The organism is Streptomyces griseus subsp. griseus (genome assembly GCF_000720255.1).
GTDB lineage: Bacteria > Actinomycetota > Actinomycetes > Streptomycetales > Streptomycetaceae > Streptomyces > Streptomyces griseus_I.
Genome location: NZ_JOJE01000030.1, coordinates 114,649 through 158,721, shown reverse-complemented (window position 1 = coordinate 158,721; position 44,073 = coordinate 114,649). Strand labels below are relative to the sequence as shown.

Genomic DNA, 44,073 nt, shown 5'->3' with positions numbered 1-44,073 from the left:
GGTCGTCGGCATCATGTTCGGCCTGTCCATGGACTACCAGGTCTTCCTGGTCAGCCGGATGCGCGAGGAGTGGGCCCACACCGGCGACAGCCACCGCGCGGTCCGGGTCGGCCAGGCCGAGACCGGCAAGGTGATCGTGGTCGCCGCGACGATCATGGTGTGTGTCTTCGGTTCCTTTGTGTTCGGCGGCATGCGCGTCATCTCCGAGTTCGGCGTCAGCCTCGCCGTCGCCGTCGCCGTGGACGCCCTGCTGATCCGCATGGTCGTCGTGCCCGCGCTCATGCACCTGTGCGGACGGGCCAACTGGTGGCTGCCCCGCCGCCTGGACCGCGCGCTGCCCAACGTGTCCGTGGAAGGCCCCGCCGAGGAGTTCGGGCACCCGCTGCACGCCGTACGGGAGCCGGAGACCACCGGCCTGGCCCGCTGACCGTCAGCACGACGGACCGACATCGCACATCGGCCGGTGGAAGGGTGCTGACCTCGCCTTCCACCGGCCGGCGCTGCTTAGAGTGAGGGAATGGAACTGCCCATGGTGTGGCGACAGTGGCTGGCCCGTCATGACCGCATCACAGACGCTCTGCCCGCGATGCCTCTGGTCGTGATTGCCGCGGCGGCGACCGCCGTCGGTCAGGACGGCTGGCAGGAGCCTCGGTGGCATGAGGTCGCATGGACAGCACTGTCCTGCATGCCCTTGGCCTTCCGGAGCCGCCGGCCGCTGGCGGTCGCCCTGTTCACGGTGGCGGGCGACCTCACGCTGATGGCCGTCGCCTCGCACATCGCGCCGACGCCGGCGGCGAGCCTGGTCGCCCTGTACACCCTCGCCCTCCTCGGCAGCCGGCGCACCGCGTGGACGGTCGGGACAGCGGCGGCCGTGGCGATCACCGGTGTGTACGCCGCCACCCACGGAGAGTCCGTGGTGGCGGGGGCCAGTCTGCTGCGGTTGGACTTCGCGATCGGAGCCACCACGCTGGGCCGCGCCGTCCGCAGCCGCCGTGAGAACCTCGCGGCGGCCAGGGCACGGGTGGAGCGTGCCGAGCGCATGCAGGAAGTGGAGGCCCGGCGCCGGGTCACCGAGGAACGCGTGCGCATCGCGCGCGATCTGCACGACGTCGTCGCCCACCACATCACCCTGGTCAACGCCCAGGCCGGTGTGGCGCACCATCTCATGCGCGCCAACCCCGACCAGGCCTACGAGGCGCTCGCCCACATCAAGGACAACAGCCGCGCTGCGCTCGACGAACTGCGCGCCACCGTCGGCCTGTTGCGCCAGCCCGACGACGCGCCGGACTCGCGGGCCCCCATCCCACGCCTGGCCGATCTCGACAGCCTCGTGGGCGGGTTCCGGGCGAGCGGGCTCCCCGTGTGCGTGTCCCGGACCGGGGATCCTTCGCCGCTGGCGCCGGCCACCGAGCTGACCGCCTACCGGATCATCCAGGAAGCCCTCACCAACACCCACAAGCACGCCTCGGCCACCCGGACCGAGATCATCCTCGCCTACGGCGTGCACGCGCTCAGGGTCACCGTGACAGACGACGGGCGCCCCGGCGCGCCCAGGGGCGCGGGCACCGGTCACGGTCTGATCGGCATGCGCGAACGGGCCGTCGCCATAGGCGGTACCGTCACCGCCGGACCCCGGCCGGAGGGCGGCTTCCAGGTCGTCGCCGAACTGCCCCTCTCGCTCGCCCCCACCCTGTCTGACGCCCCGTGAGGAAAGGCCACTCATGCCCATTCGCGTCCTTCTCGCCGACGACCAGGCCCTGCTCCGCGGCACCTTCCGGCTGCTCATCGGCGCCCAGCCGGACATGGAGGTCGTCGCTGAGGCCTCCAACGGGCGGGAGGCGGCGCGACTGGCCCGGACCGAGCGCGCCGATGTCGTGGTCATGGACATCCGGATGCCCGAAGTCGACGGTATCGAGGCGACCCGGCTGATCGCCCAGGACGAGGACCTGGCCGGGGTGAAGGTCCTCGTCCTGACCACCTTCGAGGAGGACGACCTGGTCATCGAGTCCCTGCGGGCCGGCGCGAGCGGCTTCCTGGGCAAGGGGATCGAACCGGCGCAACTGCTCGACGCCGTCCGCCTGGTGGCCGCTGGCGAGGCGCTGCTCTCCCCAGCGGCCACCAAGGGTCTCATCTCCCGCGTCCTCGCCCACCCCTCCCCCGGCGACCTCGTCGACACCACGCGACTGGCCACCCTGACCCCCCGGGAACGGGAAGTGCTGACACTGGTGGGCTCCGGCCTGGCCAACGACGAGATCGCCGAACGCCTCTTCGTCACCCCCGTCACCGTCAAGACCCACGCCAACCGCGCCATGGCCAAACTCGGCGCCCGCGACCTGTTCGCGGGGGACGTGGGCGAACGGGTCGAAGGAGTACCAGCGCATGGCGTTCTCGTGCGTCATCTTGTTGATGTCGTCGTCCGGCACGGAGTTGGCAATCAGCACCTCGTGGGGTTCCTCGGGGGCGTTGGGCCACATCGAGTCGCTGTGCGGGTAGTCGGCTTCCCAGCAGATGTTGTCGATTCCGATGTCGTGACAGAGCTTCACCCCGATCGGGTCGCTGATGAAGCAGGTCAGGAAGTGCTCGCGGAAGATCTCCGAGGGCCGCCTTCCGCCGAAGTCCTGGAGCGTCCAGGTGGCGTGCATTTCGTAGGTACGGTCCAGGCGGTCCAGGAAGTAGGGGATCCAGCCGGTGCCGCCCTCCGACAGGGCGATCCTGATGGCCGGGTACTCCTTGAGGACGCGGGACCACATCAGGTCGGCGGCCGCCTGAACGAGGTTGATGGGCTGGAGGGTGATCATCACGTCCGGCGGTGCGTCGGGCGCGGTGATAGCGAGGCGGCCGGAGGATCCGATGTGCAGATTCATGACCGTGCCGCAGTCGGTCAGCGCCCGCCATACGGGGTCCCAGTACTCGGAGTGGAAGCTGGGGTAGCCGAGCGGGACCGGGTTCTCCGGGAACGTGAGGGCGTGACACCCCTTCTCGGCGACCCGCCGGATCTCCTGGGCGCACAGCTCGGCGTCCCAGATGGCCGGGAGGGCCATGGGGATGAAGCGGCCGGGGGGGGCGGCGCACCACTCGTCGATGTGCCAGTCGTTGTAGGCGCGCACCAGGGCCAGCGAGAAATCGGAGTCCTCGGTGGCGAACAGGCGGGCGGAAGCCCGGGAAGGAAGGGAAGTTCAGCTGCGCGAGGACGCCACCGGCGTTCATGTCGGCGACCCACTCGTCGACGTCGTAGCAGCCGGGCCTGATCTCCTCCAGGCCCTGCGGCTCCATGCCGTACTCCTCCTTGGGCCGGCCCGCGACCGCGTTGAGTGCGGCGTTGCCGATCCTGGCGTCCCTGAACTGCCAGACGTCGCTGCCATCCTCGCGGTGGACCAGACGCGGAGCGTCCTTCTTGTAACGGGCGGGCAGGTGGTTCGCGAACAGGTCCGGCGGTTCGATGATGTGGTCGTCGACGCTGATGAGGATCATGTCATCGCGGTCCATGGGACTCCTTGTAACTGAGGGCGGATCAGTCCGAGGCGGGCAGGGCCTTGGGCGGTTTGACCGCCAGGGGCCTTCCTCCGTACGTGAGGTGGCCGGCGCCGGAGGCGGTGCAGAGGAGTTCGAGCGTGTCGGCGGGGTCGACGAACCGCTTGCCGATGAGGGTGTCCGGTACCTGGCTGGTCGGCTGTGGGGCGGGGGCTCCCTGGGGCGGCAGCATCGGGCTGCCGCCGCATTCGACCGGGCCCGCCGGACGTGTGCCTGGTCCAACCGAGGACAGCCAACCCCAAGTTCTTCGGGTTGTACCGCATCCTCGCCGAGCACCACGTGCAGTTCGACGTGCTCCGCGAGGACTTGGTGGACCCGGAGCGGCTGCGCCGGTACGCGGCCGTCGTCCTGCCCGACCCCCGCCTGAGCGTCGGAACGGACCGCCCTGTCCTCACCACCGGCGCCACGGGAGCCGACGTCGACGCGCACGTGCAGGGCGCGTACTTCGCGATCCGGCCGGACGACCGGCCGGACGACAGGAAGCAGCTCACCGGCCTCGACAACCTGGACCTGGTGTACCTCTACGGCAGGTTCGCACCGTACGAGGGCGAGGGCGAGGGCTTCCTGGCGTACATCCCGCCGCACATGTTCGGTCCCCCGGAGAAGTGCTACCACACCGAGGTCTCCGACACCCCCGGTCTGGTGCGGACGCCGTCCGGCGATGTGGTGATCCCCTGGAACGTCGGCACCCACTACCAGAGTTACGCCTACGACGGCCACGCCCGTCTGGTGATGGCGGCTCTGCGCGACCTGCTCGGTCTGAAGCCGCGGCTCACCACCGACGCACCCGCCACCGTCGAGGTGGTGGCGCGGGACAACCCCGGCGCCGGCGCCCTCCTCGTCAGCCTCGTCAACCTGACCGGCCAGTCGGGCACCGCCTTCCACGCGCCGGTCCCGGTCCGGGACATCCGGGTGGCTCTCACCACCGACCACACGCCGCTGCGCGCGCACGCGTTGCGGGCGGGCGTGGACATCCCGCTGTCCGCGCACGACGGGACGCTGTCGCTGACGCTGCCCGAGCTGGCGCTCTTCGAGACCGTCGTCGTCGAGTACCGGGAGTAGCCGTGGACGCCTCCGTGATCCGTGAGTTCACAGCCGTCCTCGGCGAGGAGAACGTCCTCACCGAGCCGACCGAACTACGGACGTACGAATGCGACGGGCTGACGGGGTACCGGGTGACTCCCCCGCTGGTCGTGCTGCCGGACTCGGCGGCCGAGGTGGCGGCCGCCGTCGCGGTCTGCGCCCGCCACGGAATCCCCTTCGTGGCGCGCGGCGCCGGCACCGGTCTGCCCGGCGGTGCCCTGCCGGTGGCCGACGGAGTGGTCGTGTCCGTGCAGCGCCTGCGCCGGGTGATCGAGGTCGACCCGGTGAACCGGCGGGCCGTCGTCGAGCCCGGTGTCACCAACCGTGAGATCAGCCGGGCCGCGGAGCCGATCGACCTGTACTACGCGCCGGACCCCTCCAGCCAGCAGGTGTGCACGATCGGCGGGAACGTGGCGGAGACCTCCGGAGGCGCCCACTGCCTCAAGTACGGCTTCACCGTTCACCACGTCCTCGCCGACGGCACGATCACCACGCTGGGCGCAGACTCCCCACAGCAGCCCGGGTACGACCTGCTCGGCGCGTTCATCGGCTCCGAGGGCACTCTCGGCGTCGTCACCAGGGTCGTGGTCCGGCTCTGTTCCACGGCTCGCTGGAAACGCTCGGCGTGATCGCCGAAGTGACCCTGCGGCTGCACCCGTCGGCCGAGGCGTCGTGCACCGTCGCCGCCGTCTGCGCGCCGGAGCAGAGCCTCGGCTTGGCGGACCGGTTGATGCGGGACGGTCTGGAGCCGGTGACACTGGAGTGGTACGACGGCCGGTTGCTGGCCCGCTTCGAGGGCACGTCGGCGGGTGTGGCCCGGCGGGCGCGCGCCACGGGATTCGAGGAGGCCGACCCCTCGGTCTGGGACGGGGTAGCGGGGGTGTCGCCGGGCGAACCCGGTGACACGGTGTTCCGGATCGGCGCGCTGCCCGGCCTGTGGCCATGGGTGGCCGAGCGGGTGCGGGCGGCGGCCGGCTCGCCGCCCGTCTTGAGTGGTGGGCTCGGGACGGGTGTGCACATGTACGGCTCCGGAACACCACGGCCGCCGCGCTCGACCCGCTCCGGGAGGACATCGCCGGCCGGGGCGGCAGCACGGTCGTCCTGCGTCGTGGGACCGACGTGCCGGCGTGGGGCCCGCCGCCGGCATCGGTGGCCGTGATGCGGGCAGTCAAACAGCAGTTCAATCCGTCGGACCGATTCGGTACCGGAAGGTTCTCCCCATGGTTCTGAACTCGTTCGACGAGACGAATCCCCCTCGCCGGGAGTTGCTGGACGATTGCGTCCACTGCGGCTTCTGCCTGCCCAGTTGCCCCACCTACCTGCTGGACGGGAAGGAGATGGATTCGCCGCGTGGCCGCATCCACCTGATGGATCTGGCCGACCGCGGCGAGGTGCCTCTTGACGCCACGTTCGCCCGGCATCGACGGGTGCGTCGGCTGCATGGCCTGTGTCACCGCGTGCCCGTCCGGCGTGCGGTACGACCGGCTGCTGGAGGCGACCAGGCCGCAGGTGGAGCGGAACGTCCCGCGCGCGCCCGCGGACGCGCTCTTCCGCCAGCTGATCTTCAGCTTGTTCCCCTATCCGAACCGCCTGCGCGCGGCCACCGTGCTCGGGCTGCTCTACCAACGCAGCGGCCTGCAGCGCCTCCTCCGCCGTCTGGTCCCGCCCCGACTCCGCGCGCTCGACGGTCTGCTGCCGCCCGTGCGCCTGCGCGCCCTGTTCACCCGTGCCCCGGCCTTCGTGCCCGCACGGACCGAACGACGACTGCGCGTCGCGCTGTTGACCGGATGCGCGCAGCGGGTCTACTTCGGTCACGTCAACGCCGCGACCGTACGGGTGTTGTCCGCCGAGGGCTGCGACGTCGTCGTCCCGCCCGGCCAGCCTTGCTGCGGCGCGCTGAGCATGCACGTGGGCCTGGACTCCGACGCGGCGCGGCGGGCACGCGCCACGATCGACGCCCTCGGCGACCTGGACGTGGACGCGATCGTGGTCAACGTCGCCGGCTGCGGGGTCCACGCTCAAGGAGTACGGCGAGCTGCTGCGCGACGATCCCGGCTACGCCGAACGAGCCGAGGCGTTCTCGGCGAAGGTCCGCGACGTGAGCGAGCTGCTCGCCTCACTCACGCCGGTAGCCCCGCGCCATCCGCTGCCGGCCCGGGTGGCCTACCACGACGCCTGCCACCTGGCCAACGCACAGCGGATCACGGCCGAGCCACGGCAGCTCCTCGGAACGGTCCCCGGCCTGACCCTGGTCGACGTGGCGGAGCCGGAGATCTGCTGCGGCTCCGCAGGCATCTACACCCTGGTGCAGCCCGAGCCCGCCGAACGGCCGGGCCTGCGCAAGGCGGACAACCTCCTCGCCGGCGGGCCAGACGTGATCGCAACGGGGAACGCGGGCTGCTTGCTGCAGATACGCCGTCATACGGGCGACCCCGGCATCCCCGTCGTCCACCCGGTCGAGCTTCTTGATGCCTCCCTCCGCGGCGATACGTCGATCCTGCGGGCCGCGCACCCGCCGAGGGGCCTCCCGGGTCCGGACTCGGTTCCGGCCGACCCGCAGGATGCGCCCCGGCCGTGACGCCGAGAACCCGGAGCTGCCGGTCCGTCTGACGGCGGCAGCTGTGGGAGCTCGGTGCGGATCCAGTCCTCGCTGCCTACGGAGCGACGGTGGAGGCGGGCCTGCGGGGTCCCTTCGTACGCGGACGGCCGATGCCGCGGACCGGTTGTGGATCGTGGACGGCACCCTGGTCCCGGTCCGCGACCGGAACATCGGCTCATCGTCACGCAACTACCGGTTCTCGGCGAACGTGCAGGTCATCGTCGATGCCGACATCCGCCTTGTGATCGCCGCCGCCCGCCGGGTGCCCGGCACCACCGCGGACGCGCACGCCTGGCGGGCCTCCGGGCTGAGCGAACACTGCCAGGGCGTGACCGTCCTGGGCGACGGCGCCTATCTCAACTGCGGGATGGTCATGCCGCACCGCAAACGGCCTCACCGGCCCCTGCTGCCGGGCGAGGAGGACGACAACGCCGCCCACCGCAAGGTGCGAGCGCGCGTGGAGCATGTGATCGGCCGGATGAAGAACTACAAGATCCTCCGCAACTGAAGCAGCACGGCGACGGCCTCCACCACGCGGTCCAAGCCGTCGCGCATATCCACAACCTCGCCCTCGCATCATGCAGAAGACCGCGATCATAGGCCCTGACCTACCCAAACACGGCCTTGTGCAACGCGCTTTAGGTCGGGCGTCTCGCCGGTGGCGAGGGTGGCCAGGGCCTGGGGAGATGTTGATGCCAGTGGCCAGCTCGAGGAGGAGTGGTATGAGGTCCCCCGTCGGCCGACCGTTGACCTCGATCAGGCGGGGACCGCTCGTCGTCGACCGCAGCTCGACGTGAAGCACCCCCAGCTCAGGCCCAGAGCCCGGACCGCGGCGGCCACGACCCCTTCAACAGGCCGCTCGACCTACTCGGCATCGCCTGACCTGCACGATCACCCGCAACCCGGACTTTGAAACGACCCTGCCTCATGCCTCCCGCCTCGGGCACGAGAAGATACCGAGGGAGAAGCAGTACCTGCGTGTACTGCTTCGCCCGCAAGACCCACAGCTAAGGTCCCGGCCAGGAACTTCGCTTAGTAGCGGAAGAGAACCTGGGTGCTCTGGCCTGCCCTGCGAGCGCATTCGGCGGGGTCCACACCGGAGGCCAGCCAGGAGCCGAACTCACCGGCGGCGTCCTGGACGGCCGACCAAAGGGCATGCGGCGGATCATCCGGAAGGAAAGGCCGCACCCTGGGGCCCCGTTGAGGCTGACCCCCGTGGAAGGCATGCGGCTTGGTGTTTCGCCTCCAACACCTCCAGCCGGCCGGGCGCCAAGCTCGGGCTCCGGCACCGGCTGCGGGCCCGTGTCGAGGACCACATCAGGGCCGCCCGGGCCACCGGCTGCGGATTCTCCCCCTGCACCGCACGGCCCAGAACCAGATCTGGCTGGAGATCGCGCTGGACCTGCTGGCCTGAATGCCGATGCTCGCACTGACCAGCAAGACCAGACTCCGGGAGCCCCGCCGCCTGCGGCTCCGCCCGTTCACCACGGCCAGGCAACTCGTGACCATCGGCCATCGGCGGATCCTCCGCCTGGCCCGGCACCGGCCCTGGAGCAACCACATCACCGCCGCCCTCAACCGGCTCAACCAACTCCCGGACCCAGGCTGGCCAATAGATGCCCCGTCCCTTCGACAGCACCTCAAACCCGGAGCAGTGGAATCCGGCGCCATCCCGAAGCGACACTCGTGTCTTCAGCCTGCACAGCCCCAGCCCACGGCACGAAAACGGTCCACCGACTCCGTCGGCGAACCGTCACGAAATTTCAAGGCTAACGGAGTCCTGTCTCCTTGCGGGTCAACGCCACGTTTCTGCTATCGGGGCGTCAGATCACCCAATTCCGCTGAATACCCAGGGTTAACAGCCAGGTTGACCAGCGCCTTTGTCCACGCTTCCTACGTTGGACAACTCCAACGACAGTGCCTGGCTTGCCAACGCGGACCGGCCGCTGACGGGGTACGAGCGGATCTTCGGCACCGTCGGCACGCAGCGCTCCCTGCGGACGCGGGGCGCGCTCGAGGACGTGGCGGCGCTGGCCCGGCGCGGCGGCCTGACCGTGCGGGACCTCCAGCGGCAGCAGTACGCGAACCGTGTGCCGGCGGGTGATCTGGTCGCCGCCGACGCGGCGAAGGCGTGCGCGGCGCTGCCCGGCGGTACGGCGACGGGCAGCGACGGCGCGGCGGTCGACGTGCGGGAGGCGTGCGCGGTGCTCGCCACGTGGGACCGCGCGGCGACCACCGACAGCCGCGGGGCCCTGCTCTTCGACCGCTTCTGGCGCAAGCTGCCCGCCTCCCAGCTGTGGAAGGTGCCGTTCTCGGCCGCCGACCCCGTCCACACCCCGAACACGCTGGACACCACCGCCCCCGCCTTCACGAAGGCTCTCGCGGACGCGGTGGCCGAACTCCGCGCGGCGGCGATCCCGCTGGACGCCCCGCTCGGCAAGCACCAGTTCGTCGTACGGGACGGGCGGCGCATCCCCGTCCCGGGCGGCACGGAGTCGCTCGGCGTCTGGAACAAGGTCGAGCCCGTGTGGAACCCGGCGGACGGCGGCTACACGGAGGTGACGACCGGCTCGAGCTACATCCAGGCCGTCGGCTTCGACGACGGCCGCTGCCCGGTGGCCCGCACGGTCCTGACGTACTCCCAGTCGTCGAACCCGAACTCGCCGCACTACGGCGACGAGACACGGCTGTTCTCGGCCGGGCGGTGGGTGACGTCCCGGTTCTGCGAGAAGGACATCCTGTCGTCGCCGGCGCTGCGGGTGGTGCGGGTGCGCTCGTAGCGGAGTGGCGGTCCGCCGTCCCGGGAGCGGCGGACCGTCCGTACTTCCGTGCGCCGTTGTCCTCCGGGGGGCCGGGTCGCAGAATGACGGAGCACGTGCGATGTCGGGGAGCGAGGGGGCCGAGGCCGAAGGGCCGCGGATATATCGGGGGGATCATGGGATTCGACGTCGACATTCCCGAACCGTCCTATGTCGAGCTGGAGCTCGAACCCGTCAAGGTGCTGCACGGCCCCTTCGACCCGCACGCGGTGAGAGAGCGGGTCTATCTCGGTCACCCCCTGGTGTGGCGGCTCGAACCGGACGCGCTGCCGGAGGATCTGAGGCCGTACGCCGAGCAGAACGCGCAACACCGCGTGTTCCACCTCATGCTGCTGGAGGTGAACTTCCGGCACGATCCCCGCGAGCCCGTCCTGCTGGTGAACCTCGAGGTGATGCTGAGCGCCGGTGCTCACCAGCAGGGCAAACCGGCGGTCGCCATCCGCGTGTCGCCCCGCGGTCTGAGCACGCCCCGTGTCCGCAGCAGCAGGCTCGCCGTCGCGGCCGACTTCGGCGTGCTGAAGCCCGAGGCCGAGCGCAGTCGGCAGGACGAGGCGGGCGAGCCCTATCTCCGTGTCGAAGGTGTCGGCACGTCGGTCGTCCACTGGGAGTTCACTCGCGTCGCCCCTCGGGAACTGGCCGACCCGCACCAGCTCACGCTGCTCACCGACACGCCCCGGGGCGTGCCGGTCGACGCCGTGCTGAGCCTGTCGGCGACCGTGCGCAGGAAGCGGGCGGGGTTCGTCAACTGCACGGCACGGATCCCGGACTTCCTCGCGATCACACCCGTGTCGGGCTGACGCGGGGGGGGCTCAGGTCCAGGCTCCGACGAAGGTGAACGCTCCCCAGAGGCGATAGGCCGGGTAGCGTTCGCGGGCCGTGAGCTGTGCGGCGCGAAAGGCCTTCCGCTTTCCTTCCCCGGCGTCCAGGCGCACGTACAGCTCCTCGAAGAACACCGACGCCACGTCCGCCGTCACCGGCCACAGGGCCCCGATCACCGTGGACGCCCCGGCCAGCAGGAAGGCGGCGGGCAGCCCGCGGAGGTTGTCGTTGAGGTCGTAGCGGCCCATGGCCGACTCGCAGGCACTGAGTGTGACCAGGTCGAGACGGCTCAGGTCGGCCTGCGCGACCTGGAAGGCGTAGAGCCTGCCGTCGTTGTCGGGGTCGGGATTCAGGTACAGGCACTGGAACCAGGCCGCCTCGGCGTCGTGCGAGCCGTGCGCGGCGATGTGCAGGTGCGTCGCGTGCTCGGCGGCGGCCAGCAGGCTCGCCGGGGTGACCTCGGCATCCTCCATGAGCCGGCTCGGCCGTACGCGTGCGGCCAGGTTCCGTACGTGCTCGCTCACCGCGGCCTGTTCGACGAGGCCGAAGGCCGGATGGGCGGTGCGGGTGCCGGCGATGACGATCCGACGCGGCGCCACCGGCGAGGCGGGGTCGCCCAGGACGGCCGTCGTCGGAATCGTCGTCACCGTCCAGTCGTCGGCCAGGGGACGGCCGTCGTGGTGCAGCAGATGGAACGGTACGTAGTGCAGGGGGCCGTGGGGCCAGAAGCAGAGGTGCCTGCGGCCCTCGGAGCGCCAGCGCTCGAGCGCCTGCGCCGGCGGGCCGCCGAGGCGGACGTAGCAGCGGGACAACAACTCGCCGGCGTGCGGGCCGACGGGTCGGCTGTGTCCGTCGGCGTTGAGGTACAGCCGCAGGTTGGCCACGTCCGCGGCGAGCGGGTGGAACTTCACCAGCTGGTCCTCGCTCGTCATGCCGACCACACCGGCCACGGCGTCCAGGCGCATGAGGTAGCCCTCGCACCCGTCGGCGGTCACGGCGATCAGGGTGAGACAGGCTTTGTTCACCGGCACTTCGGCCGTGTTGGTGCCCGCCAGCTCTCCGACGAACAACGACACGAGCACCGTGTCGGCCGGCAGCACGTGCCTCAGACGCCCGAGTTCGGTGCTCGGATGCCGGGTCGACAGGCCCGGGTCGTCCGACGTCAGGAGGTCACCCAGCAGGTCGCGCGTCACTGACCGGTCGAAGGCCTGGCGCAGGCTCCGCAGGGAGCCTTCCACCGTGGAGTCCGGCGCCGATTCGCCGAGCGTCACGTAGTACAGGGCGGACATGCCGCTCGGCACCCAGTCGAGGGTCTCCTCGAGCTCGTCGATCCGCGGCGGCACGTACGGTCCGAGGGCGGCCTCACGGCCGCGGATCTCCGCCATCAGCCCCGTGGAGGCCGGGCCGACGCGCCGGGGCCGGGCGTTGTCGAGCAGGATGCCGACGTCGACGCCCTTGAACATGCAGTGGTGCGTGAAGGTGATGGCGGGCGGCACATCCTCCGCCCGCAGTTCCTGGTCCGCCAGGAGGCCGAGAGAGTGTACGAAGTCCTCGTTTCCCTGCACCATCGACGGGGTCAGCGTCCGGACGACGGGGTTCAGCGCCATGAGCACCAGTGCCGACACCCGGATCGGGTCCTCGGCGTCCTCGACGGGTACGAAACGGCCGATGACCTCCTGTGCGAACGTCCGCATCAGCTTGGGCAGCCGCAGGTGGGACAGGAGCCTCACCTGTTCCTCGGCGATGTCCGCGTACTCCAGGAACGCCTCGCGCACCCGGCCTGCCCCGGCCAGTGCATCGGCGTACCGGCGTCGTGCCGACACCGCCATGTGGAGCATCAGCCACTGGTGGCCTTCGGCGTACACCGAGTCCAGTTCGGCGACCTTGGCGAGCAGTGCGGCCGCTCCCGCGCCGTCGGCGTCCCGGACGTGGCTGATCAGGTGGAGCAGTGTCGCCGCGGCGGCGGCCGGTTCTTCCCGGCCGAGCGCGTCGATCTGCGGCAGTTGCTCCTCCACCGCGGCGAGCCCCGCCCGGCGCTCCATCCCTTGGCAGACGTACCGGTTCTCGGGCAGTCGGTGCACGATCATGTCGTAATAGCTGAGGATCAGTTGCCGGTTGGAGAGGTCGGGCAGGACCTCCTCGGCGCACGCCTGGAGCTCTGCGAGGAGTGCGGGGCGGTCGATGAAGCGCCCGGTCACGATGAGCGTGGTGAGGGTGCGGTCCGGGCCGTGGGCGTCCCTGAGGCGGTCGAACGGGCTCGGGAGGAGTTCGTCCAGGTGGCGCGGTGCGGGCCTGGCTCCGTACCCGACCAGCAGGTCGAGCAGGAGCAGGCGGTCTTCGGGGGCTCGTTCGGCGTCCAGGTGGACGAGTGCCTCCTCGGCCGTCTCCAGCAGTCGCCGTTCGAAGTCGACCACGTTCTCGCCCAGGAGCCGCAGGAAGTCCAGGGCGCGCACCTTCCGGTACAGACACAGCCCTCTTACATGACCACGGGCCGTTGCCAGGGCCCGTTCGAGCTGGGCGAGGGCGCTTTCGGCGGCATGGACGGGGTACGGCATGGGTGCCCTGTCCATGTCCTCGCTGACCCGGATCGGGCTCTGGGCGATGCGATGCCGCTCGCCGATGTCGGGGCCCAGCATCAGGGTTCGGCGCTTCGGGCCCACCGGGTCGATCCACTCGGCGAGCCTCTCCCACACCGCTTCCTTGTCGTAGTTCGCCAGGTAGGGGCCCAGGATCAGCGCGGCCGCGCCCTGGAGTGTGTCGGCGCGTTCCTGTTCCTCCGACGCGGCCAGAGCACGGGCCTGACGGGAGAGGCGGCGCCTGCGCAGTCGCTCGATGCGGTCGTCCAGGATCGCGATCTGGCGGTCGACGACCGCGAGGGCGTGGTTCAGCCGGTCGCCGTCCGCCACGCGCTCCAACCGTGTCCGCGCCAGTTCCACGTAGACGTCGGCGGCTGTCCACCAGGGCGAGTCCCGGTCCTCGCCCCAGCGGGCCCGCGCGGCCAGGAGGGTGAGGTGGGCCAGGACACAGGCCCGTTCCGGGGACCGGTCCAGAACCTGCCCGGCCAGTCGGCAGGCGGCACGCACGTCGTCCTCGGTGAGCGCGGACCAGTCGCGGTTCGCCACGCTCGTCGTCGCGAAGCGGAGGGTGATGATCCGTTCGGTCACCCGGTCGGCCAAAACGAACAGTTCCTGCACGGGCGCCCCGGGCTCCATGGCGCTCCCTTCGGAGACGGCCCAGGGAGCATGCCCTCCGGAGCGGGCGCGCACGCGCGGTCGGCCGGGTTCCTGACTGGGTGTCACACGGCCCGGTCGCGGCCCTCCCAGTACGGCTCGCGAAGGCGGCGCTTGTACAGCTTGCCGTTGGGGTCTCGGGGCATTTCCGGGGTGAAGTCGATGCTCTTGGGGCGTTTGTAGCCGGCGAGGTGTTCGGCGCAGTGGTCGAGGAGCGCGGCGGCGAGGGCGGGGCCTGGTTCGTGGCCGGGGGCCGGTTCGACGACAGCCTTGACCTCCTCGCCCCAGTCGTCGTGCGGGATGCCGAAGGCGGCGGCGTCGGCGACGGCGGGGTGGGAGAGGAGGGCGGACTCGATCTCCGCGGGGTAGATGTTCACGCCACCCGAGATGATCATGTCGATCTTGCGGTCGCGGAGGAAGAGGTAGCCGTCCTCGTCGAGGAGGCCCAGGTCGCCGACGGTGAAGAAGTCGCCGATGCGGTTCTTGCGGGTCTTGGTCTCGTCCTTGTGGTAGGCGAAGCCGCCGGTCGTCATCTTGAGGTACACCGTGCCGAGTTCGCCGGGCGGGAGACGGTTGCCGTCGTCGTCGAAGATGGCGAGCTCGCTGATGGGCCAGGCCTTTCCGACCGTGCCGGGCTTCTTCAGCCAGTCCTCCGCCGTGGCGAAGGCTCCGCCGCCCTCGCTGGCCGCGTAGTACTCCTCCACGCAGGGGCCCCACCAGTCGAGCATGGCCCGCTTGACGTGATCGGGGCAGGGCGCGGCGCCGTGGATGGCGTGGCGCATGGAGGAGACGTCGTAGCGGGCCCGCACCTCGTCGGGGAGGGCGAGGAGGCGGTGGAACTGGGTGGGGACCATGTGCGTGTGGGTGCACCGGTGGGTGTCGATGAGCCGGAGCATCTCCTCGGGCGTCCACTTGTCCATCAGGACCAGGCGGTGGCCGATGTGCAGGGACGCGCCCGCGAACTGGAGGACGGCCGTGTGGTAGAGCGGCGAGCAGACCAGGTGCACGTTGTCGTCGAACGGCCTGATGCCGAAGATGCCGAGGAAGCCGCCGAGGTAGGCCTCCTCGGGGGGCTTGCCGGGCAGCGGGCGCCGGATGCCGCGCGGGCGGCCGGTGGTGCCCGAGGTGTAGTTCATGACCCAGCCGAGGGTGCGGTCGGCAGGGGCGGACTCCGGCTGCCCGTCCAGGAGTTGGGCGTACGGGCGGAAGCCCTCGACCGCGCCGACTGAGTACCGGTGGGTGGCCGGCAGGTCCGCCTCCTCGGCGGCCCGGCTTGCGGCGTCGGCGAAGCGTTCGTGGGCGAGGAGCACCTTGGCGCCGGAGTCGGAGACGATCCAGGCGATCTCTGGACCGACGAGGTGGTGGTTGACGGGGACGAGGTAGAACCCGGCCTGCGTGGCGGCGAGGTACGCGGTGAGGAACTCGACGCCGTTGGGGAGGACGACGGCGAAGACGTCGCCGCGTTCGAGTCCTGCGGCGCGCAGTCCGTGCACGAGCCGGTTGGCGGCCGCGTGCAGGCGTCCGGCGGTCCACTGCTCGCCGTCGGGGGCGACCAGGACCGTGCGGTCGGGGTCCTGGCCGGCCTGGGCCCAGAAGCCGGCGGGGGGTGTGCTCGTCACTGGCCGCTCCTTCCGGCAATGCGGTTGACGCGGTCGACGGCGCGTTCGAAACCGCGGGTGAGGTCGTCGAAGACGGCCTGGACACTGCGTTCGCTGTTCATCCGACCGACGATCTGGCCGACGGGGGTGCCGAGCAGCGGCTCGACCTCGTACTTCTGGATGCGGGAGACGGCCTCCGCGACGAGCAGGCCCTGCAGGGGCATGGGGAGGGTGCCGGGGCCGTCCGGGTCGTCCCAGGCGTCGGTCCACTCGGTGCGCAGCTGGCGGGCGGGCTTGCCGGTCAGGGCACGGGAGCGGACGGTGTCGCCGGAGCCGGCGGCGAGCAGCTTGCGGGTGAGGGCGGGCGAGTGCAGGTCGGCCTCGGTGGTGGTGAGCCAGACGGAGCCGAGCCAAACGCCCTGGGCGCCGAGGGCGAGCGCGGCCGCCACCTGCTGTCCGCTGCCGATGCCGCCCGCGGCCAGGACCGGCAGCGGGTCCACCGCCTCGACGACCTCGGGGGTGAGCACCATGGAGGCGATCTCGCCGGTGTGCCCGCCGGCCTCGTACCCCTGCGCCACGACGACGTCGATGCCCGCGTCCTTGTGCTTGCGGGCGTGGCGGGCGCTTCCGGCCAGGGCGGCGACGAGGACACCCTGGTCGTGGGCGCGGGCGACGACGTCGGCCGGGGGTGAGCCGAGGGCGTTGGCGAGCAGCCGGATCGGGTAGTCGAAGGCGACGTCGAGCTGGGTGCGGGCGACCTGCTCCATCCAGCCGGTGATGCGCCACCCGGACGCCTCGCCCTCGGCGAGCTCGGGCACCCCGTGCTTGACCAGGGTCTCCCTGACGAAGTCCCGGTGCGCCTCCGGGATCATCGCCTCGACGTCGGCCTCGGTCACTCCCTCGACCTTCTTGGCGGGCATGACGACGTCGAGGCCGTACGGCCGTCCGTCGACGTGGGCCTCGATCCAGTCGAGGTCGCGTTTGAGTTCGTCGGGGGCGGTGTAGCGGACCGCGCCGAGCACGCCGAAGCCGCCCGCCCGGCTGATGGCAGCGGCGACGGCGGGAAACGGCGTGAAGCCGAAGACGGCGTGCTCGACCCCGAGTTGGTTGCTCAGCTCCGTCTGCATGGGCGCAGGATGCCGCAGCCGTCCGGACGACGGAAGAGGTTTTCTGATGCTGCGTCAGATTTTCTGCGCGCCCGACCACGGCCGCCGCGAGCGGACCGACACCGACCCGCCGGCCGGCCGCGGAGGGACCGGCCTCGGCCGCTACTGGCCGAGGAAGGCCTTCCGCACCTCGTTCGGCCCGTCGAAGTGGTCCTGCTTCAATCCGTCGAGGCGGCTGACGACTTTCTCGTCCGCCTTGTTCTGGCGGACACGTTCCACCAGGTGCTGCTTGTCGGTCGGGCAGTTCATGCCGCAGAGGGCTCCCTGGAGGCCCCACGTATGCGACTCCTCAGCGGCCGGCGGCTTCCAGCACCGCCATCGCCGCGTTGTGCCCCGGCACCCCGCTCACGCCTCCCCCGCGCACCGCCCCCGCTCCGCACAGCAGGACGTTCGCGTGCCGGGTCTCCACTCCCCAACGGCCCGTGTCCTCTTGGGCGTACGGCCAGGACAGGTCGCGGTGGAAGATGTTCCCGCCGGGCAGCCGCAGGTCGCGCTCCAGGTCCAGCGGGGTCTTCGCCTCGATGCAGGGCCGGCCCTCGGCGTCGGTGGCGAGGCAGTCGGCGACGGGCTCGGCGAGGTGGGCGTCGAACTGGGCGAGGGTCAGCCGCAACAGTTCCGCGCGTACGGCGTCGTTGTTCCGTTCGAAAAGGCGTGCGGGGGTGTGCAGGCCGAACAGTGTCAGGGTCTGATAGCCCTGCCGCACCAGGTCCGGGCCGAGGATCGTCGGGTCGGTGAGCGAGTGGCAGTAGATCTCCGAGGGCGGGGCGGCGGGCAGTTCACCGGCCGCCGCCTGGGCGTGGGCGGTGGCGAGCTGGTCGTAGCCCTCGGCGATGTGGAAGGTGCCGGCGAAGGCCTCGCGCGGATCGACGGAGGTGTCCCGCAGCCTGGGCAGCCGCTTGAGCAGCATGTTCACCTTGAGCTGGGCGCCTTCGGCGGGCCTGGGCGGGGCGTCGCCGGTGAGGGCCGCGAGGTGCTGCGGCGAGGCGTTGACCAGGACGTGCCGGGCGGTGACGGTACCCTCCGCGTCGGCCGTCCGGTAGCCGACCTCGGCGGTGGTGCCGTCCGTGTCGATCCGCACGGCCTCGTGTCCGGTGGCGAGGACGGCACCGGCGGCGCGGGCCGCTGCGGCCAGCGCGTCGGTCAGGGCCCCCATGCCGCCGACGGGGACGTCCCAGGCGCCGGTACCGCCGCCGATGACGTGGTAGAGGAAGCAGCGGTTCTGCTTCAGCGAGGTGTCGTGGGCGTCGGCGAAGGTGCCGATGAGCGCGTCGGTGAGGACCACGCCCCGGACCAGGTCGTCGGTGAAGTGCTCCTCGATCGCGACGCCGATCGGCTCCTCGAAGAGCGTCCGCCAGGCGTCCTCGTCGTCGATGCGGCGGCGCAGCTCGTTCCGGGTGGGCAGCGGCTCGGTGAGCGTGGGGAAGACCCGCTGGGCGACGCGGTTCGTGCGGTCGTAGAAGCGCTGCCAGGCCGCGTACTCGCCCTCGCCGCCGGTCAGTCGGGCGAACGCCTCGCGGGTGCGGCGTTCGCCGCCGCCCACGAGGAGCCCGGTGGGCCGGCCCGCGCGCTCGACGGGTGTGTACGAGGAGATCGTGCGGCCGCGGACGCGGAAGTCCAGGCCGAGGTCCCGCACGATCTTCTTCGGCAGCAGGCTGACCAGGTACGAGTACCGTGACAGCCGGGCGTCGACGCCGGCGAAGGGGCGGGTGGAGACGGCGGCGCCCCCGGTGTGGTCGAGCCGCTCCAGCACCAGGACGGACCGTCCGGAGCGGGCCAGGTAGGCGGCGGCGACCAGGCCGTTGTGGCCGCCGCCGACGATGACGGCGTCGTACGCGCGGTGTCCCTCGAGTGCAGGCATGGTTCTTCGTAACACGCGATGATCACAATCAGCCAGAGACAGGCCCGGCCGACGGCGGCGGATCCGGCGACCACCCGGCACCCCGGCCCCACCCTGACCGCCGCGCTGCTGGTCAACCGGCGGGGACAGTCCTCAGATCGCGGTCGAGAGTGCTACGTGACGCCAGCGGTCGAGTTCACCTCGCACCAGATCCAGCTTCGCCTCGACACGCTCGACCGCGTCCGCGCCCAACTGCAGCCGCAGCGGGGGCTCGGCGGCCTCGGTGACGTCGACGATGGCTTTGGCCGCCTTCACCGGATCGCCTGGCTGGCGGCCGTCGTTCTGGGCCAGTGCCTCGCGCACCGGTCCCGCGCCGGCGGCGTAGTCCGCAATGGAGGCTGGTTCGATCTGGATGCTGGAGCCGCTGAGGAAGTCGGTGCGAAAGCCGCCCGGCTCCACGATCGTGACGCGCACGCCGAGTGGGGCCAGCTCGCCGTGCAGTGCCTCGGAGATGCCCTCCAGGGCGAATTTCGACGCACCGTACAGGCCCACCGCCGGAGCAGTGGAGAAGCCACCCACGGAGCTGATGTTCACGATGTGTCCGGAGCGCCGGGCGCGCAGCGTGGGCAGGGTCGCACGCAACGTGTTGAGCGCGCCGAACACGTTGACGTCGAACAGTGCTCGGGCTTCCTTGTCGGAGATCTCCTCGATCGCGCCCACGAGTCCGTAACCGGCGTTGTTGACCACGACGTCGATCCGGCCGAATTCAGCCAGGCCCGCCTCCACCGCAGCCGTCAGCTGCTCCGGTTCAGTCACGTCCGCGCTCACCGCCAGCAACCCGTCAGGATTTTCCGGGTACGCGCGCTGCACCGCCGACCTGTCCCTCGCCGTAGCGATCACGCGATGCCCGCGGTTCAGAGCCTCACGCGTGATCTCCGCGCCGAGCCCACGCGAAGCACCGGTGACAAACCAAACGCCCATGTTCTCCCGCATCCCCTCGTCCGATGGCCCCGATGGCCGACAGTCCGACGGTAGAACCTAGAGTCGGGTCTAGATCAACAGATGGTTGACAGGGAGGGCGCTCATGGATTTGAGCATCGGCGAGGTGGCTCAGCGCAGCGGGCTCAGCGTTCACGCATTGCGCTTCTACGAACGGGAGGGCCTGTTCGCCAACCCGGTACGCCGCCTGTCCAACGGCCGCCGGATCTACCACGAGGAGGACCTGGAATGGCTGGCGATCTGTACGAAGCTGCGCTCCTCCGGCATGTCACTGGCGACGATCCGGCAATACATCGACCTGGCCCGCCAGGGCCCGGGAAACGAGCATGAGCGCCTCGAGTTGCTGCGTCGGCACGAAAGCGACGTAGAGAAGCAGATTCGGGATCTGCAAGAGACCTTGCAGGTGATGCGATACAAGGTACGGATCTACGAGGAGCATGTCGTCCGCGGTGAAGCCGACCGGCTCTGGAATCCGTCCCGCCCGGAGTGAGGATGCGGCCAGGCGGGCGGGTGCCGTTTCCTCGCGGCTGGGACGGCAGCCTCCTCACTGTGGGGGGCCAGAGCGCCGGAGGGGCTCGCAGCGGCCGTGGCCCGTCAGAACGCGAAGTCGCGAGGCTCCCCGCGCAGCGTGATCCAGCGGAGTTCGGTGAATTCCTCCGCCGCGAAGCCCGTGCCGAAGCGGCCCCAGCCGCTCTCCTTCACACCGCCGAAGGGCATGTTCGGCTCGTCGTTGACCGGTTGGTCGTTGACGTGCACGATCCCTGCCTCGAGACGGCGGGCGATGTCCAGTCCACGATGGGCGCCGCTGGTCAGGACACCCGCGGTCAGCCCGTAGCGGGAGGCGTTCGCGCGCTCCACCGCATGGTCGGCGTCGTCGACGTCTCCAGGATCACGACCGGGCCGAAGGTCTCGTCGAAGGAGACTTCGGCGTCCTCGGGTACGTCGGTCAGAACGGTTGGCGGGTACCACGGCGGCTCGGCCACTCCCCCGGTCAGGAGACGGGCGCCCATCGAGACGGCCTCCTCGACGCGGCGGTCCAGGAGGGACAGCGCCCATTCGTTGATGACCGGTCCGAGCACGGTACGTGGATCGCGCGGGTCGCCGACGGGCAGCGCCGCGGCCTTCTCGGTGAAGAGGCGGGTGAATTCCTCGGCGATCGGCCGCTCGACGTAGATACGGCGGGCGCACATGCACACCTGTCCCTGGTGCACGAACGCGCCGTAGATCGCGGCGTCTACCGCGTAGGACAGGTCGGCGTCGGCGAGGACGAGGAGGGGGTTCTGGCCGCTGAGCTGGAGGACGATGCGCGTGAGGTGGCGGCCTGCCGTCTCGGCGAGGCGGCGGCCGGTGGGCGTGGAGCCGGTGAAGTTGACGCGGCGCACCGCCGGATGGGAGAGCAGCGCGTCGGCTATCGCGCCGGCGTCGCCGGGGGCATGGGTGATCACGTTGAGGACGCCCGGAGGGAGTCCGGCCTCGGCGAAGATCTCCGCCCAGAGCGTGCCGCCGGTGAGGGGGGACTCCTCGGACGGCTTGAGGACGACCGTGTTGCCGAGGGCGATCGGGCCGACGATGCTGCGGCCGGACAGCACCAGGGAGGCGTTCCACGGGGCGATGGCCGCGACGACTCCGACCGGCTGACGGACGGCGAGCGCCCGGGTGCCTGGGATGTCCGAGGGCAGCACCTGTCCGACAGCGGTGGACCGTGCCTCGGTCCCCGGCCGACGTCTTCGCCAAGCCCTGCACGACCACGAGATCGCCCTGGGTCACGGTCCGCCTGAAGGTCAGCGAGGTGTCCGGGAACTGCTGGAGGTAGCCCGTGACGCCGCTGACGAAGGCGTCGCGGCCGTTGCCGAAGTTCGGGTTGTGCTGGATGTCAGTGTCGGCGCTGATGTACTTCTCGGCGGCCTTGCCCGGCCGGTGCTGGTTGAAGGCCTCGTCCAGGAGGGCCACGGCGGCCTTCTGGTTGCGCAGTTCCTGAGCGGACAGATGGCTGGTCGCACGCGCCGGCGTGACGTGTTCCGGCGTGGCCAAGGCGGAGGGAACGATCACCGCGCCGGCCACGAGGGCGACGGCGGCTGCGGGCAGGGAGATACGAAGGGAGCGGTTCATCGTCAGGATCACCTTTGCTTTTTCAGCGAACCTGGCATGCGCATGACAGCTGGCAACAGATGGCGAGTTCCTGAATGCGGCATGCCTGAACTGCATCAATGCTCCCCCTTCGGAGGGGCCGTGGCGATTCCTGAACCGATGTCCTGATGGTCAAAATGCGACTCGTTCGTCGCCAGTCCCCGGATCTCCCTGCGGAAGTCGATCGGGGAACGCCCCGCGCGTTGCATGAAGTACTTGCTGAACTGGGAGGGCGTGACGAAGCCGAGGTGGTCCGAGATTCGTGCCGCGCTCTCGTCGCCGTGCGCCAGCAGACGCTTCGCCTCCAGCACGACCCGGCGGTCGATGAACTCCTTCGCGCTGAGCCCGGCGTTGGACAGGGTCGCCCGGGCGAGGGTGCGGCCCGAATAGCCGAGCATGCGGGCGTAGTCCTCCACCCGTCGGGTGGAGGTGAAGTTCCGTTCGACCGCGTCACGGAACCGCAGGTAGGTCTCGTCCGGCTCCGGAGCGGGACTGCCGACCGGGACGGTGAGATGGGCCAGTCGCAGCAGGAGGACGGCGAGGAGGTGGCGCAGGGCCGCGATGTGCGCTTCGAGAGGCAGGTGACCGAGCGCCTGGAACTCGCGGCTCAGGTGTTCAGCGGCCATGGTCACCGCCTCGGCGTCGGCGGCGACGGGGGTGGTGACGACCGGTGCGTGCGGGTCGTCGACTCGGGCGGCCGTTGCCGTGGCCGGATCCAACACGTCCTGCTGGAAGAGGATCAGAGTGCCCTCGGCCTTGGTGAGGTCACCCCATTGATGCACCTGCCCTGGGCGCACCCACAGCCAGGAGCCCGGCCGCAGGGCGTAGCCGTTGAAGTCGACGACATGCCAGAGGTCGCCCGCGGTCAGCGTGAGGAGGTGATGGAAATCGGGGCGCTGGGGCCCGGCCAGGGTGCGCTCGGAGACGCGCCGCCGTAGCTCCGCCAGCGACATGACCTCGACACCGGCGGGAGTACCCGCGGGCGCGACGAACGGGATCTCCGGGATCTCACACGGGGATCTGTGTCGGTTTTTGGCCATCATCAGTCGGAAGCTTATCCGGCTACCACCCGGCGGTCTCCGTACGTTGGCCGTGCCGCTGCTGAGACGAACGGCTCTGCCGGCCCAGCCCCGGGCGGACGACTCTGCGGGAGTGCACGGCGTCGATCGCCGGAGTGTGGGCGATGGCCGTCATTCGGGCACAGACCGGTCCGCGGCGTGAGTCGTAGGTTCCACGTCCCTGCGGTGGGAGGGCAGCAGCGCGTCGAACGTTGCGGCGAGGGAATCGATGCTCGGCCGGGCGCTGGGGTCCGGTTCCAGGCAGGCGTCGACAGCGGTGGCGAGCGCACGCGGCAGACGGCGCAGGGTGCCCACTGGTGCGGCCCTGCCGTCCAGTTGCGGGTAGCGGCCCTGTCGGCCGTAGGTGCCGCTCGGGCTCGCGGACGTGGACGGGGCGCCGTCGTCACCGGCCGGCTCTCCGTCCGTCGTGGTGGTGGTGATCTCGAGGAAAGGAAGGTCACCGGTGGCGACCTCGTACAGGGTGATGCCCACCCCCCATACATCCGCGGCGGCGGACAGGCGGCCGCCGCGTGCCTGCTCGGGGGCGAGATAGCAGGGGGTGCCTATGCCGCCGGGGGCGAGCCCCGGCGGGCGGGCGACGCTGAGGTCGAGGAGCTTGGCGCGTCGGCAGTCGATGATCACGTTCGAGGGCTTCACGTCCAGGTGCAGCAGGTCCCGGCCGTGCAGGTAGTGCAGTGCGGAGCACAGATGCAGGCCCAGGAAGGCCACGTCAGGGGCGGCGAGCCGGCGGCGCAGGCGGCCGATGAGGTGGGCTACTGTCTCGCCGGCCAGAGTCTCCAGGACGACGAGGGGCTCGGGCGTCTCCACGGTCTCGTAGGCGCGGACCAGATGCGGGTGGCTGAACGCCTGTAGCCAGCGGCCCTCACGCAGGAGCCGTTCGCGCAGCCGCAGTTCGTGCCGGCGGTCCGGACGCAGCGTCTTCAGCAGGCAGCGGCAGTCCCGCTCATGGCTCCAGGCGTCGTACACGTCGAGCCAACCGGTTCTGGTCAGATGGGCCAGGATCTCGTAGCCTCCGACCGGCCTCGCCCCCGGCGGCAGGGGCGCGAGCGGCGGGGCGGTCCGTGGCCGGGGGAGCGCGCGCGGCGAGGCGAGGTTCGGACGGCTCATGGGATTGCCTTGGTCGTGGAAGCCGTGAAGACCGTGTCGGCTGGGTCCGCGGGAGCGTGCAGCCGGTGCAGCCGGGCGTAGGTCTTGCCGCTCAGCAGCAGGTCTTGGTGGGTGCCCTGCTCGACGACCCGGCCGTGGTCCAGTACCAGGATCCGGGTGGCGTCGCGGACAGTGAGCAGGTTGTGGGAGATGACGATCGTGGTGCGTCCGGCCATGAGCCGACGCAGCGGCTCCATGACACGTCGGCCCGATTCGGCGTCCAGGCCGGTGGTCGGCTCGTCCAGAACGAGGACTGGCGCGTCACGGATCATGGCCCGGGCGATCGCCAGGCGCTGGCGCTGGCCTCCGGACAGCAGCCTGCCGCGCTGGCCCACGACGGTGTCGTAGCCCTCCGGCAGAGCGGTGACGAAGTCGTGCGCGGCCGCGGCGCGGGCCGCCGCGACGACCTCCCGCTCACTGGCGTCCGGACGGCCGTAGAGGATGTTCTCGCGCACGGTGCCGTGCAGGACCAGCGTCTCCTGGAGCACCACGGCCACGTTGTCCCGGACGTCGGCGAGCCGCAGGGTCCTCAGGTCCGCTCCGTCCAGCCGAACGGCACCGTGCTCGGGGTCGTAGAAGCGCAGCAGGAGCTTGGCGACGGTGGACTTCCCCGCGCCACTGGCCCCGACCAGCGCAAGGGTCTGCCCGGGTTCGACACGCAACGACACATCGCGCAGCGCGGGCCGGTCGGTTCCCGGATAGGTGAACCCGACACGGTCGAACTCCACCTGCCCGCGAGCGCGCCGGAGCCGGGCGGGACGGGGGGCCTCACTCACCAGCGGGCGCTGGTCGAGCAGCTCGACGATCCGCTCCGCGGCGGCGGAAGCCGCGTAGAAGGTGCTGGTCAGGTGGGACATGCCCCGGATCGGGCTGTAGAGCTTGCCGAGCAGGGCCAAGAAGACCAGAAGCTCACCCAGGGTGAGACGGCCGCGGGCCAGTTGCCAGGTGCCCAGGCCCATCACGAGGAGGGCCCCGCTCAGCTCGACGAGGTCGACCAGCGGCCCGAAGACGGCACGGATCCTGGTCGAGGCCATGGTGGCGCGGTACCGGCCGAGGATCTCGCGATGGAACCTGTTCTGCTCCCACTCCTGGCGGTTGTACGCCTGCACCAGAGCGATGTTGCCCAGTACCTCCTCGGCGACCGCGCTGACCGAACCGCTGCGCCGGCGGCGTTCCCTGGAGGCGGCCTTCACCAGCCGGGAGAAGTACCGGGCCGCGCACCAGAACAGGGGCACGATGACGAGGGCGAACAGCGTCAGGTCCCAGCTCAGGTAGAAGAGCATGCCCAGGAAGATGCCCAGCCGCATGACGTACCACAGTGCCTGGGCCACGCCCGAGAGCAGGAACGTCTCGACCGCGTCGACGTCACCGGTCACCCGGGCCAGGACATCGCCGAGCCTGCGTCGTTCGAAGAAGCCGAGGGAGAGGCGTTGCATGTGCCGGAAGACGTCCGCTCGCAGGGCGAGCAGGAAGCGCTCACCGACCCAGACGGAGGTCACGTCGTCGGCGAACGACAGGAGGCCCGAGGCGAGGCTGAGCCCGGCGTATGCCAGGGCGATCGGCAGGAACGAACTGAGGTCGCGCTGCACGAGGACCTCGTCCACCACCACTTTGAACAGCCATATCTCGGCCGCGTCGATGGCGGGGCCGACGACGCAGAAGGCGACCAGGGGCAGCAGCCACTTCCGCCCGCCACGCGTGTACGGCCAGAACCGCCGGAAGATCTGCCGCACCGGCAGTGTCGGCGCGGCAGCGACGAGCTGCTCGCCCTCCGGCTCGGCGACAGTGAGCAACCGCCGCAACGCCGCGAACGGGGCGGCGCTGCGGACGGTGCGACGGAGGAGTTTCACGGGACCGTGATTCACCGGATGTCGTCCTCCGACGACCGGGAGCCAACGCCCACCGGCCGCCGAGGAACACCAGCGTCACTTGTGCGTGCCGGTGCTGGAGGTACGGCGACGGTGCTTGCGGTGGTGGGACGTCCTCCCCTTCATGCTGGTCGTGGACTTCTTGCCCTTGGAGTGCCTCTTGGCGGGTGCCAGGTGGCTGAAGAGGGACATGATCTTTCCCTTCATCTTGCCGGTTCACTAAGAGATACGAGCGGCCTCCGCCATGGGATTGCGATTTCCGTAAGAATTTTTCGATTCCGGACAGAAGGCCCACGAGCGCACTCCCTTTAGGTCGCCTGCTCTGCCTGGCCGAGGTGTACGCCGAGACAGCGCGCGACGAAGCGACCGCACAGGGTGTCGCAATTTGACCATGGGGAGTCCCCGTTCGTGCCGGTGAACCCGGGGTCTTCGGCCTAGTTTGAACACATCGGCGCTCGACCGCCGGTCCACCCCGCGCAGGTCCACACACAAGGAAGACAGTCATGAGCAACGCAAAGAACATCGTCCTTCAGGCCGCCGCCGAACTGTTCGGAGACAAGGACCCCTCCGCGGTGGACCGTTGGGTGGCGGCGGACTACAAGCAGCACAGTGCCCTCGCCGCGGACGGGCCCGAGGCCCTGCGCGGGCTCGTCGCCGGCCTGGGCGAGGACTTCCGCTACGAAGGCGCTCGGGTCATCGCCGACGGCGACCTGGTCGCCCTGCACGGCACCTACCACGGCTTCGGTCCGGACCCGCTCGTCGGGTTCGACATCTTCCGAGTCGACGCCGACGGCAAGCTGGTCGAGCACTGGGACGCCCTGACCCCGCTGGTCGAGGACACCGTCTCCGGCCGCTCCCAGACCGACGGCCCCGCCGCGGTCACCGAGACCGACAAGACCGACGCCAACCGTGCCCTGGTGGCCGAGTTCGCCGAGAAGGTCTTCGTCGGCGCCGACTACTCGGTGCTCACCGACTACATCTCCACCGAGACCTACCACCAGCACAACACCGAGGCCGCCGACGGCCTCGACGGCTTCGGGGCGGCCGCCGCCAAGTGGGCCGAGCAGGGCAAGAACCTCGTCTACAAGAAGGTTCACAAGGTCATCGCCGAGGGTGAGTTCGTCCTGACACAGTCCGAGGGCGAGTTCGGCGTGTCCGTCGCCTACTACGACCTCTTCCGTGTCGCGGACGGCAAGATCGTCGAGCACTGGGACGTCATCGCGCCCGTCCCGGCCGAACTGCCGCACGGCAACGGCCTGTTCTGACCGGCCCGTAAGCCGTCCGGATCACCTGACACGTCGACGGAGCGCAAAGGCATGAGCAACCTCACCTACGCAGGAAAGACGTACAAATTCAGCGTCGACAACGGCGTCGTCTTCCACAACACCTACAGCCCCGACGGCACCACGCTGCACTACGAGACCGTGGCCGGCCCCGACACCGGCGCGAGCGAGGACGTCACGCTGCACGCGGCCGAGGTCGCCCCTGGCGTCTTCCTGCTCGGCTGGGTGGAGAAGTCCGGCATGACCGTCACCCACGCGATGAACCTCAACGCCCTTACGGGGCACGCCTTCTGGACCTACGAGACTCCCGAGGGCCGGATCGGCGAGCTGCACGTCGGCACACTCGAAGAAATGTGATCCACCTGCCGACGGCCCGGCCCCGCGCGTACCGACGTGCGGGGCCGGGCCATCACCGATCCGCGCCGAGTCCGGTGCCTTCGCCGGGACGGAGACACACTCTCCCTTCCGCCCGGCAGCGACCCCGGCCACAGCCGCTCGACTGGACGGGCGTGTCCGTGGTCCCCGGTCCGCTGCCGGAGGGGTCCCACCGGGAGTCATCGAGTCGCCACCTCCGGTGCGAGCCGGTACTCGACGGACACCATCACCGCGTTCAGCTCCCGCGCCCAGTCCACGAGCATGTCCACACCGGACCGGTGGTTACGGATCACCGTGCCGCCGCCGTGGACGTGATGGAGCACGGACCGTAGGCCGCGGGGCGGCAGATCAGGAGCGTGACAGCCGGTAGAAGTCGGTCGCGGTGCCGGCCAGGATCGCCTGGGTCTCGCTCGCGGAGCAGTCGGCGAGGAGCTCCTCGACAGTGGCGGCCCAGAGATTCCAGCCGCCGGCGAGCACGCAGACCGGCCAGTCGGAGCCGAACATGAGCCGGTACGGGCTGAAGGCAGAGAGCAGCACGTCCCACACCGGCCGGATGTCGTCGACGGTCCACTTCTCGTGGTCGGCCTCGGTGACGAGCCCCGACATCTTGCAGCGCACCTGTGGATATCTGGCCAGAAGGCGGATCTGACGTTCCCAGTCGGCCAGCTCGCCGCCGGCGACGGGTGGCTTCCCGGCGTGGTCGAGGACGATCGGGAGGTCGGGGATGCTTGTCGGCGCCGGCTCCGCCCTGGCCGCACCGTCCACCTACACGCCCACCTGGGACTCGGTGAACCAGCACCCGGCGTCTCCCGAGTGGTTCAGGGACGCCAAGTTCGGCATCTACTTCCACTGGGGGGTCTTCAGCGTCCCCGCCTACGACAGTGAGTGGTACCCGCGCAACATGTACTTCAGCGGCAGCACGGTGAACCAGCACCACGTCGCCACGTACGGCGACCCGTCGGTGTGGCCGTTCCACAACTTCATCAACGGTGCGAACGACAAGGCGGGCAACTTCACCCAGTTCGCGCCCAAGCTCAAGTCGGCCGGCGGCAACTTCGACCCCGACGAGTGGGCGCAGCTGTTCGTGGACGCCGGGGCGAAGTTCGCCGGGCCGGTCGCCGAGCACCACGACGGCTTCTCGATGTGGAACAGCCAGGTCAACGAGTGGAATTCGGTCGCCAAGGGCCCGCAGCTCAACCTGCTGCAGCTGTTCACCGACGCCGTCCGCGCGAAGAACCTGAAGCTGCTGGTGTCGATGCACCACGCCTACAACTACCTCGGCTACTACCAGGCGGTCCCGGCGCAGTCCGACCCCAGTCTGAAGAAGCTCTACGGACAGCTGGACAAGACCACGGAAGACCAGCTGTGGTACGACAAGCTCAAGGAGGTCATCGACCTGGCCAAGCCGGACATCATCTACCAGGACGTCCACCTGGACCAGATCGCCGAGACCCAGCTGCTGAACTTCCTCTCCTACTACTACAACCAGTCCAACTCCTGGGGCCGTGAGGTCATCGCCACCTACAAGGACGCGTTCAACGGCCACGGCGAGGTCTTCGACTACGAGCGCGGCGGCCCGGCCGACATCACATCGCCCTACTGGCTGACCGACGACAGCGTCTCCAGCACCAGTTGGTGCTACACCGAGGGCATCGGCTACTACACGGCGCAGTTGTTGCTGCACGCGATGATCGACCGGGTCAGCAAGAACGGCACCGTCCTGCTCAACATCGCGCCGAAGGCCGACGGCACCGTCCCCCAGGGCCAGCGCGACATCCTGCTCGGCATCGGCGACTACCTGAAGCGCTTCGGTGAGTCGGTGTACTCGACCCGGGCCTGGACCGCCTATGGCGAGGGGCCGACGAAGATGGGCGGCGGCACCTTCATGAACCCGAGCGCCGGCACCGCGCAGGACATCCGCTTCACCCGGAACAAGGCGAACGACACCCTCTACGCAACGGTGCTCGGCTGGCCCGGCAGCACGCTGACCATCAAGACGCTCAGCTCCAGTCGCATCAACCTGGGCTCGCTGACCTCGGTGAAGCTGCTCGACAGCACGGCCGGCACCTACATCGATCTCCCGAACCGGACGCAGGACACCACCGGGCTCAAGGTGACCCTGCCCTCGTCGGCGCCGTTCTCCGTACCCATGTACGTGCTGAAGCTGACCTTCTCCGGCCAGATCCCCCCGCTGCAGCCGGTCGACGGTGCCCTGGTCTTCACGGACGTCAGCTACAGCGGAACCTCCGCGGCGCTCGGCCTGGGCGACTACACCGCCGACCAGCTCGACCTGCACGGGATACCCGCGCTCAGCATCTCCTCGCTGAAGCCGACCCCGGGCCGGCAGATCGTCGCCTACTCCGGCGACAACTTCACCGGCACCCAGTGGACCTTCACCGCCGACAACGCCGACCTGCGGGTCACCGGCCAGAACGACAAGATCAGCTCGCTGAAGGTGCAGTTCAACCCGTCGACCTATCTCAAGATCGTCAACTACACCGACGGCCTGGCCCTGGACAGCGGCGGCAACGTCGCCGGCGGATCCGACCTCAAGCAATGGCACTGGTTCGACAACGCCAACCTCCAGTGGCAGGCGGTCGAGGTCGGGGGCGGCTACTACAAGCTGGTCAACCGGACCAACGGCATGGTCGCCGACAGCTGGGGCGCCACCAGCAACGGCGCCACCTGCAAGCAGTTGGCCTGGAACGGCCACACCAACCAGCAGTGGAAGATCACACACCGCGGCGGCGGCCAGTACAACATTGTCAACCGCACCACGGGCAAGTGCCTGGACGGCGGCGGCAACGTCCCCGAGGGCTCGGTCACCAAGCAGTGGGACTGGGGCAACAGCACCAACCTGCAGTGGACCATCAGCCCCGTCTGACCCGCTTCCGCGAGCCCGTGGCCCGGTGCGGCGCCGAACCCCGGCCCGCACCAGGCCACAGGCGGGCCCCTCAGCCCCCCTCTACCGCTCGCTGTCTGCGGGCCGCGACCTTGCGGTACAGGTCGACCGCTTCCGCGCCCCGGCCCAGTTGTTCCAGGCAGTGGGCCTCGTCGTTGCGGCTGGCGAGGGTGTCGGGGTGGTCCGGGCCCAGGACTCGCTCGCGGGCCACGGCGACCCGGCGGTACTCGGTGAGGGCGTCGGCCCAGCGGCCCAGCCAGCCGAGGCCGACGGCGACCTCGCGCCGGCTGACGAGGGTGTCGGGGTGCTCGTCTCCCAGGACGCGCTCGCGGATCACGCAGACGTCGCGGGACTCGGCGAGGGCCTCCTCCCAGCGGCCGAGACGGCCGAGGTTGACCCCGAGACCATGGCGGGCGCGCAATGTCTCCGGGTGGGCGGGGCCGTGGACACGGGTGCGGTCGTCGACCAGGTCGCGGTACAGGCGCAGCGCCTCCGCGCTGTGGCCGAGACGGCCGAGGCTGATGCCGATCTCGTAACGGGCGGCGAGGGTGTCCGGGTGGTCGGGGCCGAGCGCCTGGGCCCGGGCCGCCGCGACCTCGCGGTAGGTCCGCAGTGCCTCCTGTCGGCGGCCCAACTGTCCTAGTGCGTAGGCGACTTCGTAGCGCGTGACCAAAGTGTCCGGATGCTCGGGGCCCAGCACCCGGGCGCGGGCCGCGGCCACCTCGCACGCCATGCGGTACGACTCCTCGTGGCGGCCGAGCCTGCTGAGGTTGAAGGCGAGGTTGTGCCGGCAGCGCAAGGTGTCGGCGTGGTCGGGCCCCATCAGCTGCTCCCGGGCCGCGAGCACCGACACATACACCTTGTGGGCGTCCTCGTGACGCCCCAACTGACCGAGGACATAGGCCATTTCCTGGCGGACGGCGAGGGTGTCGGGGTGGTCGGCGCCCAGCGCCCGGATCCGGGCCGCGGCCACGTGCTTGTACTCGCGCAGCGCGTCTGCGGCGCGCCCGGTACGGCTGAGGGTGAAGGCGACCTCGTAGCGGCTGGCGAGGGTGTCGGGGTGGGCGGGGCCGAGGAGGCGCTCGCGTTCGGCGGCGACGGCACGGTGCACCTCGCCGGCCTCGGCCCAGCGGCCGAGCCGGCCCAGGCTGAGACCGGAGTTGTGCCGTCCGGCCAGCGCGGTGAGCGTCCGCGGGGGCGGGACCGGCGGTTCCTCGGGGGCGCCGGACGGCTGGACTCCGTCCGACTGCGGGCGCGGGATCCACTCGCCGGTGAGGCCTGCCCCGGCGTCCGGCGGGGTTGCGGGCAGCGTGGCGCCGGACGCCTTGTGGCCGGTGGTGATGCCCCGTGTCCAGGACGGCAGGCGGGGTTCGCGCCCGGTCTGTTCGGGTGGCCGGAGGTCCGGCCGGGGCGTGACCACGGTCGGCACGTACGCCGGTGTCGTACGGCCCAGACCGATCCTGCGTCCCAGCTCACGGCCGTCGCGCGGGCGTTCCTCAGGGCGTTTGGCGAGCAGGTCGAGGATGACCTCCTCGAGGTAGACGGGCAGCTCGGAGCGGTGGCTACGGGGCGGGCGGGGCGGGGTGTCGCGGTGGCCGACGAGGATGGCCCAGGGGTCGTCGAGGTCGAACGGGGGCGCCCCCGTGGCGATCTCGTAGAGCACGCATCCGAGTGAGTACAGGTCGCTGCGCTGGTCGACCTCGGTGCCGCTGATCTGCTCCGGGGACATGTAGTGCGGGGTGCCCATGGCGATGCCGGTGCCGGTGAGGCGGGAGGTGAAGCCGATGTCGTGGCCGAGGCGGGCGATGCCGAAGTCGCAGATCTTCACCGTGCCGTCGGTGAGCCGCATGATGTTCGCGGGCTTCAGATCGCGGTGCACGATGCCCTGCGCGTGGGTGTAGGCGAGGGCGGCGGCGACCTGGTCGGCGATCTCGACGACGTCGGCGACGGGCAGCGGATGGTGCTTGTTGTCCTCCAGGAGCTGGCTCAGGTTGCGGCCCTCGAGCAGTTCCATCACGAGGAAGAGGATGCCGTCGGACTCCCCGAAGTCGTGCACGACGGTCACCCCGCGGTGCTGGAGCGCGGCGGCCACCCGGGCCTCGCGTCGGAACCGCTCCCGCAGGACACGGGTGAACGCCTGGTCGCGCTGCGGACCGAGCGGCTTGAGGCACTTCACGGCGACCTTCCGGCCCAGGGACTCGTCCCGGGCCCGCCACACCTCGCCCATGCCACCGCGCCCGATCAGATCGAGCAGCCGGTACCGGCCCTGGATCAGCCTGGTCTCCGCCATCCCCTACCGCCGCCCCGTCCCCGTCGCGCCCTCCCCTGGTCCGGCCAGTATGGCGGCCTTTCACCCGACTTTGTACGGTGCGGGGCGGGCCTCGGGGCCCAGCCGGTCCATGGCCCGCAGGATGTGTTTGGGCGGAAGTTGCCACCGCAGACGTGCGGGAACGCTGCGCAGCAGGGTGCCGGTGACACGCAGCCGGCGGGTGACGACGGCCGCTCGCGGGGCGGGCCGGCCGTACAGCTCGTGGGCGTACGGCGGCAGGGAGGCGTACGCGAGACGCGCCACGCGCCGCCACAGCCCCTCGCGCGCCGGGATCAGGAGGGGGTGGATCGGTGGGCGGCGCAGGAAGTCGTCGACCTCGCGTGCCTCGGGGCCGACGGCGAGCTCGGGCCGCACCTTCTCGAAGTAGGCCTCCATCCCGGCCCGGTCGGCGGGGACGGTGTCGGGGTCGAGACCCACCAGCCGGCCGCTCACGCGATGTTCGGCGATGTAGCGGTCGGCCTGGGGGTCGGTGAGCGGATACCCGGAGCGGCGCAGTACGTGGAGGTAGGAGTCGATCTCGGCGCAGTGCACCCACAGCAGCAGCTCGGGTTCGTCGACTCCGTACGTCTCCCCCGTGTCGGGGTCGGTTGCCGACAGCATCCGGTGGATCTTCCGGACGCGGGCGCCCGCCTTCTCGGCGGCCTCGGTGGTGCCGTACGTCGTGGTGCCCACGAAGTTCGCCGTGCGCATGAGCCAGCCCCAGGCGTCGCGCCGGAAGTCGCTGTTCTGCAGGACGCCCCGCACCGCGCGCGGATGCAGGGCCTGGAGGTAGAGGGCGCGGACACCGGCGACCCACATCATGGGATCTCCATGCGCCTGCCACGTCACCGACCTCGGGCCGAACAGCCCTTGGTCACATGTTCGGTCTTCCGTCATGGCGGCAGTGTGACCGGGCTCGTTGGATGGCACCAGACCACGGTCACGACCTGCGCTGACGACAAGTGGCTTCAGCGGCCAAAGCAGCAGTATCAGCGAAATGGTCGGCACTTCGGTACAGCGCAGGTCATGAGGCGTGTGTCGCCATAGCGGGGCCAGAGATTTTCGGGATGGGCGCCGTCCGCCCAGTCGGCGGACGCGGTACGCGCAGCTGGAGAAGTGGCGCCTCACGGACATCTCCGTGGACACTGCCAACCGTCTCCAAGGCCGGCCGGCGACATCGTCCGGTTCCAGCAGCCCGGCCAGGCGGGTGGCGGCGTCGACGCCGATGAACCCGACGCCGTGGACGCCACCGGTGATCACGACCCTGGCCCCCTTTCTGACTCAAGCCGCGGTGCGGCCGTTTGTGGTGATGAAGTCGATCGACCGGGAGGTGCGGCGCTCCAGGGCGAGGTCCGCGGCGATGCCGCCCATGGCGGGCGAAAGCTTGAAGCCCTGGCCGGAGACGCCGGCCCGCAGGGCACTTCTCGCTTTCGCGGGCCACACGTTCACTGCCTCAGTGGACGGTTGCCCGTCTCAGGGCTGAACGGCCGAGCGCAGTTCGGGCAGGGTCAGGACCTCGTCCAGCGCGTCGACGTAGAGATCCACGTGCTCGCGGCGGAAGGTCATGGGCGGTTTGATCTTCAGTACGTTGTCGTGCACGCCATTGGGGAAGACGATGACGCCCCGCTCCTTCATGAGCTCGGTGACCATGAAGGCCTGCTCAGTGGCCGGCATCTTGGTGATGCGGTCGCGGACCAGTTCGACGCCGAGGTAGAGCCCTTCCGCCCGCACGTCACCGATGAGCGGTTGGCGCTGCTGGAGCTCGCGCAGCGACTGGGCGAAGTACCCGCCCACGCTCACGGCGTTCTCCCTCAGCCCATCCTGCTCGACGATGTCGAGCACGGCCTCGCCGATCGCGCAGGAGACCGGGTTGCCGCCGAAGGTGTTGAAGTACTTCATGCCCGTGTCGAACGCGTCGGCGATCTCCCGAGTCGTGACCACCGCCGCGAGGGGGTGCCCGTTCCCGAGCGGCTTGCCCATCGTGACGATGTCCGGGACCACCCCCTGGAGCTCGAACCCCCACCAGGGCCCCAGTCGTCCGACGCCGACCTGGACCTCGTCGGAGATGCACAGGGCGCCCGCCCGCCTGGCAGCAGTGAACACGCCATCGAGGTAGCCGTCGGGGAACACGATGTTCCCACCCGATCCCATCAGGGACTCGGCGATGAAGGCGGCCGGGGGTCTGCCGTCGGCCGTGATCCGCTCGATGACAGCCGCGGCGTCGCGCGCGTACTTGGCTCCGGCGTCCGCGTCGTCGTACCCGTAGGTACTGCGGTAGCGGTCCGGGATGACGACCTCGTGGGTGGTCGCGGGTGCGCCGGCGCCGCCGGGGCCCTTGTAACGGTTCGGGCTGATCCCGGTCACCACGCCGGTGTTTCCGTGGTACGCGCCGTCGATGTTGACGATGTGCTGCCGACCCGTCACCTGGCGGGCGATCCGCAGCGCCAGGTCGTTTGCCTCGCTGCCCGTGCACACGAGGAAGACGACCTCGAGCGGGTCGGGCAGCGTGGCTACCAGCTTCTGCACGTAACTGGCGATCTGCGGGTAGACGAAACGGCTGTTGGTGTTGAGCTTGCGCAGCTGTCGCGTGGCGGCGGCCGTCACCCGTGGCTCGGCATGGCCGACGTGGGTGACGTTGTTCAGCGAGTCCAGATAAGCCAGGCCGTCCTCGTCGTGGAACCACACGCCCCGCCCACGCACAAGGTTCATCGGGTTGCGGTAGTAGTTGCGCTGGGAGCGAGCGATGTGGCGACGGCGCACTGAGACGACGTCGTCGATGGTGGGGACTGCGGCGGAGGATTCGGTGAACCCGAGGAGCCGGGCGGGGTCGGGTGACAGGTGGCTCCACACCTGCCGTGCGGAAGGCGGCACGACACGAGGGGGCGGCCACGTGGCCATCCGTGCGGTGCGGTGGACCTGTACCTGGACGCAGGACCCGAGCGGGTCCGTCTCCTCGCTCGTGCCGGCGCGTCCCAACGGCGCCCCGGCCGGGACTGTCGCCGCAACGGGCGGCGAGTCGTCCAGTCCCCACCAGCACGTCCAGAACTCCAACCCCTGGACCGCATGTCGCAGTACCAACGGCATGCCGGCGCCACCGCGGGCTTCGACGACGCCGGACAGCGGGCTGGCAACCTCCTCGGCGTCGGCCACGATCAGCAAGCCGCCGACGTGAACCGTCGCGGGCTCGTCGGCTCCCGGGCGGCGCCGGCCCCCAAGGAGCAGCGATGCGCTGAGGTGGGGCACGTAGCCCCGTCGCCGTCGTCCGTCGAGGACGTCGTCGATGCTCGCGCGCACGGCCCTCGCGTCGTGCCAGTCGACTTCGTCGTAGAGATCACTTGCGGGTCGCAGGTCGAGCAGTTGCGGGGCCGGTGCGTGCGGGGAACCGTCTCGGGCCGTCTCTGCCAAGACTTCTTCCAAACCCCGCTGCTCCCGCGTCCGGGGGAGCCCACACGCGACCCGGAACGTCGCCTCGGCGACATCGGGGCAAACCTCGGCCGCCTGCGCGATCGCCGGCCAGGTGTGTTGCATGCGGGTCCGCCCGTACGGCGTGTCGCTCTCGGCGACCCGGCGCGTCCACGTCACGGCGTTCATGCACAGCCGGGCGGCCGCCAACGGATAGACAACCGCCAGTTCCTCAGCCGTGAGGGGGAGCACCGAGTGGAAGCCGGCCACGACTTCGGCCGCCGCAGCGAGCGGGTCGGCCTTGCGGACCATGGCGTAGCCCGCCGCGATCGCCACCTCTGCCGCGCGCACACTGTAGAGCGAGTCGCCCAGGTCGACGATGCCGGAGATCCGCAGCCCCCCGTCCTCGTCGGCGTCGGCCAGGACGTTGGCGTCATTGAGATCCTGGTGTATGACGCTCCGGGGCAGTCGGTCCCATGCCGGCAGGAGCTCGTCGTACCAGCCCATGATCGTGCGCACCGACTCCCGCCGATCCGCGTCCTGTACAGCGTGCAGCGACGCCTCGACGATCTCAGCGGCCCGGCGCATGTCCCAGTCGTGCGGTTCCAAGCCCACCGGTGGCTCCATGCTGGAGAGTCCGAGGCTCAGCCGCCCAGCGGCTTCTCCCAGCTGACGCAGAAGCGCCGCGGGGTGGTCGTCGAGTTCCGCCAGGACCCGGCCCTCGATCCAGCTCATCACGCGGACCACGTGCGTACGGCCCTCGTGGACGACGGCGGCAAGGAGCTTCCCCTCGCGTGTCGGGACCAGTCGTGGCACCGGAAGGTCGGGAACGGTGGCGGCCAGATGCTGGAGGAGCGAGTTCTGCCAGAGGACGTCGGCCGAGTCCGGCTCCGCGCGGGTGACCCGCACGAAGTAGCGCATGCCGTCATCGCCGGTGATCCGGACGTTCTGGTCGATCTCCCCTCCCAGTGGGTGCTGATCGTATCCCTCGAGTCCGAAGGACTGCCGCAGCACGTGGTCGAGGAGCGAGCCCGGCAGTTGGCCGGTGTGACCGGGGATGGTCGTTCCGTCCTGGCCGGTGGTGGTCGCTGAGGTCATCGGTGCGTTCTCTCTCTCGTCGTCAGGTCGCTCATCACTCACCGTGGGCCTGCGTCACTACGCTCAGGTCGTGGCCCCCCGCCGCCACCCGTGTCGGACCTCGATGCGGTGCCTGGGAGGAGGCGGGGACGGCTGCCGCGGCTGTGTCTCGATCGCTTCACGGGCTGCACAGACCTCGGTCGAGTCGACGACCGACAGGTCCAGGGCGGACTCCCCCGTTCGGCACTTCCCCTCGATGCCCCACTCCGACGGCCGCAGGGGCCCCGGGCCAGGACGCGCTTCAACACCCAGGGCCAGTCGGCGATCAGGTCCGAGGCGGGCCGTCCGTCAAAGGCGGAGCCCTCATCGAGACCGGTCATCAGCTCACGCGGCGGCGGTTATGACGTCCCAGGTGACGTTGGCGGCGAGCACCCCGCGCAGCGCCTCGGCGGGCTCCATCGGTGTCCTCATGTCCTCGACCCCCGCCTTGAGCTCGGCGTAGTCTCTGGGGGAGTCCTGGGTGATCTCGCTCCCGCTCTGCCTGGCGAACCGGTTGGCTCGGCCGCCTTGGTCATCGCGTCCTGGTGGGCTCCGTAGCGGAAGGCCACACTGCCGAGGAACGCGGCGCCCCTCAGCAACGCCTGCTCAAGGTGACGGACCGGGGATCAGGTGCTCACGGAAGCGTCATAGCTGCTCCAAGTGCGTGGTCATGTCACGAGCCCATTCCAGCCCGAGGTGATGCGTCAGTGAAACACCGCGGAGAATCCGGCAACAAGGGACGCGAAGCCGCGACATCGACCCCGTATTTTGTGCCTGTGCACAATTACTGCCAGGGAGCCTCACCGGCATGTCAGCGGCATTACCCGGAGACGGCCCCGGATCCGCCCGGTGACGGCTGTCGTCGGGAGAGGCGGTCCTCATGAGCGGCCCAGGGCGCCGTCAGGGCGGGGCTCGCCACGACGCCGTGCAGGCGATCGCGCGCCGGCTCCTCGAGGAACGGCTCGACGAACTGACCTCTCGTGCTCTCGAACAACTGGAAGCAGAGGAGCCCGCCTACGCGTCGGCGGACTGGGACCCGGTCCAGAAACGGGAGGGGATGCGACGAACCCTCGAACTCGCCCTGACCCGGCTGGCCGGCGGTCCCGTGCCCCGGACGGTCTCGCGCGCCACCGAGGACGTGGGACGCGAGCGAGCGGAGCAGGCGTTCCCCCTGACCGCTCTGATGCACTCCTTCCAGCTGGATCTCAGGACCCTGTGGGAGGCCGTGCTCGCAGAGGGGCGAGCACGCGGCATCAGCGCCGATCCCGACTTCCTCGACGGGCTGATCCGCGTCTGGGAGGCGACGGACGCCAACAGCGTCGAGGTCGTCGACGCCTACCGCCGCACCGAGCGTGACCTGGCGAGCCGTCGTACGGAGGTGCGCAACCGCGCCTTCAGCCGCCTGGTCCTGGAAGGGGAGCAGGATCCCTCCACCGTCGCCGAGGCCTCCACGTTGCTCGGCTTCTCCGAGAACGTCGCCCTGACCGTGGTCGTGGTCGAATCCGTTCCTACCGGGGACCCGGCTGTGTCCCAGGTCGACGATGCGCTGCGTCGGGGCGGCCTCGTACGTCACTTCGGATGGATGGGCGACGAACTCCTCGGCATCATCGGTCACGGACGGCGCGATGAAGAGGCCATGCTTGCCATGCTCCGGCCGTTCACCCCGTGGCGCTGCGGCGTCGCGGAAGTCCCGGGCCTGGCGCTGACGGCGCGGGGCATCCGGTTCGCACGTGCCGCGATCCGCAGCTCCGCGCAGCCCGGAGTGCGGCACGTGGAGGGCCACTGGATCGGGGCGATCATGTCGGCGCAGGAGGAGCTCACCGGTGCGATGGCCACCGGCGTGCTGCGCCCACTGCTCGAGCTGCGCGACCGCGACAGCATCGTCGAGACCCTGCGCTGGTACCTCGACCTGGGCTCGGTCGCCGAGGTGGCCGCTCGCACCTACCGTCACCGGAACACGGTGGGCAATCGCCTGCAGGCCGCGGAAGAGGCGACCGGGCTGAAGCTGTCCCGACCGAACGACGCCGCCCGGCTTGTCCTCGCCCTGGCTTGGCTGGAGACGGACGCGGGCGCCCGCTTCCGGGCGACGATGCCCTGATCCACCGATCGCTGGACGGGTCGAGGCAACCGGCCGGGACCGCGACCGAGAGAGCTGGCGCCAAAGCGCGGCGGTCAGAGGCCACATCCCGTCATGAGGACGGCAGCCTTGGCGGCCGACAGCCCGGTCACGCCGCCGGGCAGCAGCGCCGAGCGGCCGCGGTTCGCGCCGGAGCCGCTCGCGGTGCCTCTCAGAGACCCATCGGTTCGGGCGGAACTGCATCGGATCCCTGACAGGGATTGTGCACAGGCACAAAATACGCGGTCGATCTCGCGGCCTCACGTCCCTTGTTGCCGGATTCTCCGCAGTGCTTCACTGACGCATCGCCTCGAGCCGAAGAGAGGCTCATCGCATCGGAGCAGCAACGATGCTGCCGCCGACTACCCGATCAGCATTCGCCGTCCCCGGCCCGTCCGGGGGCTCGTCCTCCAGCGGCGGCCCCTCGGGCACCCCCTCAGCCCCCATGCCCCCTCAACAGGTCGCCGCCCCAACTCCTCGGCAGCTTTCTGAACTTCCGATGCGGCCGTCCTGGCCGCACTCGACGAGATCGCGACTCCCGGTAAACGGAATGTCCTATATGCCTGGAAAGAGGTTGAATATCATGCGTCAGATCGTCACCTTCGATGCCTACGGCACCCTGGTCGACTTCCAGCTCGGCCCCACCACCCTGAAGGTCCTGGCCGACCGGCTGGACCTGGACCGTCTGAACGTCGACGAGTTCCTCGACGACTTCCGCATCATGCGGTTCCACGCCGTTCTGGAGGCATACCGCCCCTTCCACGAGGTGCTGCCCTCCAGCCTGGAGACAGCGATGCGTCTGCACGGTCTGGAGTACCGGCAGTCCGACGGCGAGGCCCTGGTCGCGGCCGTGCCCACCTTCGGCCCCCACCCCGAGGTCCCGGCCGCCCTGCGGGCGCTGAAGTCCCGGTACGAGATCGCCATCATCTCCAACACGGACGACGACCTCATCGCCCAGAACCTGGCCAACATCGGCGTCGAGTTCGACCATGTCATCACCGCCCAGCAGGCCAAGGCGTACAAGCCGTCCCGGCAAACCTTCGAGTACGCCTTCCAGACCATGGACATCGACCCCGCCCAGGTCATCCACGTCGCCCAGGGCTGGGAGTACGACCTCATCCCCACCCGCGACCTCGGCCTCGCTCGCCGCGTGTGGATCAACCGCTACGGCCACAACGGCTCCATCGGCGCCCGCGGCAGCGCCGACTACCAGCCCTACGACGAGCTGCCCGACCTGTCCGGCCTGCCGGCCCTGCTCGGCTGCTGAAGCCGGGACCCAGACAAGCACCCCTGGACGACCAGGAAGACCCGAGGACGTACGTCATGAAGCAGATCCCCTACTGGCTCGACACAGCTCCCGCCTTCCCCGACCGGACCGGCAAGCCCCTGCCCGAGCAGGCGGACCTGGTGGTCATCGGCGGCGGCCTCACCGGCCTGTCCACCGCCTACCACGCGGCACGCAAGGGCGCCCACGTCGTCCTCGTGGAGAAGGACAAGGTCGGCTCCGGCGCCTCCGGGCGCAACGGCAGCATGTGCACCCAGGGCATCACCATCAGTCCCGCCGAGGCGCGCAAGCGCTACGGGCAGCCGCGGGCCCGGGAACTGTACGACGCCTTCCGCGAGGCGGTGGACGTGGTGGAGGAGCTGACGGTCAAGGAGCAGATCGACTGCGACTTCCACCGCGTAGGGCGTCTGGGCGTCGCGTTCAAGCCGCAGCACTTCGAGAGCATGCGGGCCAAGCAGCGCGACCTGGCCGACAACTTCGGCCACGACACCACGCTGCTGAGCAAGAGCGATCTACGTGCCGAGCTGGGCTCCGACTACTACCACGGAGCCCTGCTCGACCCGCTCAGCGCGCACCTTCACGTCGGCAAATACGTCCATGGCCTGGCCGAGGCCGCCGAACGCGCCGGGGCTCAGATCCACGAACGCAACGCCGCCACCGCGCTGCACCGCCTCCCCGAGGGCGGTTTCCTCGTCGAGACCCTGCACGGCACCATCCGCGCCACGCAGGTCATGGCGGCCACCGACGCCTACACCGACAAGGCCATGCCCTGGTTCCGCAAGCGGCTGATCAACGTCGGCAGCTTCGTCATCGTCACCGAGCCACTGGGCGAGGAGCGGGCCCGGCAGCTCATCCCCAACAACCGCGTGGTCGTGTCCTCCAAGAACATCGGCCACTACATTCGAATCACCCCGGACAACCGCCTGGCCTTCGGCGGCCGGGCCCGCTTCGCCCCCTCGGACCCCGCCTCGGACGTCAAGAGCGGTGACGTTCTGAAGCGGGAGATGACCGAGATCTTCCCGCAGATGGCCGGGGTGAAGGTCGACTATGTATGGGGCGGCATGGTCGGCTTCTCCTACGACCGCGTTCCGCACGCGGGCGAGGCCAACGGCCTCTACTACTCCATGGGTTACTGCGGCCACGGCGTCCAGATGGCCACCTACATGGGCCGCGCCATGGCCGAGGTCATGGACGGCCACCCGGAGGCCAACCCCATGCGCGGCTTCGGCTTCCCCAAGGTTCCGGTGCCGTTCTACAACGGCACCGCCTGGTTCCTGCCCTTCGCCGGGGCGTACTACAAGGCCAAGGACCGGCTGCGCTGACCCTCAGCAAGAGGCATTCGTCAAGTTGCGTCAGCCGCAGTTACCAATATCGGCTCGCGAACCGGGGACAGCCCGGTCGTGCAGTACCGCATACCCGCGGCGCTCGAGCCGGGCGAGTGATCTCGTTTTGACCGCCGCAGGGGTGATGGAGCAGACCACGTCGTGGCTGTCCGGCTACCGCAGACTCACCCACCGCTACGAGCGTAATTCCCGCAACTACCTGGCCTTTCGCAGGCATTTACGCCAACGAGAAAGCCTCGTCACACAACATCAACGCCGCACCCTCGGCATCCCCAGACCGATCCAGGAGATGATCTCGCGCTGGATCTCGTTGTTGCCGCCACCGAAGGTGAAGATCACCGCCGAGCGGTAGCCGCGCTCCAGTTCACCGCGGAGCACCGCGCCCGCCGAGCCCTCCTGCAGCGCGCCCGGAACGGCGACGATCTCCAGGAGTGCCGCGTAGGCGTCCCGGCGCGCCTCGGAGCCGTAGACCTTGACGGCGGAGGCGTCCTGCGGGGTGAGGGTGCCGTTGTGGACGGCGGTGACCATCTGCCAGTTGAGGAGCTTGAGGGCGTCGAGGCGGGTGTGGGTGCGGGCGAGGAGGCGGCGCACCCAGGGCAGATCGACGACGCGGCGGCCGTCGGCGAGCTTGGTCTCCATGGCCCAGCGCTGTACGTCGTGCAGGGCGCGGATGGCCATGGTGCCGTGGGCGGCGAGGGTGACGCGCTCGTGGTTGAGCTGGTTGGTGATCAGCCGCCAGCCCTGGTTCTCCGCGCCGACGCGATGGGTGACGGGGACGCGGACGTTCTCGTAGTAGCTGGCGGTGGTGTCGTGGCCGGCGAGGGTGTGGATGAGGGTGCAGGAGTAGCCGGGGTCGGTGGTCGGGACGAGGAGCATGGTGATGCCCTTGTGCGGCGGTGCCTCGGGGTCGGTGCGCACGGCGAGCCACACCCAGTCGGCGGTGTCCCCGTTGGTCGTCCAGATCTTCTGCCCGTTGACGACGTACTCCTCGCCCTCACGGACCGCGCGGGTCTTGAGGGACGCCAGGTCGGTGCCCGCGCCGGGCTCGCTGTAGCCGATCGCGAAGTCGATCTCGCCGGAGAGGATCTTCGGCAGGAAGTACGCCTTCTGCTCGTCCGTGCCGTACCGCATGATCGTCGGGCCGACGGTGTTGAGCGCCATCAGCGGGAGGGGGACGCCCGCCTGGGCGGCCTCGTCGAAGAAGATGAACTGCTCCATCGCGGTCAGACCGCGCCCGCCGTACTGCTCGGGCCAGCCCACGCCGAGCCAGGCGTCGGCGCCGAGCCGTCGGATCGTCTCGCGGTAGAAGCGTTTCTGGGCGGCCGGGTCGGTGTGCCGGGCCGGGGCGTTCTCGGGCACCAACTCGGCGAAGTAGGCGCGAAGTTCGCTGCGCAGCCGCTGCTGCTCGGGCGTGTGGTCGAGATGCACGGCGCCTCCTGGCTCCCCTGGGCCGGTCCTGACGGCGCACACGGTAGAACGTGTTCCAATAATTGGGAATGGCGGGGAGACGTGAAGAGGCCCTCGGCTGCGCGGTGAACTCGCGCGGCCGAGGGCCTCTTTCATCGGGAACCGGTCACGGTGCCACGGGAGTCGGCCGCGCGGCGGCCACCTCCCGCTCGACGGCGCGTGGCGCGAGCACCCGCTCCGCGAGCAGCCCGAAGACCAGCCCGAAGGTGGTCCACAGGGTGGCCTGCACGGCGAGCGCCGCGAGGCGGAACTGCCACAGCAGGGTGGCCGGGAAGTGCTCGGGGACCTCGTTGAAGGACGGCAGGAAGGCGTACGCCGACCCGACGGCCAGGACGAGGAACGCGCCCGCGGCGAGGGTCGCGTTCCAGTTGCCCAGGCGTGGCGCCAGGCGCCGGCCCAGGATCACGGCGGCGACGGCGAGCAGGACGCTCAGCGCCACCATCAGGAAGTAGAGCGCCGTGCGCTGTCCGATCGTGTCGGGGTCGCCCACGGCGGGCGGGTTGGCGGGGTACTTCAGGAACGGCACGACGTAGACGGCGACCAGGCCGGCCGTCGCCAGGAGCAGCGCGCTCGCA

Annotated in this window: 34 protein-coding genes and 11 pseudogenes (1 of these 45 only partly in view); 22 read left to right on the top strand and 23 right to left on the bottom strand. The window is 70.1% G+C overall.

Features of this window, described 5'->3' with window-relative positions; genetic code table 11:
- From IG99_RS31680 to IG99_RS46295, 3 genes and pseudogenes are all read left to right on the top strand, one after another.
- The coding region (locus tag IG99_RS31680; protein ID WP_037679987.1) for an MMPL family transporter at window positions 1-427 on the top strand (427 nt) is incomplete at its 5' end.
- A gap of 90 nt (window positions 428-517) precedes the next feature.
- Window positions 518-1,708, top strand: coding sequence for a sensor histidine kinase (locus IG99_RS31675; protein WP_037679984.1), 1,191 nt, complete (start codon window positions 518-520; stop codon window positions 1,706-1,708).
- Window positions 1,709-1,721: 13 nt separating this feature from the next.
- A pseudogene (locus tag IG99_RS46295) lies at window positions 1,722-2,333 on the top strand (response regulator transcription factor); the annotation flags it as partial.
- 90 nt (window positions 2,334-2,423) lie between these two features.
- On the opposite strand, the pseudogene IG99_RS50655 reads toward IG99_RS46295, so the two are convergent.
- Window positions 2,424-3,107: pseudogene (locus IG99_RS50655) on the bottom strand (amidohydrolase family protein); the annotation flags it as partial.
- 28 nt (window positions 3,108-3,135) lie between these two features.
- Here IG99_RS50655 and IG99_RS50650 point away from each other — a divergent pair.
- Window positions 3,136-3,504 (top strand): hypothetical protein, encoded by a 369-nt coding sequence (locus IG99_RS50650; protein WP_234312027.1) that lies wholly within the window; start codon window positions 3,136-3,138, stop codon window positions 3,502-3,504.
- Between the two features lie 7 nt (window positions 3,505-3,511).
- Here IG99_RS50650 and IG99_RS31665 read toward each other — a convergent pair whose 3' ends face one another.
- The gene (locus IG99_RS31665) at window positions 3,512-3,703 is read right to left on the bottom strand and encodes a hypothetical protein (RefSeq protein WP_051866118.1); all 192 of its coding nucleotides are present in this window, start codon (window positions 3,701-3,703) and stop codon (window positions 3,512-3,514) included.
- An 80-nt stretch (window positions 3,704-3,783) separates the two neighbouring features.
- Between IG99_RS31665 and IG99_RS49755 the strand changes: the two genes are divergently transcribed.
- From IG99_RS49755 to IG99_RS31625, 10 genes and pseudogenes are all read left to right on the top strand, one after another.
- Window positions 3,784-4,593 (top strand): hypothetical protein, encoded by an 810-nt coding sequence (locus IG99_RS49755; protein ID WP_037679979.1) that lies wholly within the window; start codon window positions 3,784-3,786, stop codon window positions 4,591-4,593.
- Between the two features lie 2 nt (window positions 4,594-4,595).
- On the top strand, window positions 4,596-5,243 hold the full coding sequence (locus IG99_RS49750; protein WP_199815649.1) for an FAD-binding protein: 648 nt from the start codon (window positions 4,596-4,598) through the stop codon (window positions 5,241-5,243).
- A complete protein-coding gene (locus tag IG99_RS48025) occupies window positions 5,240-5,773 on the top strand; it encodes a hypothetical protein (RefSeq protein WP_037679976.1) in 534 nt (177 codons plus the stop codon). The genes IG99_RS49750 and IG99_RS48025 overlap by 4 nt, the downstream gene beginning before the upstream one ends.
- Before the next feature lie 61 nt (window positions 5,774-5,834).
- Window positions 5,835-5,969 (top strand): annotated as a pseudogene (locus IG99_RS52100) (4Fe-4S dicluster domain-containing protein); the annotation flags it as partial.
- An 85-nt stretch (window positions 5,970-6,054) separates the two neighbouring features.
- Window positions 6,055-6,618: pseudogene (locus IG99_RS52095) on the top strand (heterodisulfide reductase-related iron-sulfur binding cluster); the annotation flags it as partial.
- Between the two features lie 94 nt (window positions 6,619-6,712).
- Entirely contained in the window at window positions 6,713-7,192 is a 480-nt protein-coding gene (locus tag IG99_RS49740; RefSeq protein ID WP_063768357.1) for a (Fe-S)-binding protein, read from the top strand.
- A gap of 118 nt (window positions 7,193-7,310) precedes the next feature.
- Window positions 7,311-7,813 (top strand): annotated as a pseudogene (locus IG99_RS31640) (transposase family protein); the annotation flags it as partial.
- Window positions 7,814-8,272: 459 nt separating this feature from the next.
- A pseudogene (locus tag IG99_RS46280) lies at window positions 8,273-8,819 on the top strand (transposase); the annotation flags it as partial.
- 265 nt (window positions 8,820-9,084) lie between these two features.
- Window positions 9,085-9,993, top strand: a pseudogene (locus IG99_RS31630) (penicillin acylase family protein); the annotation flags it as partial.
- Between the two features lie 155 nt (window positions 9,994-10,148).
- Window positions 10,149-10,829 carry a hypothetical protein gene (locus IG99_RS31625; protein ID WP_037679970.1) on the top strand — a complete coding sequence of 227 codons (681 nt, stop codon included), beginning with the start codon at window positions 10,149-10,151 and terminating at the stop codon, window positions 10,827-10,829.
- A gap of 12 nt (window positions 10,830-10,841) precedes the next feature.
- Here IG99_RS31625 and IG99_RS31620 read toward each other — a convergent pair whose 3' ends face one another.
- The 6 genes and pseudogenes from IG99_RS31620 to IG99_RS31600 all read right to left on the bottom strand — a co-directional run bounded on the left by IG99_RS31620 (window position 10,842) and on the right by IG99_RS31600 (window position 19,675).
- Window positions 10,842-14,063 (bottom strand): CHAT domain-containing protein, encoded by a 3,222-nt coding sequence (locus IG99_RS31620; protein WP_037679968.1) that lies wholly within the window; start codon window positions 14,061-14,063, stop codon window positions 10,842-10,844.
- Window positions 14,064-14,146: 83 nt separating this feature from the next.
- Window positions 14,147-15,700, bottom strand: a complete 1,554-nt coding sequence (locus IG99_RS31615; RefSeq protein WP_037679967.1) for an acyl-CoA synthetase — start codon at window positions 15,698-15,700, stop codon at window positions 14,147-14,149.
- Window positions 15,697-16,806 carry an NAD(P)H-dependent flavin oxidoreductase gene (locus IG99_RS31610; protein WP_037679965.1) on the bottom strand — a complete coding sequence of 370 codons (1,110 nt, stop codon included), beginning with the start codon at window positions 16,804-16,806 and terminating at the stop codon, window positions 15,697-15,699. The genes IG99_RS31615 and IG99_RS31610 overlap by 4 nt, the downstream gene beginning before the upstream one ends.
- A 141-nt stretch (window positions 16,807-16,947) precedes the next feature.
- Window positions 16,948-17,103 (bottom strand): annotated as a pseudogene (locus IG99_RS46275) (DUF2795 domain-containing protein); the annotation flags it as partial.
- A 31-nt stretch (window positions 17,104-17,134) separates the two neighbouring features.
- Window positions 17,135-18,703 (bottom strand): phytoene desaturase family protein, encoded by a 1,569-nt coding sequence (locus tag IG99_RS31605; protein ID WP_037679964.1) that lies wholly within the window; start codon window positions 18,701-18,703, stop codon window positions 17,135-17,137.
- Window positions 18,704-18,835: 132 nt separating this feature from the next.
- Window positions 18,836-19,675, bottom strand: coding sequence for an oxidoreductase (locus tag IG99_RS31600; protein WP_037679962.1), 840 nt, complete (start codon window positions 19,673-19,675; stop codon window positions 18,836-18,838).
- Window positions 19,676-19,766: 91 nt separating this feature from the next.
- On the opposite strand from IG99_RS31600, the gene IG99_RS31595 reads away from it, so the two are divergent.
- Window positions 19,767-20,171, top strand: a complete 405-nt coding sequence (locus IG99_RS31595; RefSeq protein ID WP_037679960.1) for a MerR family transcriptional regulator — start codon at window positions 19,767-19,769, stop codon at window positions 20,169-20,171.
- Window positions 20,172-20,275: 104 nt separating this feature from the next.
- Here the strand turns inward: IG99_RS31595 and IG99_RS51470 are convergent, their stop codons facing one another.
- The 7 genes and pseudogenes from IG99_RS51470 to IG99_RS51465 form a co-directional block, all read right to left on the bottom strand.
- Complete coding sequence (locus IG99_RS51470) at window positions 20,276-20,539, bottom strand: aldehyde dehydrogenase family protein (RefSeq protein WP_199815648.1); 264 nt, start codon at window positions 20,537-20,539, stop codon at window positions 20,276-20,278.
- Window positions 20,506-21,363: an aldehyde dehydrogenase family protein gene (locus IG99_RS31590; protein ID WP_199815647.1), complete on the bottom strand. Its 858-nt coding sequence runs from the start codon at window positions 21,361-21,363 to the stop codon at window positions 20,506-20,508. Before IG99_RS31590 ends, IG99_RS51470 begins: the two co-directional genes overlap by 34 nt.
- Before the next feature lie 82 nt (window positions 21,364-21,445).
- Window positions 21,446-21,790, bottom strand: a pseudogene (locus IG99_RS52090) (nuclear transport factor 2 family protein); the annotation flags it as partial.
- 95 nt (window positions 21,791-21,885) lie between these two features.
- A complete protein-coding gene (locus tag IG99_RS31585; protein ID WP_199815646.1) occupies window positions 21,886-22,851 on the bottom strand; it encodes an AraC family transcriptional regulator in 966 nt (321 codons plus the stop codon).
- A gap of 147 nt (window positions 22,852-22,998) precedes the next feature.
- Window positions 22,999-23,994 carry a serine/threonine-protein kinase gene (locus IG99_RS31580; RefSeq protein ID WP_063768356.1) on the bottom strand — a complete coding sequence of 332 codons (996 nt, stop codon included), beginning with the start codon at window positions 23,992-23,994 and terminating at the stop codon, window positions 22,999-23,001.
- Entirely contained in the window at window positions 23,991-25,883 is a 1,893-nt protein-coding gene (locus IG99_RS31575) for an ABC transporter ATP-binding protein (protein WP_234312026.1), read from the bottom strand. Before IG99_RS31575 ends, IG99_RS31580 begins: the two co-directional genes overlap by 4 nt.
- 75 nt (window positions 25,884-25,958) lie before the next feature.
- The gene (locus tag IG99_RS51465) at window positions 25,959-26,093 is read right to left on the bottom strand and encodes a hypothetical protein (RefSeq protein WP_267882579.1); all 135 of its coding nucleotides are present in this window, start codon (window positions 26,091-26,093) and stop codon (window positions 25,959-25,961) included.
- A gap of 311 nt (window positions 26,094-26,404) precedes the next feature.
- Between IG99_RS51465 and IG99_RS31570 the strand changes: the two genes are divergently transcribed.
- Both IG99_RS31570 and IG99_RS31565 read left to right on the top strand, forming a co-directional pair.
- Window positions 26,405-27,166, top strand: a complete 762-nt coding sequence (locus IG99_RS31570; RefSeq protein ID WP_037679959.1) for a nuclear transport factor 2 family protein — start codon at window positions 26,405-26,407, stop codon at window positions 27,164-27,166.
- 51 nt (window positions 27,167-27,217) lie between these two features.
- Window positions 27,218-27,541 carry a MoaF-related domain-containing protein gene (locus IG99_RS31565; protein WP_037679958.1) on the top strand — a complete coding sequence of 108 codons (324 nt, stop codon included), beginning with the start codon at window positions 27,218-27,220 and terminating at the stop codon, window positions 27,539-27,541.
- Between the two features lie 197 nt (window positions 27,542-27,738).
- Here IG99_RS31565 and IG99_RS48010 read toward each other — a convergent pair whose 3' ends face one another.
- Both IG99_RS48010 and IG99_RS31560 read right to left on the bottom strand, forming a co-directional pair.
- Window positions 27,739-27,882, bottom strand: coding sequence for an alpha/beta hydrolase fold domain-containing protein (locus IG99_RS48010; RefSeq protein WP_107056071.1), 144 nt, complete (start codon window positions 27,880-27,882; stop codon window positions 27,739-27,741).
- Window positions 27,883-27,907: 25 nt separating this feature from the next.
- Window positions 27,908-28,285 (bottom strand): annotated as a pseudogene (locus IG99_RS31560) (amidohydrolase family protein); the annotation flags it as partial.
- Between IG99_RS31560 and IG99_RS31555 the strand changes: the two are divergent.
- On the top strand, window positions 28,284-30,443 hold the full coding sequence (locus IG99_RS31555) for an alpha-L-fucosidase (protein WP_037679956.1): 2,160 nt from the start codon (window positions 28,284-28,286) through the stop codon (window positions 30,441-30,443). The pseudogene IG99_RS31560 and the gene IG99_RS31555 sit on opposite strands and share 2 nt — an antisense overlap.
- Window positions 30,444-30,513: 70 nt before the next feature.
- Here the strand turns inward: IG99_RS31555 and IG99_RS31550 are convergent, their stop codons facing one another.
- From IG99_RS31550 to IG99_RS31540, 4 genes are all read right to left on the bottom strand, one after another.
- The gene (locus IG99_RS31550; protein ID WP_037679954.1) at window positions 30,514-32,751 is read right to left on the bottom strand and encodes a serine/threonine-protein kinase; all 2,238 of its coding nucleotides are present in this window, start codon (window positions 32,749-32,751) and stop codon (window positions 30,514-30,516) included.
- A gap of 60 nt (window positions 32,752-32,811) precedes the next feature.
- Window positions 32,812-33,666, bottom strand: coding sequence for an oxygenase MpaB family protein (locus tag IG99_RS31545; protein ID WP_037679952.1), 855 nt, complete (start codon window positions 33,664-33,666; stop codon window positions 32,812-32,814).
- 384 nt (window positions 33,667-34,050) lie between these two features.
- Window positions 34,051-34,218: a hypothetical protein gene (locus tag IG99_RS48005; RefSeq protein ID WP_324606149.1), complete on the bottom strand. Its 168-nt coding sequence runs from the start codon at window positions 34,216-34,218 to the stop codon at window positions 34,051-34,053.
- Window positions 34,219-34,242: 24 nt separating this feature from the next.
- Window positions 34,243-37,269 carry an aminotransferase class III-fold pyridoxal phosphate-dependent enzyme gene (locus IG99_RS31540; RefSeq protein ID WP_037679951.1) on the bottom strand — a complete coding sequence of 1,009 codons (3,027 nt, stop codon included), beginning with the start codon at window positions 37,267-37,269 and terminating at the stop codon, window positions 34,243-34,245.
- Window positions 37,270-38,167: 898 nt separating this feature from the next.
- Between IG99_RS31540 and IG99_RS31535 the strand changes: the two genes are divergently transcribed.
- The 4 genes and pseudogenes from IG99_RS31535 to IG99_RS49730 all read left to right on the top strand — a co-directional run.
- Window positions 38,168-39,385, top strand: a complete 1,218-nt coding sequence (locus IG99_RS31535; protein WP_107056070.1) for a PucR family transcriptional regulator — start codon at window positions 38,168-38,170, stop codon at window positions 39,383-39,385.
- Between the two features lie 601 nt (window positions 39,386-39,986).
- Window positions 39,987-40,670: a haloacid dehalogenase type II gene (locus tag IG99_RS31530; RefSeq protein WP_037679949.1), complete on the top strand. Its 684-nt coding sequence runs from the start codon at window positions 39,987-39,989 to the stop codon at window positions 40,668-40,670.
- Window positions 40,671-40,726: 56 nt separating this feature from the next.
- Entirely contained in the window at window positions 40,727-42,010 is a 1,284-nt protein-coding gene (locus tag IG99_RS31525) for an NAD(P)/FAD-dependent oxidoreductase (RefSeq protein WP_037679948.1), read from the top strand.
- A gap of 142 nt (window positions 42,011-42,152) precedes the next feature.
- Window positions 42,153-42,239 (top strand): annotated as a pseudogene (locus tag IG99_RS49730) (IS5/IS1182 family transposase); the annotation flags it as partial.
- 41 nt (window positions 42,240-42,280) lie between these two features.
- Here IG99_RS49730 and IG99_RS31520 read toward each other — a convergent pair.
- Window positions 42,281-43,459: an acyl-CoA dehydrogenase family protein gene (locus IG99_RS31520; protein WP_037679947.1), complete on the bottom strand. Its 1,179-nt coding sequence runs from the start codon at window positions 43,457-43,459 to the stop codon at window positions 42,281-42,283.
- Window positions 43,460-43,604: 145 nt separating this feature from the next.
- Window positions 43,605-44,073, bottom strand: partial view of a CbtA family protein gene (locus IG99_RS31515; protein ID WP_037679946.1) — the 3' portion only. 296 nt of this gene lie beyond the right edge of the window; 469 of the gene's 765 nt are visible here — the last part of the coding sequence; the start codon falls outside the window, past its right edge; it ends in the stop codon at window positions 43,605-43,607.

Excerpts from the sequence above, each read along its gene's own strand:
- IG99_RS31675 (WP_037679984.1), top strand. The coding sequence starts at position 518 with ATGGAACTGCCCATGGTGTGGCGACAGTGGCTGGCCCGTCATGACCGC.
- IG99_RS31665 (WP_051866118.1), bottom strand. The coding sequence starts at position 3,703 with ATGCTGCCGCCCCAGGGAGCCCCCGCCCCACAGCCGACCAGCCAGGTA.
- IG99_RS31625 (WP_037679970.1), top strand. The coding sequence starts at position 10,149 with ATGGGATTCGACGTCGACATTCCCGAACCGTCCTATGTCGAGCTGGAG.
- IG99_RS31620 (WP_037679968.1), bottom strand. The coding sequence starts at position 14,063 with ATGGAGCCCGGGGCGCCCGTGCAGGAACTGTTCGTTTTGGCCGACCGG.
- IG99_RS31610 (WP_037679965.1), bottom strand. The coding sequence starts at position 16,806 with ATGCAGACGGAGCTGAGCAACCAACTCGGGGTCGAGCACGCCGTCTTC.
- IG99_RS31605 (WP_037679964.1), bottom strand. The coding sequence starts at position 18,703 with ATGCCTGCACTCGAGGGACACCGCGCGTACGACGCCGTCATCGTCGGC.
- IG99_RS31600 (WP_037679962.1), bottom strand. The coding sequence starts at position 19,675 with ATGCGGGAGAACATGGGCGTTTGGTTTGTCACCGGTGCTTCGCGTGGG.
- IG99_RS31595 (WP_037679960.1), top strand. The coding sequence starts at position 19,767 with ATGGATTTGAGCATCGGCGAGGTGGCTCAGCGCAGCGGGCTCAGCGTT.
- IG99_RS31585 (WP_199815646.1), bottom strand. The coding sequence starts at position 22,851 with ATGATGGCCAAAAACCGACACAGATCCCCGTGTGAGATCCCGGAGATC.
- IG99_RS31580 (WP_063768356.1), bottom strand. The coding sequence starts at position 23,994 with ATGAGCCGTCCGAACCTCGCCTCGCCGCGCGCGCTCCCCCGGCCACGG.
- IG99_RS51465 (WP_267882579.1), bottom strand. The coding sequence starts at position 26,093 with ATGTCCCTCTTCAGCCACCTGGCACCCGCCAAGAGGCACTCCAAGGGC.
- IG99_RS31570 (WP_037679959.1), top strand. The coding sequence starts at position 26,405 with ATGAGCAACGCAAAGAACATCGTCCTTCAGGCCGCCGCCGAACTGTTC.
- IG99_RS31565 (WP_037679958.1), top strand. The coding sequence starts at position 27,218 with ATGAGCAACCTCACCTACGCAGGAAAGACGTACAAATTCAGCGTCGAC.
- IG99_RS31555 (WP_037679956.1), top strand. The coding sequence starts at position 28,284 with ATGCTTGTCGGCGCCGGCTCCGCCCTGGCCGCACCGTCCACCTACACG.
- IG99_RS31550 (WP_037679954.1), bottom strand. The coding sequence starts at position 32,751 with ATGGCGGAGACCAGGCTGATCCAGGGCCGGTACCGGCTGCTCGATCTG.
- IG99_RS31545 (WP_037679952.1), bottom strand. The coding sequence starts at position 33,666 with ATGACGGAAGACCGAACATGTGACCAAGGGCTGTTCGGCCCGAGGTCG.
- IG99_RS31540 (WP_037679951.1), bottom strand. The coding sequence starts at position 37,269 with ATGACCTCAGCGACCACCACCGGCCAGGACGGAACGACCATCCCCGGT.
- IG99_RS31535 (WP_107056070.1), top strand. The coding sequence starts at position 38,168 with ATGAGCGGCCCAGGGCGCCGTCAGGGCGGGGCTCGCCACGACGCCGTG.
- IG99_RS31530 (WP_037679949.1), top strand. The coding sequence starts at position 39,987 with ATGCGTCAGATCGTCACCTTCGATGCCTACGGCACCCTGGTCGACTTC.
- IG99_RS31525 (WP_037679948.1), top strand. The coding sequence starts at position 40,727 with ATGAAGCAGATCCCCTACTGGCTCGACACAGCTCCCGCCTTCCCCGAC.